This is a genomic window from Streptomyces sp. NPDC057253, from assembly GCF_042669125.1.
Taxonomy (GTDB): Bacteria; Actinomycetota; Actinomycetes; order Streptomycetales; family Streptomycetaceae; genus Streptomyces.
The window spans coordinates 1-53,613 of record NZ_JBHUXV010000066.1 but is presented as its reverse complement, the minus strand read 5'-3'; the positions used below and the strand labels follow the sequence as shown (position 1 = coordinate 53,613).

Below are 53,613 nucleotides of genomic sequence, written 5' to 3'. Positions count from 1 at the left end.
GGTCGGGCGGGCGGCCCCGCACCGCACCAGGCGCATCGGGAGCAACTGACGGCACATTCCGGCCAGTTTTCCGGGCTGTCACAGCCGTTCGTCGGCTACGGCGGGAACGGCAGCGCGGCGTAGGCGAATCGGCCCATGCCCGGTGGTCCCGGTGTCCCGGGCCCGCGTGGGCCGAAAGCCGTGCGGCAGCGCGGGACCGGCCGCCGTCGCCGGGCCGGATGAACCGGCGCACCTCCGCTCGCCGGGCTCCGGTCATCGGGTGCCGGCGGCGGAGGCGCATGCCGTCACGGGGGGTGCGCGAGTTGTCGTACGACAGTCCCCCCGGCCGGTGAGCGCCGAGCGCGCACCCGGGGTCCCGGGCCGTACCTTCGACGCGTGCCCGCCGTAGGCATTCGCGCGATTCGCCCTAACCACCGCTGCGAACAGGGGCTTTGTGGTGTGACCTGGGGCGGGACGGGCGTGCTGTGCGGCCCGGAGGGCCGGTGTGCCGGCCTCGGTTCGCCGGGCACATGCCACGGGGTGGGACCAACGGCACCCACGCGGACCGCCGGGCGGCGCGCGGGCCCGGGCGCCGGGCGCGGATCGGGCGGAACTCGGGCTTCGCACAAGGGGGTTCGTATGCCGTCGTCCGGGAATCCGCTGCTCCGCGGGCGGGACCGGGACCGCCGCCTCAACCGTGGCCGAACACCTGGTCGTTGATGATTCGACATGACTGCCGCCTGAACTATGGGGCATGGATCCCCGTGAACGTGTTCGAGCAGGAGGGGAACCGACATCGGCACGCGGGCGGGGGTCATGAAGAGGCAGGCGCGAGGAGGCGGTCCCACGGCAGGAGGGGCCTTCTCGGCAGGGACCATGGAGGAGAAGACCGACGGCACCCTGGAGCAGGCGCGGTCGCCACAGCTCCGGCGGAGACTGGAGCGGGCCGACCTGGGGGCCGTACCGGAGACACGGCGGGCCCTGCGCGAGCTGTTACGGCACTGGGGCAGGCCCGGACGATCGGAGATAGCGGAACTGCTCACCAGCGAACTGGTCACCAACGCACTCGTCCACACCGATCGCGACGCGGTCGTCACGGCCACCGTGGGGCCGCGGGCCCTGCGGGTGGAGGTACGGGACTTCGTCGCCCACCGTCCCCGAGTGCGGATACCCGAAGCCGGCGAGAGTACGCACGGCCGGGGCCTGGTTCTCGTGCAGTCCCTCGCGGACTCCTGGGGCGTACGGGCCCACGGAGTCGGCAAGGCCGTCTGGTTCGAGCTGGACGCCGAAGCGGCGTGAACGACGGGCACGGGAAGGGGGCGTGACCGCGTCGGTCACGCCCCCTTCCCATGGTGCCTCGGCGCTCTAGCCGAACTGCTGCTCAAGATCCTTGAGCTTGCGCTCCAGCGAGTCGAGCCGCGGCAGCGCCATTGTGTCGTCCTCCGCGGTGAGGTCGACGGAGGAGTCAGCCCCATGGCGAACGGGCTGGAGCGAAGGACGCTGTCGCACGGGCAGCGGCTGGGGCTCCGGCGTCGATATGGCAGGCTCCGCGGTCGCGCGCTCCAGGGCCGCGGCCTGCGGCGCCTGCTCCAACTGCCGTCCCCGGCCGACGAATCCACGGTGGCCACGGCTGATGGCCTTCAGCTGCGCCCGCTCGACACGCTGCTGCTCCCGGCGCCGTATGCGGGCCGTTTCCTTCTGGCGCTGGTCCTCGCGGACCTCGTCGACCGCCTCGTCGAGGCTGCGGACGTTCTCCAGCAGCATCAGCGACCAGGCCTTGTACGTCTCACGCGGCGCCCTCAGCCAGCGCACCACGCGGATCTGCGGCAGCGGCCGCGGCACCAGGCCCTGCTCACGGAGTGCGGCGCGACGGGTCTGCTTCAGCGCGCGGTCGAACAGCACGGCCGCCGAGAGGGACATGCCGGAGAAGAACTGGGGGGCGCCGTCGTGGCCGAAGCCCCGCGGTGCGTGCACCCAGTTGAACCAGGCCGCCGCGCCCGCGAACGTCCACACGAGTATCCGGGAGCCGAGAGCGGCGTCGCCGTGGCTGGCCTCGCGCACCGCGAGCACGGAGCAGAACATCGCCGCGCCGTCCAGGCCGAACGGCACCAGGTACTGCCAGCCGCCGGAGAGGCTCAGGTTCTCCTCACCGAAGCCGACCAGGCCACGGAAGGAGAGGGCGGCCGCCACCGCCGCACAGCAGAACAGAAGGACATAGGAGGCGGTGCCATATATGGCCTCCTTGCGCCTGCGCCGCTCCTCGCTCCGCTCCCACGAGTCGTCTTTCGCGTGCTCCCCGCCGGACCGCTTGCTCCGCGCGAGCACCGCCACCGCCGCCAGCATGCCCAGGAGCAGTACGGCGCCCGGAAGCAGCCAGTTCAGCGATATGTCGGTCAGTCTCATCTGGGGTCCCTTGCATTGGGATAGGGCGTAACGCCCGCCATAGTGGCCCACTCCCACCGGCCCTCAGGGGGTTTCGGGGCAAGAGGCCGCCAAGGAAGTGCAAGGGAGTTGCCCAGGGCAGCGTTTTGCTCGAACTGCCGCTTGAGGGGCGGGAGTTGAGTTCGAATAAGACTACCCGTACGGGTGGTTCTCCGGAAAGTTCCTGCGCCAAGTGAGGAAGTTGTGAATTGCCTGTAACCGAACGGGCGTCCCAGTCGGCGCTGATCTTACGGGACGGGTGGGAGGGGTTTGCGCCCGGGGTCCTCCTGAGGGAACCTCAACTCGCGGCGAGTGCCGTGAGCTTGGCGATCCGGTCGGTGTCACAGGTGCGCGGGCAGGTCACGCAGGTGTCGTCCGGGGCCAGTGTGTAGTACATGCAGCAGCTCACCCGGTCCCGGGTGGGCAGGGCCGCGCCGTCCGGGCCGGCGAGCACCCGGAAGGCCGGGGAGCCGACGTACGGCTTGGTGGTGCCGGGCAGGAGCCGGTCGAGCTCGCGCTCGGCCCGGCGCTTCTCGTGCTCGCCGAGGAGTTCGGCGACGTACCAGATGCCCTCGACGATCTCGTCGGTCACCATGCCCCACAGGGCCCGGCCGCGACGGCGCATGCGGGGGCCGAAGGCGGTGAGCAGCGGTTCCATGTGCTCGGCGATCGCGTCCCGCAGTTCGGCGCGCAGGGACTCCTCGTCGGGGACCGGGCGTGCGCCCGGCAGTGCCGCCGCGGGGTCGTCCGGGAGGCAGGCGAAGGAGCCCGGGTGCACCGCGAGGGCCATCGGGCCCCGGGTGCGGTCGTACGAGACGTGGGTCACGGGGTAGCGGGGGACCCTGCGGTGCAGGAACCAGGGGGCGGTGAAGAGGAGACAGGCCGGCCAGGCGTAGCGGTGCAGGCCGAAGCCGGCGATCACGTCCGGGCGGCCCTTCTGCCGGTTGTCCCTGAGGACCTGCTCGTCGTCCCAGGCGAGGAAGGTGTCCAGAGCTGTGGCGTTGCCCGCGAGGTCCGCCGCGGTGATCCAGCCGTCGGTGGCGGGGAGGGGGGTGTCCGGGGCGAGTTCGGTGACCGTCAGGGCCGGTAGGGCCTCGGTCACGCGCGTGTAGGCGGCTGTCACGGCCGAGACGACGGGTCGGCGGGGGGTGGGCAGCGGTGTGGGCATGCGGGGCCACCGTTCGCGGTCGTCTGGTGTGCGGTCGTACAGGTAAGGCTTACCTTACCAATGGTTTCGGGATTTGAACTGAGGCGTTCTGCGCCTAAGGTGCTTGACGGGTGAGTAACAACCCGTAGTAATGACCCCAAGTACTGACACGTCCGGAGGAGGGCCCGTGAAGGGTGTGGGGCGGGACGTGGACCAGGCTGTGGGCGAGGCGCGGGTGCCGCCGCAGACGCGGGCGTCGGAGGTTTCGCGGTCCCGGGTCGATGCGGGCTCCGGGGTGCGGGGCGAGCACGCGCGGGGCGAGCACGCACGGGGTGAGCACACGCACAGCGAGGTGCCGATTCCGCGGCCGGTGGTGCAGCGGGCGTCCGTGCGGGGGCAGATCCTCGATGCCCTGCGGAAGGCGTTGGAGTCGGGGGAGTTGCGTCCCGGGGACGTGTACTCGGCGCCCGCGCTGGGGGAGCGTTTCGGGGTGTCCGCGACGCCGGTGCGGGAGGCCATGCAGCAGCTTGCGCTGGAGGGGGCCGTCGAGGTGGTTCCCAACCGGGGGTTCCGGGTGGTGGAGCGGGGGGCCCGGGAGCTGGCGGAGCTGGCGGAGGTGCGGGCGCTGATCGAGGTGCCGGTGATGGTGCGGCTGGCGGGGACGGTGTCGGGGGAGCGGTGGGCTGAGCTGCGGCCGCTGGCGGAGGCGACGGTGCGGGCGGCGTCGTCGGGGTGCTGGGCGACGTACGCGGAGTCGGATCGGGCGTTTCACCGGGGGGTGCTGGCGTTGTCGGGGAACGAGCAGTTGGTGCAGATCGCGGAGGATCTGCATCGGCGGTCGCAGTGGCCGCGGCGGGGGCGGGGGGATTTGGTGGCGGATGCGGGGGAGCATGTGGCGCTGTTGGATGCGTTGATTGCTCGGGATGTGGATGTGGTGCGGGGGTTGGTGGGCGGGCATTTCGTCGGCCGGTGAGGGGTCGTGTGCGGGTTCGGCGGGGGCGGGCGTTTTGCGCAGTTCCCCGCGCCCCTGAATGCCTGCGGCGGCCCGTCGCTGTCCGGTGGGGGCTTGTGTAGCGCGGCGGGTCGGTTTGGGGTCGGGGCCGGGGTGGGGGGTATCCGTCCTCGGTCCGGCGGCTCGCCCCCTCGAGATGTCCTCGGTTCCGGACGCCGGCCACTGCGGGCGGACACCCCCCACCCCGTCCCCTTCACGCCGTACGCGTCTGCACGAGCGTCCACATGCCCCACCCAGGGGCGCGGGGAACTGCGCGACCAGCCACAACGGACCCGCACCCGCCCAACAACAGGACCCGGCACCCCCCTAGGCGCCCGGCCCAAGCCCAGCGCGCGTCACGCTGTTGCTGCCGGCGGAGTCAACTGGTGGCTCAGCCATGTCGGGACGCCGCCCAGCAAGCGGTACAGGCGGCGGGCCTCGGCGCGGAGGCGGGTGGCCTCGGGTTCCACCTCCGCGTCCGCCAGGGAGGCCAACGCGGGGGCCGTGCCGACCAGGTAGCCCAGCTCCTCGCGGATCCGGAGGGACTCGGCGAAACCGTGGCGCGCCTCGGCCAGTTCGCCGTCCCGCAGGGCCAGCCCGGCGAGGTGGCGCCAGGTGCAGGACAGCAGCAGCGCGTCCGACTGGGCCGTCGCCCCGGCGTGGGCACGGCGGTAGGCCGCCCGGGCCGACTGCGGGGAGTGCGCGAGGTTCTCCGCAAGCAGGCCGCGGCGGAAGTCCAGCAGGGCCCTTCCCTCCGCGCCCGGGGCGATCAGCGCCGCGGCCCGGCCCAGCGCGGCCCTCGCCTCGTCCGCCCGGTCGCGGACCCCGTGCAGCGTCGCCGCGTACGCAAGGTGCCCCCGTTCACAAGCGGCCGCACCCCGCTCCTCGTCACTGTGGGCCAGCGCCTCGGCGGTGCGCAGGGCGTCCTCCGCCTCCGCCCAGCCCTGTTCGGTGTACAGACAGCGTTCCACCAGCAGTGCTGTCCGTTGGAGGGCCGCCTGTGCGGTGACCGGTCGGAGCAGGGCGGCCGCGTCGGCCCAGCAGGCCCTTGAGCGCAGCCGCCATACCGCGGTCTGGAGTGGATCGTCACCGGCGGTCGTTCCGTAACCAGACATGGCGGTATGCGCCACGTTGCCCTCCCCGAGCGCGCCATCGAGCTATGAGTGGTGGGCGCAGTTCAGCATGAATCCGCGGGCTCGGCCAAGGGGGTGGGTGAAGGAATTCACAAAGTCGTGGGAGTCCGGGGGCCCACGGGTTTCAGCTCATCCGCAGTGCCAGGAAGAAATCCAGCTTGTCCTCGAGGCGGGAGAGGTCACGGCTCGTCAACTGCTCGATCCGGCCGACGCGGTAGCGCAGCGTGTTGACGTGCAGGTGGAGGCGGGTGGCGCAGCGGGTCCAGGAGCCGTCGCAGTCCAGGAAGGCCTCGAGGGTGGGGATCAGTTCGGCCCGGTGGCGGCGGTCGTAGTCGCGCAGGGGGTCGAGGAGGCGGGCGGTGAAGGCTCGGCGGACGTCGTCCGGGACGAAGGGAAGGAGCAGGACGTGGGAGGCCAGCTCCTGGTGGCCCGCCGCGCAGACCCGGCCGGGGCGCGCCGCCGCGACCCTGCGGGCGTGCCGCGCCTCCTCCAGGGCGCCTCTGAGGCCTTCGGCCGAGTGGACCGCGGCGCTGACGCCCAGGGTGACCCGGCCGTCGTCGTCCAGGCCCGCGGAGAGGGGGGCCCGGACGGATTCGAGGAGGGCGTCCGCCAGGATGCCCGCTTCCGAGCCGTCGTGTTCCGTCGAGACCGCGGGGAGCGGGACCAGGGCGATCGCCTCGTCGCCCGTGTGGGCCACCGCGATGCGGTCGGAGGGCTCGGGGCCGGTCGCGAGGGGGTCCACCAGGATCTCCTCCAGGAGGGACTGGGCCACCGGACCCTCCTCCAGCTCGCTGTCCTGCCACTCGACCCTGGCCACGACCACCTGCCAGTGCGGGGCGGCCCCGAGGCCGGGGAGGAGGACCGGGGCGGCCACCCTCAGACGGGCGGCGATCTCCGCCGGGGCCGCGCCCGTCTGGACCAGTTCCAGGACCTCCTGGGCGAGCCGGCGGCGGACCGTGCGGGCCGCGTCCCTGCGGTCGCGCTCCACCGCGATCAGCTGGGTGACGCCCTGGAGGAGGTCCAGGCGCTCCTCGGGCCAGTCACCGGCGTCCGCCTCCACCGCCAGCAGCCAGTCGGACAGGACCGTCTCGCGGACGTCCCGGGAGCCCTGGGGAGCGCGGCCCGAGCTGCGGACCGGGAAGAGGGAGTACGTCGACGCGCCGAGCGTGACCCGGTGCGGGCCGCGGCGACCGGTGCGGGCCGCCGCCAGGTGTTCGGCCGCCAGCTCGGCGCAGAGGTCCGCGGGGAGGCCGGGACCCGCCACCTTCGGGCCCGCGATGGCGCGGCCGGTGGGGGACAGGACCCAGGCCCGCAGGTCCAGGTCGGAGCCGAGGAGGTCCAGGACCACGTCCGGGCCGCCGCCCGCCGGGCCCGAGGTCATCATGCGGCGGTGCCGGTCCACCACGGCCGCCAGGTCGCCCGCGCGCTCGCCGGAGACCTGCCGTACGACATGCTCGGTGATCGTCGCGAACGCCACCGACTCGTGCACGGCGAACAGCGGGAGGCGGTGCCGGGCGCAGGCCACGACCAGGTCGTCCGGGACGTCGCCCAGCTCGGCCTCGCCGGCCGCCAGCGCGGCCACCCCGGCCTGCACCAGGAGTCGTACGAAAGGCTCCGAGTCGGCGGCGTCCCGGCGCCAGGCGAGGCCGGTCAGGACCAGCTCACCGCCCGAGAGGTAGCGGCTCGGGTCGCGCAGGTCGGTGGTCATCACGCCGCGCACGGTGCGATCCAGTTCGCCCTCGCCACCGAGCAGCCGCAGCCCCAGCGCATCGGTGTCCAGCAGTGCGCGCAGCCGCATTCTCGTCGCCGCCGTTCTTTGTCTCGAAATCTACGATGGGGGAAGGGTCCGGTGGAGGGAGGAGTGGCTTCCGCCGACTCCGGGGCTGTGTCCCAGGTCACGTGGGCTGTGCCGCGCGTTTCCACAGAAAAACAGGGACGTTACCGAGGGCCTCCGTTCATACGAATCTACAAGATGAGGGCCGCGACCAGCCAACTCCTTCATGGTTTCCGTGACTGACCCCTTCGGAGCACACCGCTGTGTACTGGCTCCACTCCACGTAAACAGCACATGAACGAGCCCGGGCCGCCGCACACGATCTGGCTCGATCCGTACGATCACGAGACGAAGAAGAGAGCCGGTCATGGACTTCCTTCGCCCCGCCAGCTGGGAGGAGGCGCTCGCCGCGAAGGCCGAGCACCCCACCGCTGTGCCCATCGCGGGCGGCACCGACGTGATGGTCGAGATCAACTTCGACCACCGGCGGCCCGAGTACCTGCTCGACCTGAACCGCGTCGGCGAGCTGACCGACTGGGAGGTCGGCGAGGACTCCGTGCGGCTGGGCGCCTCCGTGCCGTACACGCACATCATGGAGAACCTGCGCGGCGAGCTCCCGGGCCTCGCCCTCGCCTCGCACACCGTGGCCTCCCCGCAGATCCGCAACCGCGGCGGCGTGGGCGGCAACCTCGGTACCGCCTCCCCGGCCGGTGACGCCCACCCCGCCCTGCTCGCGGCCGGCGCCGAGGTCGAGGTGGAGTCCGTACGGGGATCGCGGCTCATCCCGATCGACGAGTTCTACACCGGCGTGAAGCGCAACGCGCTGGCGGCCGACGAGCTCATCCGCGCGGTTCATGTGAAGAAGGCCGACGGGCCCCAGCAGTACAGCAAGGTCGGCACCAGGAACGCCATGGTCATCGCCGTGTGCGCGTTCGGCCTCGCGCTGCATCCCGGGACGCGGACCGTGCGGACCGGGATCGGTTCGGCCGCGCCGACGCCCGTGCGGGCCAAGGCCGCCGAGGAGTTCCTGAACGCGGCCCTGGAGGAGGGCGGGTTCTGGGACAACGGCAAGATCATCACGCCGTCGGTCGCCAAGCAGTTCGCGGACCTGTGCGCCGCCGCCTGCAACCCGATCGACGACGTCCGGGGCACCGCGAGCTACCGCCGCCACGCGGTCGGCATCATGGCCCGCCGCACGCTGACCTGGACCTGGGAGTCGTACCGCGGCACCGCCGCCCGCACGGAGGGAGCCGCGTAATGCGCGTCAATTTCACGGTCAACGGACGTCCGCAGGAAGCCGACGACGTCTGGGAGGGCGAGTCCCTGCTGTACGTGCTGCGTGAGCGGCTCGGGCTGCCGGGGTCCAAGAACGCCTGCGAGCAGGGCGAGTGCGGGTCGTGCACCGTGCGGCTGGACGGCGTCCCGGTGTGCTCGTGCCTGGTCGCCGCCGGGCAGGTCGAGGGGCGCGAGGTCGTCACCGTCGAGGGCCTCGCCGACTACGCCAAGCAGCGGTCCTGCGGGCAGCACGCGGCCGCGGGGCAGGACTCCCAGACCGGAGAGGGCGTCGAACTCGCCCCGATCCAGCAGGCGTTCATCGACGCCGGTGCCGTCCAGTGCGGCTTCTGTACGCCGGGGCTGCTGGTCGCCGCCGACGAGATGCTGGAGCGCAACCCCAACCCGAGCGACGCGGACATCCGCGAGGCGCTCTCGGGGAACCTGTGCCGCTGCACCGGCTACGAGAAGATCATGGACGCGGTCCGCCTCGCGGCCGCCCGGCAGGGAGAGGCGGTCTGATGTCCACTCCCAACGGCACCCCCACCAAGATCACCCAGGGTTCCCAGACCAAGGGCGGCATCGGCGAGTCCACGCTCCGCCCGGACGGCACCCTCAAGGTCACCGGCGAGTTCGCGTACTCCTCCGACATGTGGCACGAGGACATGCTCTGGGGGCAGATCCTCCGCTCGACCGTCGCCCACGCCGAGATCGTGTCCATCGACACCAGCGAGGCCCTCGCCCTGCCCGGCGTGTACGCCGTCATGACGTACGACGACCTGCCGACGGAGGTGAAGCACTACGGCCTGGAGATCCGGGACACCCCGGTCCTCGCCCACGGCAAGGTCCGCCACCACGGCGAGCCGGTCGCCATCGTCGCCGCCGACCACCCGGAGACGGCCCGCCGCGCCGCCGCGAAGATCAAGGTCGAGTACCGCGAGCTGCCCGTCATCACCGACGAGGCCTCCGCGACCGCCCCCGACGCGATCCTCGTCCACGAGAACCGCGACGACCACCACATCGGGCACGTCCCGCACCCGAACATCGTGCACCGCCAGCCGATCGTCCGCGGGGACGCGCAACAGGCCGCCGGGCGGGCCGACTTCGTCGTCAGCGGCGAGTACACCTTCGGCATGCAGGACCAGGCCTTCCTCGGCCCCGAGTCGGGGCTCGCGGTGCCGGACGAGGACGGCGGCGTCCACCTCTACATCGCCACCCAGTGGCTGCACTCCGACCTGCGGCAGATCGCGCCCGTCCTCGGCCTGCCCGAGCGCAAGGTCCGGATGACGCTGTCCGGCGTCGGCGGGGCCTTCGGCGGCCGCGAGGACCTGTCGATGCAGATCCACGCCTGTCTGCTCGCGCTGCGCACCGGCAAGCCCGTCAAGATCGTCTACAACCGCTTCGAGTCCTTCTTCGGCCACGTCCACCGCCACCCGGCCAAGCTGTACTACGAGCACGGGGCCACCCGCGACGGCAAGTTGACCCACGTCAAGTGCCGGATCGTCCTGGACGGCGGCGCGTACGCCTCCGCCTCTCCGGCCGTGGTCGGCAACGCCTCCTCGCTGTCGATCGGCCCGTACGTGGTCGACGACGTCGACATCGAGGCCATCGCGCTCTACACCAACAACCCGCCCTGCGGCGCGATGCGCGGCTTCGGCGCGGTCCAGGCGTGCTTCGCCTACGAGGCCCAGATGGACAAGCTCGCCGACGCGGTGGGCCTGGACCGGGTCGAGTTCCGGCAGCTCAACGCCATGGAACAGGGCACGATCATGCCGACAGGGCAGCCCGTCGACTCGCCGGCCCCGGTCGCCGAACTCCTGCGCCGCGTCAAGGCGATGCCCCTTCCTCCGGAGCAGCAGTGGCTCTCCGCGGGCGAGGAGGCGGACGTACGACAGCTGCCGGGCGGTCTGTCCAACACCACCCACGGCGAAGGCGTCGTGCGCGGGGTCGGCTACGCGGTCGGCATCAAGAACGTCGGCTTCTCCGAGGGCTTCGACGACTACTCCACCGCCAAGGTCCGTATGGAGGTCGTCGGCGGTGAGCCCGTCGCCACCGTGCACACCGCCATGGCGGAGGTCGGCCAGGGCGGTGTCACCGTCCACGCCCAGATCGCCCGCACCGAGCTCGGCGTCGCCCAGGTGACCATCCACCCGGCCGACACCCAGGTGGGCTCGGCGGGTTCCACCTCGGCCTCCCGGCAGACGTACGTCACCGGTGGCGCCGTGAAGAACTCCTGCGAGCTGGTCCGGGAGAAGGTCCTGGAGATCGGGCGCCGCAAGTTCGGCTCGTACCACCCGGCTTGGGCGACCGCCGAGCTGCTCCTGGAGGGCGGCAAGGTCGTCACCGACGGTGGTGAGGTCCTCGCCGATCTCGCCGAGGTGCTGGAGGACGAGTCCGTCGAGGTCGAGGCGGAGTGGCGGCACCGGCCCACCGAGGCCTTCGACCTGCGCACCGGGCAGGGCTTCGGACACGTCCAGTACTCCTTCGCCGCCCACCGCGCGGTCGTCGAGGTCGACACCGAGCTCGGTCTGGTCAAGGTGATCGAGCTGGCCTGCGCCCAGGACGTCGGCAAGGCCCTCAACCCGCTGTCCGTCGTGGGGCAGATCCAGGGCGGCACCATCCAGGGCCTCGGCGTCGCGGTGATGGAGGAGATCATCGTCGACCCGGTGACGGCGAAGGTCAGGAACCCGTCCTTCACGGACTACCTGATCCCCACGATCCTCGACACGCCGACCATCCCCGTCGACGTGCTCGAACTCGCCGACGACCACGCGCCGTACGGGCTGCGCGGCATCGGCGAGGCACCCACCCTGTCCTCGACTCCGGCCGTCCTCGCGGCGATCCGCAACGCGACGGGGTTGGAGCTGAACCGGACGCCCGTACGTCCGGAACATCTCACGGGCACGGCATAGCAAGGCTCTCCGGGCGGCGCAGGGAACGTCACACTTCGCCGCGTCGCCCGGAGCACTCAGATCGTTCGTCTCGGGCCGTCCCCCGGGTCGTGCGGCCGCACCACCTTCCCAAATCCCGCCGCCGCGAAGGCGGTTGCGGGTGCCCCTGTGAACCTTGGGAGTAGGCCCACATGACCCAACAGCAACTCGAGCCGGCGACCACCGCCGACGACGCGGGAGAAGGCACCCGCGTCCCGGCCGGCCGGTCCTGGCTCGACCGGTACTTCCACATATCCCGGCGAGGATCCACCGTCGCGCGTGAAGTGCGCGGCGGAGTCACCACCTTCATGGCGATGGCGTACATCCTCCTGCTCAACCCCCTGATCCTGTCCGGCAAGGACGTGGCGGGGGACACCCTCGGCCAGAAGGCGCTGATCACCGCGACGGCGTTCGCGGCGGCCTTCACCACGCTGCTGATGGGCTTCTTCGGCAAGGTGCCCCTCGCCCTCGCCGCCGGCCTCTCCGTCTCCGGCGTACTGTCCTCGCAGGTCGCCCCCGCGATGACCTGGCCCCAGGCCATGGGCATGTGCGTGATGTACGGCGTGGTCATCATGCTGCTGGTCGTCACCGGCCTGCGCGAGATGATCATGAACGCCATCCCGCTGGCCCTCAAGCACGCCATCACCATGGGCATCGGCCTGTTCGTCGCCCTGATCGGCTTCTACAAGGCCGGCTTCGTCCACCAGGGCAAGGCCACCCCGGTGACGCTCGGCCCCACCGGCGAACTCGCGGGCTGGCCCGTGCTGTTGTTCGCCGTCACCCTCCTCGCGATCTTCATGCTCCAGGCGCGCGGGATCCCCGGGGCCATCCTGATCGGGATCCTCGGCGGAACCGTACTCGCCGTCGTGCTCAACACGGCTGGAGCCATCGCCCCGAAGCAGTGGGCGAGCGGCGCTCCCGAACTGCACGGCAGCGCGGTCTCGATGCCCGACTTCTCGATCTTCGGGAAGGTCGAGTTCGGCGGCTGGGGCCAGGTCGGCGCGATGACGGTCGGCATGATCGTGTTCACGCTGGTGCTCGCCGGGTTCTTCGACGCGATGGCCACCATCATCGGCGTCGGCACCGAGGCCGGGCTCGCCGACGACCGGGGCCGCATGCCGGGCCTGTCCAAGGCGCTGTTCATCGACGGCGCGGGCGGCGCGATCGGCGGCGTCGCCGGGGCCTCGGGCCAGACCGTGTTCGTCGAGTCGGCCACCGGCGTCGGCGAGGGCGCCCGCACCGGGCTCTCCTCGGTCGTCACCGGACTGTTCTTCGCGGCCTGTCTGTTCTTCACCCCGCTCACGGCGATCGTGCCCGGCGAGGTGGCCGCCGCCGCCCTCGTGGTCATCGGCGCGATGATGATGATGAACGCGCGGCACGTGGACTGGGCGGACCGGGCGACGGCGATCCCGGTGTTCCTCACGGTCGTGATCATGCCGTTCACGTACTCGATCACGGCGGGCGTCGCGGCGGGCGTCATCTCGTACGTCGCCATCAAGGTCGCCCAGGGCAAGGCGCGGGAGATCGGGGCGTTCATGTGGGCCCTGACAGTGATCTTCTTCGTCTATTTCGCCCTCCATCCCCTTGAGAGCTGGATGGGCGTGCACTAGCCGCCCCCTGTACACGACTTCCGTTAGGAGACCGAGAGATGCTGGACATCGCCGAAGAGCTGCACCGGTGGGTCGAGCAGGGACGTGACTTCGCCGTGGCCACCGTGGTGGCCGTCGGCGGCAGCGCCCCTCGCCGGCCCGGCGCGGCCCTCGCGGTCGACGCCGACGGCACGGCGATCGGCTCGGTCTCCGGCGGTTGTGTGGAGGGCGCGGTGTACGAGCTGTGCCAACAGGCGCTGGAGGACGGCGAGACGGTCCTGGAACGCTTCGGCTACAGCGACGACGACGCCTTCGCGGTCGGCCTGACCTGCGGTGGCATCATCGACATCCTGGTGACGCCGGTGCGGGTGGGAGATCCCGTCCGTGAGGTGCTCACCACGGCTCTGGCCGCCGCGTCGACGGGCGAGGCGGCGGCGCTGGCCCGTGTGGTGTCGGGCCCGGCGGAGCTGCTGGGCCGGGCGCTGCTGGTCCGCCCCGACGGCTCCTACGACGGCGGCTACGGCGCCCATCCCGAGCTGGACCGCACGGTGGCGGCGGAGGCGGGCGCGTTCCTGGACGCCGGCCGCACCGGCACCCTGGAGATCGGAGAGCAGGGCTCACGCTGTGGGACCCCGCTCACCATGCTCGTCGAGTCCTCTGTGCCGCCGCCCCGGATGATCGTCTTCGGCGCGATCGACTTCGCGTCGGCGCTGGTACGGGTCGGCAAGTTCCTCGGCCACCACGTCACGGTGTGCGACGCGCGCCCCGTGTTCGCGACGAGGACCCGCTTCCCGGAGGCGGACGAGATCGTGGTGGAGTGGCCGCACCGGTACCTGGAGCGGACGTCGGTGGACGCCCGCACGGTCCTGTGCGTCCTCACCCACGACGCCAAGTTCGACGTGCCCCTGCTGCAACTGGCCCTCAGGCTCCCGGTCGCCTACGTCGGCGCCATGGGCTCCCGCCGCACCCACCTCGACCGCAACGAACGTCTCCGCCAAGTCGGTGTCACCGAAATGGAGTTGGCGCGTCTGCGGTCACCCATCGGCCTGGACCTGGGCGCCCGCACCCCGGAGGAGACGGCCCTGTCGATCGCCGCGGAGATCGTCGCGAACCGGCGCGGCGGCAGCGGGGTCTCCCTCACCGGCGCGCACACCCCGATCCATCACGACGTGACGTCGGTCCCGGCCCGGCGGATCGACTCCGTGGCCTGAGCGGACACCGGCGGCTGGTCCGGCCAGGCGAAGGCGTACCCGGCGTCGCCGCCCCGGCTCAGCCGGACGTACCGCAGCAGCTCACGCACGATGCCCGCGGTGCCCTGCGCCCACCCGGTGCGGGGTTCCAGGTCGCTCGGGGTGGCCCGGTGCTCGACGTTGGACCAGCGGGCGCCGTCGCCGTCCCGGACCGCGCGGTCGGTGAGGTCGCCGACCAGGATCCGCGCGAAGTCGTACGCCTCCTGCCCCTCCGCGATCCGGTCCGAGGCCAGGGCCAGGACGCTCGCCGTGCCGCAGCAGCGGCCCTGGTTGTCCCAGAACCCGGGGCGCAGCCGCCGCGGCAGCCCGGAGTGCGTGACGGTGTGCCAGCAGCGGTCGGCGAGGGCGGCCCAGGCCGGGTCGCCCAGGGTGTCGCGCAGCAGCCGGAAGATCTGGGCGTCGCCGGCCGGGCCGTGGCACCAGCCGTAGCTGATCGGCTCGATGAGGTCCGGGAGGTACTGCGGGGTGGAGTGCCGGACCAGGAAGCCGTCCGGACCGCCCTCGTCGCGGGCCACGACGTCCGCGACCCCGGCCAGCGCCGACTCGACGAGGTCGGTGCGGCCGGTCGCGTGTCCGATCCGGGCCAGGGCGTAGGCGAAGCCCAGGGTGCCGTGGGACATGTGGTGGAAGCGCGCCTCCGGGCCCGGGCGGTGCGGCCAGGTGACGCCCCACTCGGTCCGCTCCGCCGCCCGCAGATAGGGCTCCACCGCGAGGACGGCGAACTCGGGGTCGCCGACCGCCAGGGCGGCCAGGCCGATCCCGCCGTTGCCGCCCATCAGTTCGAACAGCTCGCCCCAGCGCTCCCCGTCGAAGCGCGAGCGCACGAGCGTCATCGCGCGGCCGGCCGCCGCGCCGCAGGCGGGGTCGCCGAGTTCGTCGTGCACGGTGTGCAGGACCAGCGCGACGCCGGCCCGGCCGAAGTACAGGGAGTCGTCGTCGAGGCCGTCGGCGGCGGCCGCGAGTCCGCGGCCCGCGCGGAGGGCGAGATCGGCCCAGGAGTCGTCGCCGAAGTGCCGCCACGCCTCCAGGAGCACGGGGACGATCCCGGCCGTGCCGTCGTAGAGGATCGGGCTCGGCGCCTTCTCCGAGGGCGCGGACGGCCAGGCGAGGGCACCGTCCTCCGTGTCGCGTGCGGCGGCCACCAGCCACCGCAGCCCGTCCGCCGCGAGCGCCTCGACCTCGTCCGCCCCTACCGCCGTCGTACCGGCAACTGCCGTCATGACGCCCACTGTTGCACGTCCGCCGAGGTCACGTTCCGCGCAGCAGCCGGTTCAGGGCCCGCCCGAACACCGACCGGGCGGCCGGCCCCAGCAGCGCGCCGGGGACGAGGGGCACCCCCAGCTTCTCGCGCCAGATCACCCGGGCCCGACCGCCCGGGCCCGGGTGCACCTCCAGTTCGGCCCAGCCCCGCACCACCCGGCCGCGCTTCTCCATCCGGCACAGGCCGGAGACGCCCTCCGCCGGCGGGCGCCAGACCGTGACCTCCATCGGATCGTCGAAGGAGAGCGGGCCGACTCCCGAACGGGCCACCACCAGCGTGCCCTCGGCCGTCGGACCGGGCGGCACGACGGTGACGCGCGTGAGGGGGACGACCTCGCCGTGGCGGGGCCACTCGGTGAGGCGGCGCCACGCCTCCTCCGGGGAGAGCGGGGCCGTACGTTCGAGAAGGAAGGTGACCACGGGCCGATCTTAGGGAATCGGGCCTGCTCAGCGGGGATTTCACGGGCAGCTCACATACATGGCGCAGCAGACCGCGGGCGGGGAGTCGTACGGCACCCGGTCCGCGTGCTCGCCGTGTGTACACCTCCGCCTCCGTACGGCACCATGAGCCCGACCGCACCGCAGGCCGCAGGGGGGCGTCTCGTGGACAGCGAACGGCACGGCAGGCTCGACGCGTTGCTGAGCGATCCGTACCCGCACTACGCACGGGCGCGGCACACCGAAGGCCTGACGCAGGTCGCCGAGCTCGACGCCTGGCTGGTCGCCCGGGACGCCGACGTCCGCGAAGTGCTGCGCCGCCCCGAGGACTTCTCGTCGGCGAACGCGCTGCTGCCCGACGTGCTGCCGTCACCCGCCGCGTTCGCCGTCCTCGGCGGCGGGTTCGGCGGGCGCCCGGTCGTGGTCACCGCCGACGGCGAGGCGCACCTGCGGCTGCGCGCGCCGATCGTGCGCGGGCTCTCCCCGGCGCGGGTCGCCGCCGTCCTTCCCTACGCCGCCGAGCGCGCCGCCGCCCTCGTCGACGGGTTCGCCGGGGACGGCCGGGTCGAGCTGATGTCGGCGTACGCCCGCAAGCTGCCCGGCGATGTCATCGGACGGATCGTCGGCCTCGACCCCGTCGACGTCCCGGCCGTCGTGCACGGCGGGCACCGCGCCGAGGAACTGCTGTTCCGGCCGCTCGAGGAGAGCGAGCAGGTCGCCGCCGCCGAGGACGTGGTGGCGATGCAGCATCTCCTGGACCGTTATGTGCGCGAGCGGCACGACAAGCCGCGCGAGGACCTGTGCACCGAACTCGTCGCCTCCCTCACCGAGCCCGGCGAGCTGACCCTGGACCACCGGCACGAACTCGTCGCCCACCTCCAGAACCTGCTGATCGCCGGCCATCTGACCACCACCGCGCTCATCGGCACGACCGTCCTGCACCTGCTGCGGCACCGGGACCAGTGGGAGCTGCTGTGCGCCGAGCCGGAGCGGATACCGGCGGCCGTCGAGGAGGCCGCCCGCTACGACACCGCGCTCCAGGGCTTCCGCCGGGTCACGACCCGCCCGGTCACCCTGGCCGGCACCGAACTGCCCGCCGGGGCGAGCGTGTTGTTGGCCTTCGGCGGCGCCAACCGGGACCCCGACCGCCATCCGCGCCCCGACGTCTTCGACATCACCCGCCCGCCCGGCCGCCATCTCGCCTTCGGCCTCGGTGCGCACGGCTGCCCCGGCTCGCAACTGGCCCGCGAACAACTGCGCCTCACTCTCCGGGAACTCACCGCCCGACTGCCCGGGTTGCGCCTCGCCGACGAGGAGCCCGTCACCATGCGGCCGACCTTGATCCACCGCTCGCCGTACCGCCTCCACCTGACCTGGTAGATCAACGGCCGCCGCATGGACCGGCCCCGACCGGTTACCCGGGAGGGGAAGGAGTGCACGCGAGAGCCGGGAGGTGGCGCGCATGACGCGCGTGCGTACGGTCCTGTTCGACCGCGACAGCTTTCTCGTCGAGGACGCCCTCGACCCGGACCAGGTGCGCCCGGCATCCGGGGCCCGTGAGGCGCTCGACCTGTTGCGGCTGTACGACGTCCGTACCGGGTTCGTCGCCGTACGGCCCGGCGACGGACGCCTCGACGACGCCGGCGTGCGGGCCCTCAACCACCGTGTGGACGAACTCCTCGGCCCCTTCGACATCTGGGGCGTGTGCCCGCACGGTCCCGACGACGGCTGCCACTGCCGTCCGCCCGAACCGGGCCTGATCCTCTGGGCGGCGGGCCGGGTGTGCACCGCGCCGGGCGACTGCGCGGTCGTCGGCACCGCCGCGGACGCCGAGGCCGCGGCCCGGGTGGGCGCGCACGGGATCCTCGTACCGGACGAGCGGACCCGGCCGGAGGAGACGGCACGGGCCGAGCATGTCGCGCCGGACCTGCTGACCGCCGTACGGGCGCTGCTCGGCGGGCCGCCGCGGGGGCGGGTCCTGGTGGACGAGCGGCCGATCGAGTCGGCCTTCGAGCCGGGGCAGGACTGACCGGAGGCCGGGGCGGACGGTCAGCGTTCCGTCCAGCGGCACACCAGGCGGAACGACGCGAACAGGGCCAGTGGCCAGACGGCCGCGAAGGACCAGATGACCGCGGGCCGGGCGGTGACGATCCCCAGCACCAGCAGGGTGATCGCCACCGTCAGCAGCAGCCCCACGGTCATCACATGCGGCCGGTAGTGGGTGACCCGGGAGAGGTCGGGGCACCGGCGCAGCCGGTGGGTGCGCAGTCGGCGGTCCAGACGGCGGTCGCGGCGCAGAGCGCGCTCCACCTCGTCCAGGATGCGCTGCTCGTGATCGGGGAGTCGCCCTGTCGCCACTGTCGCTCCTCGCGGATCCGGAGGGTCCCTCTCCGAGTGCCCGGAGAGGGACTCGTTATCCGTGCGGTGTGCGTCGCTGTGCGTGGAGGCGCGCGCACTTGAGCCGTCGGCTGCCGCCCGCGGGTCCCGCGGCGTACCTTCGCCCTGAGTCCGTCGAGGGGCGACGGGCCGGGAAGGACCGCGTGGACACCGACCGCCGAGCCAAGGCGCAGCGCTTCGTCGAACTGCACCGGGAGGGCTGTTTCCTGCTCCCCAACGCGTGGGACGTGGGCAGCGCCCGGATCCTGGAGGCGGCCGGGTTCCCTGCCGTGGCGACCACCAGCGCGGGCGTCGCGTTCTCCCTGGGCCGCCCCGACCACGACTTCTTCGCCGAGCAGCCGCCCGAGGACCGCGTCGACCGCGCCACCATGCTGCGCCGGGTCCGGGAGATGGCGGACCGGCTCGCCGTACCGCTGAGCGCGGACCTGGAGGACGGATACGGCGAGTCGCCCGAGACGGTGGCCGAGACCGTCGCGCTGACGCTCGCCTCGGGAGCCGCCGGCGGCAACATCGAGGACTTCACCGGCGACCGCGGCCGCCCGCTCTACGACGAGAAGCTCGCCGTCGACCGTGTGCGCGCCGTCCGCGAGACCCTCGCGGGCGACGGCGAGCCGTTCGTCCTGGTCGGCCGCACCGATGTGCTCCTGGTCGGCGGCCCGCTCGACGAGGCCGTACGGCGGGCCAACTCCTACCTGGAGGCCGGCGCCGACTGCGCCTTCGTCCCGGGCGCGGCCGACGCGGAGACCATCGGCACCCTGGTCCGCCAGATCGACGGCCCGCTCAACGTGGTCATGGGCCTGACCGGCAACGCGCTCTCCCTGGACGACCTGCGCGAACTCGGCGTGCGACGGGTCACGGTCGGCGGCAGCATCGCCCGCGCGATGTACCGCCGACTGCTCGACGCGGCACGGGAGCTGGCCGACCGCGGCACCTTCTCCTACGCCGCCGACCAGCTCTCCCAGACGGAGCTCAACGACCTGTTCCGGCAGGATCGGGGGACGACGGCACCACACAGCTAGGCGCCTCGGGGGCGTCCTGCGCGTGCCGGGTCAGCGCGCACACCGTCCGCAGCCCGACCTTCCACCGGCCGTCCTGGAGTACGGCCGTCCCCGGGCCGCCGGTGTCGAGCCGGCGGTCGTCCAGGCCGAGGTCGTAGGCCACTTCGGCGCTCACGTCGGAGGTGTACGACACCGAGGTCACCTCGGCGCGCAGCTTGCTGCCGCTCGGGTCGCGGAAGAGGTTGTCGATCATCAGGGCGTTCTCCTCGCCGTCCTCGACGACGGCACTGCGCTCGTCCAGCGAGGAGCCGGGGGCGAACAGGACCGTCCACGCCTCCCGGATGTCCTGCTCGGCCCGCTCCGGATCCTCGGGCGCGGTGCGGGTGGGGGTCGGGGAGGCGGACGGCGACGGCGAGGTCCCGGCCGCGGTCGGGACCGCCGATCCGGTGGCGGAGGACCGGGCCGTCCGGGAGGCGCCGCCGTCCCCGCCGCCGTCCTGGTCGTCGCAGGCTCCGGTGAGGACGAGGGCGGTGACGGCGAGCGCCACCGCCCAGGTCCCGTGCCGTGCAGGGGAGTTCGCACAGGTCATGGCACTCCGTCTCCGGGTAGGCGGTGTGGCTGGCCTACCCGGGGACGGCGGATTCATCCGGGACGCACGGGAAATCACCGGGACGGAGTGGCGCGCGGGGAGCCCGGTCCCCGCGCACGGCGTGCGGTGGGTCACTCCCCGGCGCCGCCCCGACGCCGTACCGCGAAGACCACCGCGGCCGCCGCCACCAGGATTCCCGCGCCGATGCCGGTCCAGGCGCCCGCGGACAGGCCGCCGTCGTCCTCCTCGGTGGTGGCGGCGGCCTGCGGGGAGGCGGCCGGGGTCGTCTCCTCGGGGGTCGGGGTCGGGTCCGCGGGGGACGGGCTCTCGTCGACGCTCGGGGAGGGGGCGACCGGCTTCGCGCCCGGTGCCGCCGCCTTCAGCTTGAGCGTGGGCGCCGGGTTCTCGCCGTTCTCGTCCAGCTCGATCCAGCGGTCGACATGCCCGTCGCCGTAGGCCTGGAGGGTCTTGAACGCGACCTCCTCCGCGTCCGGCAACTGCCGTACGACCACGGAGTACTCGGCGCTCGCGCCGGTCTTCAGCTCCTTGCCCCCGACGCTGTAGCCGTCCTTGCTCGTGGTGAACTTCCAGCCCGCGGGGCCCTTCGCGTAGGTGACGTCGGCGGGGGCGATGCCCTCGGGCAGGACCACCCGCAGCTGCTTGATCCCGGAGCTGTCGGACTCGGCCTCGGCGTGGAAGGTGAGGGTGACGTTCTCCGCGAGGGCCTGGGCCTTGTCGGCCTCGACCTCGGTGTGGGCGGCGGCCGGAACGGCGGTCAGCACCACGGCGGTCGCGGCCGCGGCGACGGCGGCGGACAGGCGGGGCAGGGTGATACGGGACATGCAGATCTCCAGGCAGGTGGTATGGCGGGGCGGCCGTCCGGCGTGGGCCGGAGCGGCGTCCCCGGTGGGGTCAGTGGACGAGAGCCGCGCTCGTCGCCGGAGGACCCCGCCGTACCACCGCGTGCGCCAGCAACGGCCGTGCGGTGAGCGGTCGTTCGTCGTGCGCCGGCACGACGGTGAGTGCGGCCGTCGGCCCGGGTGCCGCGGGCCGGGCGAACAGCAGCCGCAGGGCGGCCAGTCGGACCCGCGCCCCGTCGATCGCCGCCGTCACCCCGCGCGCCAGCGTCCAGCAGACCGCGTCCGCGCGGTGCAGCAGCACCGCGACCAGCGCGGCGACCAGCGCGTGGGCCGCCGTCATGGCGAAGGAGTCGTGGAGCTGTTCGTGCCAGGCCGGCCGGGCACCGTGGCCATGCCCGTCGGAGTGCTGGGCGGCCGCCGTGAGCGTCAGCCACAGATGCAGACCCGACTGGCCCGCGACACTGCACGTCACCACGGTCGCCAGGCTGCGGGGTCGCTGGACGCCGATGAGACCCACCGCGAACAGCACGGCCGCCGCTGCGGCACCGCGTGTCCAGGGCACCGGCCCCTCGGCGAGCAGATGATGGGCGCTGACCCCGAGGAACGTGCCGACGACGGCGAACACCGCGGCCCGCAGCACGGGCCAGGGCGCGCGAGTCGTCGTGACGGATCGGTGCATGGCCCGCTCATCATGGGCCATCCGGGGCCCGTCCGGCAGCCGGGTCGACGAAAGACCGGCACTTGGGGGCCGTGACGCCCGGCACTCCGGGTTCGTGACGTTGGCACTTCGGGGTCGTGACGGCCGGCACTCCGGGGCCGTGACGCCTGGCACTCCCGGGCCGTGCCGCCCGGCACTCCGGGGTCGTGACGGCCGTCTTCCGAGCCGCGGTGCGCGCCTCCCGAGCCGCGACGCCCGCCTTCTGAGCCGCCGCGCCCGGCCTTGTGAGCCGCGGCGGCCGTCTTGCGGGCCGTGACGCACTGTCCGGGGCCTCACCCGCCGCGCGGCCCCGGCTGATCAGGCCGTGCCGGTCTCCCGCGACCGCGGCCCCGCCGCCTCCCCGGGCTCGACCACCTCGCCCGGGATCACCTGGGGCGCCGGCTGCGGGTCCTGCGTCGCGCGGGCCTCCGCCTTGAGGATGCGTGCCGACTTGCCCGCCGAACGGACCAGCTCGGGGCCCTTCTTGACGGCGATGACCGCTATGACGACGATCAGGATGATCACGAGCTCGCTCAGTCCGAACATGGAAGGCCTCCGTCAGGGGTGGACACCGAAGCCGGACGAGACGCCCGCCGGACCGGCAGCGTACCCCGCACCCCCCGCCGGGTGTCCTTACCATGGACCGCCCGTGACGTGCGCGGCAGCGGAAGGGAGACAGGGCATGACGGATCACCGGCGTCCCCGGCGGGGACAGGGTGAGCTGGAGACGCAGGTCCTGTCGGCCCTGCGGGAGGCGGACGGAGCGGCGACCGCCGGCTGGGTGCAGGAACGCCTCGGCAGCGGCCTCGCCTACACGACCGTGATCACCATCCTGACCCGGCTGCTGGCCAAGGGCGTGGTGACCCGGGAGCGCTCGGGCCGCTCCTTCGTGTGGACGCCGGTCGCGGACGAGGCGGGGCTCGCCGCGCACCGGATGCGCAGGGTGCTGGACGGGGAGAGCGACCGGGAGGCGGTACTGGCCAGCTTCGTCACCTCGCTGGACGCCGACGACGAGAAGCTGCTGCGGGAGCTGCTGGGTCAGGCGCGGGACGAAGGGGAAGACTGAGGCCTCATGGGGGTGTTCGTCTTTCTGCCGCTGGTCCTGCCGCTCACCGCGTGGCCGGTGGCCCGGCTCGCCGAACAGCATCTGCACCCGCGCGTCGCGACCCGGCTGCTGACCGCCGTGGCCGGGGTGATGGCCCTGTGCAGCACGGTCTGTCTCGGACTGCTCATGGTGGTCGGCACCGCGCAGCTGCCCGGCAACCCGCTGCCCGACGGCTGGTCCGACCGGGAGGTGCGGGAGGCGGTGCCGTACGACGAGGTGGCCGGCCAGGCCGCCATCCCCGTGCTGCTCGCCGTGGCCGCGGTGTGTGCGCGCACGCTGTGGCGGCACCGCCGGACGCGCCGCGGGGCCCACCGGGCGCTGGCCGGCCTGCCGGACACGCAGGTCGCGGTGCTCGACGACCCGCTGCCGTACGCCTACGCCCTGCCCGGCGGCTCCCGTGACCGCGTTGTCGTGACCACGGCCCTGCTCGCGGGACTCCGCCCCGCCGAACGCCGTGCCCTGTTCGCCCACGAGCGCGCCCACCTGGCCGCCCGCCACCACCGCTTCCTGCTGGTCGCCCGTCTCGCCGCGGACGCCAACCCCTTCCTGCGGCCCCTGCGCACGGCCGTCTCGTACACCACGGAACGCTGGGCCGACGAGGAGGCGGCCAAGGCCGTCGGCGACCGCCGCACGGTGGCCCGGGCGATCGGCAGGGCGGCCCTGATCTCCCGTCCCGCGCCGGACCCGGCCCTCGCGGGCTTCGCGCTGCCCGGCCCGGTGCCGCGCCGGGTGGCCGCCCTGCTGGGTCCCGCCCCCGCGACCCGCACCTGGCCCTCGCTGTTCACCGCGGTGGGCGCGGCGGCCTGGACGGCGGCCGCCGGTACGGCCATGTCGGCGATGTCCTCCGCGAACTCCGCCCTGACGCTAGCCCTGGTGCTGCACGCGGCGACCCCCCTGTAGCGCCTTTCTACAGGTGCGTAGAAAATTATCCGGCCGCCCCTTGCCAACCTGCTTTGCCTGTCCTTTACCATTGGGGGAAAGTCGTCCCGACCTGAAGGAGCCACGGACCCGCAATGGGTGAGCCTCCCAGTACCAGCCGAGCCGCGTCCCACCCGCACCAGGGCAGGGCGGCGGCCCGGTGACCGAGATCCTGCTGCTCCTGCTGGCCCTCCTGCTGACGCTGGCCTGCGCCGTGTTCGTCGCCGCCGAGTTCTCGCTGACCACCGTCGAGCGCGGTGACCTGGAGCGGGCCGCCGCGGCCGGTGAGCGCGGCGCCGAGGGCGCCCTCAAGGCCGCGCGGCGGCTGACCTTCCAGCTCTCCGGCGCCCAGCTCGGCATCACCGTCACCTCCCTGGTGATCGGCATGCTTGCCGAACCCTCCCTCGCTGCCCTCCTCAAGGGCCCGCTGGCGGATGTCGGCCTGGGCGGGGCCGCCGCACCGGTGGCCACCGCGCTGGGCGTGGCCCTGTCCACCGTCGTGCTGATGGTGGTCGGCGAGCTGGTGCCGAAGAACTGGGCCATCTCCCGCCCGCTGGCCGTCGCCAAGGTGGTCGCGGGTCCCCAGAGCGCCTTCACCGCCGTCTTCGGCCCCTTCATCCGCCACCTCAACAACACCGCCAACGCCGTCGTACGACGTTTCGGCCTGGAGCCCGCCGAGGAGCTGGCCTCCGCCCGCAGCCCCGAGGAACTGGTCGCGCTCGCCGAGCACTCCGCCGCCGAGGGCGCCCTGGAGGCCGACTCGGCCGAGCTGTTCGTGCGCACCCTGCACCTGGGCGAGCTCACCGCCGAGAACGTCATGACCCCGCGCGTCGACGTCAAGGCCCTCGAAGCCCACGCGACCGCGGCCGACGCCGCGAACCTCACCCACGCCACCGGCCTGTCCCGCTTCCCGGTCTACCGCGACAGCCTGGACGAGGTCGTCGGCACCGTGCACATCCGTGACGTGCTCGCCCTGGAGCCCGGGAAGCGGACCGTCACCCCGGTCACCGAACTGGCCACCGCACCCCTGCTGGTCCCGGACAGCCTCCCCGCCGACCGGCTCCTGGAGCGGCTGCGCGCCACCCGCACCATGGCCGTCGTCATCGACGAGTACGGCGGCACCGCGGGTGTCGCGACCGTCGAGGACATCGTCGAGGAGGTCGTCGGCGAGGTGCGTGACGAACACGACCCCGTCGAGAGGCCCGACCTCAGGCCCGCCGGCGCCGGGGCCTGGGAGGCCGAGGGCTCCGTCCGCGTCGACCGGCTCGCCGAGATAGGGCTCACGGCGCCCGAGGGGCCGTACGAGACCGTGGCCGGACTGGTCGCCACCCGCCTCGCGCGCATCCCCGCCAAGGGCGACGACCTCGACCTGGACGGCTGGCGCCTGGAGGTCCTGGACGTCGACCACCACCGCGCCGACCTGATCCGCATCACCGAACCGTCGAGGGTGCCGGTCCCCGCGGGGGAGGAGTCCCGATGACCACCGTCCAACTGCTCGTCGGCGCCCTCACCCTGCTGACCAACGCGTTCTTCGTGGGCGGCGAGTTCGCCCTGATCTCCGTGCGCCGCAGCCAGATCGAGCCACGCGCGCGTGACGGCAACAAGCGGGCCCGGATGACCCTGTGGGGTCTCGAACACCTCTCCGCGATGATGGCCACCGCCCAGCTGGGCATCACCGTCTCCTCGCTGGTGCTCGGCGCGGTCGCCGAACCGGCCATCGCCCACCTGCTGGAGCCCGGCTTCGAGGCGGCCCACGTCCCGCCCGGCCTGGTGCACCCGATCGCCTTCGTGATCGCCCTGTCGCTGGCCACCTATCTGCACATGCTGATCGGCGAGATGGTCCCGAAGAACATCGCGCTCGCCGCCCCCGTGCCGACCGCGCTGCTCCTCGGACCGCCCCTGGTGGCCCTCACCCGCGCGCTCAGGCCCTTCGTGTTCGGCATCAACGCCTTCGCCAACACCCTGCTCAAGCTGCTGCGGGTGGAACCGAAGGACGAGGTCGAGTCGGTCTTCACCGACGACCAGCTCGCCCGCATGGTCGTCGAGGCCGGCGAGGCCGGGCTGCTCTCGCCGGCCGACGGCGAACGGCTGCGGGACGCCCTGGAGCTCGGCACCCGCCCGGTCGGCGAGATCCTCGTCCCGGTCCCCAAGATGCGCACCGTCGATGTCTCGGTCACCCCGGCCCGGCTGGAGCGGGTGGCCGCCGACGCGGGGTACTCCCGCTTCCCGGTCACCGGGCCCGACGGCACCCTGCTGGGCTATCTGCACATCAAGGACACCCTCGGCGTCACCGACCGCGACCGGCCCTTCCCGCGCTCCGCGCTGCACCCGGTCACCCGGGTCCGCATCGACACCCCGCTGGACGACACCCTCACCGCGCTGCGCGCCGACGGGAGCCATCTGGCGGCGGTGACGGGACAGACGGGCGCCGTCCTCGGATTCGTGACCATGGAGGACGTCCTGTCCGAACTGGTCGGCCCGGCGCCGGCCGCCGTGTGATCGCCGGGCGGTTCCGCCGCCCGGCTGGTAGACCTGGGAACGCCGCTTCCGCCCCGGTCGTTCATCCGACGCACCCCCCTACTGAAGGAGTACACCCGTGTCCGCCCCACCGACGGACTCCCATCCGCCGCGATCGACCCGCCGTTGAGTACCACCAGTGCCCTCCTCGGCCTGCTCGCCGTCTTCCTGCTGACCGCGGGCACCGGCTACTTCGTCGCGCAGGAGTTCGCGTACGTCTCCGCGGACCGGCTCGCCCTCTCCCGCCAGGCGGACGCCGGTGACCGCAAGGCCGCCCGCGCGCTCAAGGTGCTGGAGCGGCTGTCGTTCATGCTGTCCGGCGCCCAACTGGGCATCACCGTCACCGGACTGGTCGTCGGATTCATCGCCGAGCCCTCGGTCTCCGCGCTGCTGAAGCCCGCCCTGACCGGTATGGGCATCCCCGAGGGCGCCGTCGGCGGCATCTCCGTCGTACTGGCCTTCGTGCTGGCCACCGTCGTCCAGATGGTCCTCGGCGAACTCGCCCCGAAGAACCTCGCCATCGCCGTCCCCGAGCGGCTCGCCAAGGCCCTCGCGCCCTCCACGCTCGGCTATCTCAAGGTCGTCGGCCCGCTGGTGCGCGTCTTCGACGGCGCGGCCAACCGCCTCCTGCGCGGGGTCGGCATCGAACCCGTCGAGGAACTCCACCACGGCGCCACTCTGGAGGAGCTCGGCCACCTTATCGGCGAGTCCCACGAGCAGGGCGAGCTGCCCAAAGACACCGCCGAACTCCTCGACCACGCCCTGGAGTTCTCCGAGCGCACCCTCGACGAGGTGATGGTGCCGCGCGTCGACGCCGTCTTCGTCCGCAAGGACGCCACCGCCGCCGAGGCCGTCGACCTGATCGCCGAGCACGGCCACTCCACCTACCCGGTCCTCGGCGACCACCCCGACGACGTCCCGGGCGTCCTCGGCGTACGCGAACTGATGCGGCTGCCGGCCGAGGAGCTGGCCCGGTCCACCGCGGGCTCCCTCGCCCGCAAGCCCCTGCTGCTGCCCGACACGCTGCCGCTGCCGGAGGCGGTCGAGCAGATGCGGGAGCGGGACGACGAGTTCGCGGTCGTCCTCGACGAACACGGCGGGATCGCCGGCATCGTCACCTACGAGGACATCGCGGAGGAACTCGTCGGCGACATCGCCGACGAGAGCGACACCGTCACCGAACTCGCCGTGCCCGACGGCCAGGGCTGGCTGGTCGACGCCGGCCGCCGCCTCGACGAGATCGCCGACGCCACCGGTATCGAACTCCCCGAGGAGGAGGACTACGACACCGTCGCCGGACTGGTCGTGGACCGCCTCGGCCGCTTCCCGGCGATCGGCGACCGGGTCACCGTCGACCTGCTCGACGCAGGACGCGCGGTGATCGACGTACGCACGCTGGACCGGCATGTGCCGGAGCGGGTCCGCATCGAGAGGGTGGGCGAGGCATGAGCATCCCGACGGCGCTCCACGTCAGGGTGGGCCAGGCATGAGCTTTCCCACGGCCCTCTTCGTCACCGTCCTGCTGCTGATCGGCAGCGGGTTCTTCGTCGCCGCCGAGTTCGCGCTGGTCGCCGCCAAGCGGCACCGCATGGAGAAGGCGGCGGCCCAGGGGCGGCGCGGTGCCAAGGCGGCACTGGCCGGGATGCGCGAGCTGTCGCTGATGCTGGCCGGTGCCCAACTCGGCATCACCGTCTGCACCCTGGGCCTCGGCTCGGTCTCCAAGCCCGCGATCTCCCACGAACTCGACCCGCTGCTGCACGACCTGGGCCTGCCCCCGGCCCTGAGCTACGGCGTGGCCTTCGTGGTCGCCATGGTCGTGGTGGTGTTCCTGCACATGGTGGTCGGCGAGATGGCCCCCAAGTCCTGGGCCATCGCCCACCCCGAGCGGTCCGCGATGCTGCTCTCGCCGCCCTTCCGGGGTGTCGTCAAGGTGGTCCGGCCGCTGATCTCGGTGCTCAACAAACTGAGCAACGCGCTGGTACGGCTGTGCCGGGTGACCCCGCGCGACGAACTCGCCTCGGTGCACAACCGTGAGCAACTCACCCACCTGGTCGAGGAGTCGGAGCGGCTCGGACTGATCAGCGAGACCGACTCGGAGCTGCTCACCCGCTCGCTCACCGAGCCCGAGACCCCGGTCGGCGACGTCCGGATCCCGGCCGCGGACATCACCTCGGTGCCCGGCACCGCCGACCTCGACACCGTCCTGCGTACGGCGGCCGCCCACGACCGCACCCGCATGCTGGTCCGCGAGGACGACCGGGTCCTAGGTTCCCTGCACGCCAGGGACGCCCTGGTCGCCCGGGCCCGGGGCCGCACCGCCACCGCGCGCACCCTGGCCCGCCCGGTCCCGGAACTGACCGAGGACACCAAGGTCGCCGACGCGATCGACCTCCTGCGCCGCAACCGGGCGTCCCTCGCGGTCGTACGGGACGGGTCCGGCACCCTCACCGGCCTGGTCACCCTGGACGACCTGCTGGCGCGCTATCTCCAGCCGCAGGGGGTGTGAAGGACGCGGTGTTCGACGTGATCGTCGCCGGTGGCGGGCCCACCGGGCTGATGCTGGCCGCCGAGCTGCGGCTGCACGGTGTCCGGGTGGTCGTGCTGGAGAAGGAGGCGGAGCCGACCGCCATCGTGCGCTCGCTCGGACTGCACGTCCGCAGCATCGAGGTGCTGGACCAGCGGGGCCTGCTGGACCGGTTCCTGGCGCACGGGAAGCGGAGCCCGGTCGGCGGCCTCCTCGCCGGGGTCGTGAAGCCCCTGCCCGAGCGGCTGGACACCGCGCACGCCTACACCCTCGGCATCCCGCAGCCCGTCACCGACCGCCTGCTGGCCGAGCGGGCCGTCGAGCTCGGCGCCGAGATCCGGCGCGGCTGCGAACTGGTCGGACTGAGCCAGGACGCCGACGGCACCGGCGTCACCGCCGAACTCGCCGACGGCACCCGGCTGCGCTCGCGCCACCTCGTCGGCTGCGACGGCGGCCGCAGTACCGTGCGCAAGCTGCTCGGCGTCGGCTTCCCCGGCATCCCCGCGCGGGCCGAGACACTGCTCGGCGCGATGGAGGTGGGCGTGCCGCCGGAGACGGTGACGGCCGTGGTCACCGAGATCCGCCGGACCCGGAAGCTGTTCGGCCTCGCCCCCGTCGGGGACGGGCTGTACCGGGTCGTCGTACCCGCCGAGGGGGTGAGCGAGGACCGTACGGTCGCGCCGACCCTCGACGAGTTCAGGCGGCAGCTCCGGGCGGTCGCCGGCACCGACTTCGGCGTGCACTCACCGCGCTGGCTGTCCCGCTTCGGCGACGCCACCCGGCAGGCGGAGCGCTACCGCGTCGGCCGGGTGCTGCTGGCCGGGGACGCGGCGCACGTCCACCCGCCGGTGGGCGGGCAGGGGCTCAACCTCGGCATCCAGGACGCGTTCAACCTTGGCTGGAAGCTGGCCGCGGAGGTGGCCGGCTGGGCTCCGGCGGGGCTGCTGGACAGCTACCACGCGGAACGGCACCCGGTGGCCGCCGACGTGCTGAACACCACCCGGGCGGGCATGGAGCTGCTGTCCGCCGAACCGGGGCCGCAGGCGGTTCGCCGACTGCTGTCGGAGCTGATGGACTTCGACGAGGTGAACCGGTACCTGATCGAGAAACTCACCGCGATCGGCGTCCGCTACGACTTCGGCGCGGGCCATGAGCTCCTCGGCCGGCGCCTGCGGGACATCCCGCTCACGAGCGGCCGCCTCTACGAGCTGACCCACGGCGGCCGCGGCCTGCTGCTCGACCGGACCGGCCGGCTCTCGACGGCGGGCTGGGCGGACCGGGTCGACCACGTCGTCGACACCGCAGCGGAGCTGGACGTGCCCGCGGCGCTGCTGCGGCCGGACGGCCATGTGGCGTGGGTGGGCGAGGACCAGGACGCACTCCTCGAGCACCTGCCCCGGTGGTTCGGCGCGCCGGCCTGAGGCCGGGCTGTCAGGGACGCGATGTTTCCGGGATCCCGCCGGGGCTCTCGGGACCGGTGGAACGGATCGCCTCGTCCTGGACTAGCAGGGACAGCAGGGACGCCACCGTCAGGCCCGCCTCGGCGGGATGGCGCAGCACCTGGCCGGACTCGATGCGGTAGGTGTTGGTGCGGCCCTCCCGGACGTGTGAGAGGTACCCGTCCTGCTCCAGATCGGAAATGATCTTCTGTACGGCGCGTTCGGTGAGCCGGCAGTGCGCGGCGATGTCGCGGATCCGGGCGCTGTGGTTGTCGGCGATCGCGGCCAGGACCCGTGCGTGATTGGTGACGAACGTCCATCCGGTGTGTGGCTGGGGCACTCCATCCATGGCTCAACTCTAGCGACCACACATTCACGCATCCAAAAACCGGAACTAAATTTCATGTATTAGTTGACGTATGTGGGTGGACACAGCGAATCTGGTGAGCGAGGCAACGGAGCACATGAGGGAGAGGGCCATGCCGGAACCTGCGCACTCGGCGCAGCCCCTCACCACGGCGGACACCCGTCCGCCGTGTCTGGCCTCCATCGAGGCCGTGGCGGCCGGCGACCGGGTGGACGTCATCTGCCGGGGCGAGCTGGACATCGGCGCCCAGTGGCTCCAGCCGGAGCTGTACGCCGCCCTCGACCGCTCGGCCACCGGCGTCGACCTGGACCTCGAAGGCGTCGGCTTCTGCGACTGCGCCGGGCTCAACGTCCTGCTGGACCTGCGCCGGGTGGCCCTCGACCAGGGCAAGACGGTCACCGTCCGCTCCTGCGGGCCGGCCGTCGAACGGCTGCTCGACCTGACGGGGGCGGGGGAGCTGTTCAAGGCGGAGGGCGCGCACGGTCCGGCGGGATCGGACAGCCCCGTGACGTCGGACGGCGACCCGGAGCCGGAGCCGGAGCTGGAGCTGGAGGTGGACGTCGACGAGGAGTTGCGTCTGGAGGTCGCCCAGTTGCGCCGGGCGATGCGGACCCGGCCGTCCATCGACGTGGCCCGCGGCATCGTGATGGCCTCCTTCGGGCTGAGCTCCGAGGACGCCTGGACGGTATTGGTCACCGCCTCCCAGAACACCAACACCAAGCTGCACCATCTCGCCGAGAACCTGATGGGCGCCGTCCACGGCACACCGGTCGCGGAGGAGGTACGGCAGCAGATGGCGGTGGCCGTGGCCAAGGTGCGCGGCATCTCCCCGAGGTCTCAGGAGATACCGCCCGGCGCGTAGGAGGACCGGTCGGCGGCCCCACCGGCACCCGGACCGCGTCCTACGTCAGTTCCAGCAAGCCCCGCCTGACCGCCTCCGAGACCGCCGCCGCTCGGTTGTCGACACCGAGCTTGCGGTAGACGCGGACCAGGTGGGTCTTGATGGTGGCCTCGCTGAGGTACAGGGACGCGGCGATGGCGCGGTTGCTGTGGCCGTCGGCCATCAGCCGGACGACCTCCCGCTCCCGGCGGGTCAACTCCGGTGCCGGGTCGACCACCTGGCCGACCAGATCGCCGACCACCTCGGGCGCGAGCCCCATCCCGCCCACCGCGGCACTGCGCACGGCCCGGAAGAGGTCCTCCGGCGGTCCGGCCTTCAGCACATAGCCGCGCGCACCGGCCTCCAGCGCACGCACCACGTCGACGCGTCCGGAATAGCTGGTCAGCATCACCACCGGCACGTCCGGAGCCCGGGCGGCCAGCGCGCGCACCGCCTCGACGCCGTCGGCAGGCCCGGTACCGCCGCCCACGCCCTCGAACCGCAGGTCCATCAGGACGACATCAGGCGCCAGTTCGACGGCGAGGCGTACGGCCTCCTCGGGACCGGCGGCCTCCGCGACGACGTCGAGATCCGCCTCGCCCTCCAGCAGCGCACGCAGCCCGGCCCGTACGACGGCGTGGTCGTCGGCGACGATCAGGCGCAGCGGGGACGCCGTCACCGGACCGCCGCCGGCCTGGTCGTCGCCGCCGGCGCCTCGGAGCGCACCCGGGCGGGGACGGTGGCCCGGATCCGGGTGCCCCGGCCGGGCCCGCCCTCGACGGCGAGATCACCGCCGTACTCCCGAAGCCGCGCCCGGGCCGCCGGGAGCCCGAAGCCGCGGCCCGTGGCGGACGGGCCGTCGACGCGGGCGAGGTCGAGGCCGACACCGTCGTCGCACACGTCGAGGTCGACGCGGTCCGTGCCGTGGTGCAGCGTCACCAGCAGGCTGCCGGCGCGCGCGTGCTCGCGCACATTGGCCAGCATGCCCTGCGCCACCCGGAACAGGGCGGTGGCGGCCCGGTCGTCCAGCTCGGGGCGGTGGACCCCGGTGGCGCGGAACAGCACGCGCGGCGCCGTGCCGTCCTGCTGGGCGCGCAGGCACAGCAGGCGCAGGGAGCCCTGGAGGCCCTCCTCGGCGACCACGGAGGGAGTGAGGTCGCGGATCATGCGGCGGGTCTCCGCGAGGCTCACGTCCAGACCGTCGGCCACCGCGCGGACCCGGGTCCGGGCCGTGTCCGGGCGATGCTCCCAGTCCCGCTCGGCGGCCTGGAGCAGCATCAGGCTGCCGGAGAGCTCCTGGGCGAGCGTGTCGTGCAGGTCGCGGGCGATGCGTTCGCGTTCCGCCAGCATCCCGGCCCGCCGCTGCTCCCGCGCCAGCACGTCACGGGTGCCGCGCAACTCCTCCACCAGGCGCTGGCGTTCGGCGGCGGCGCGCTGCTGGGCCCGGTACAGGGCCACCGTGCCCCACACGGCGGCCACCGGGATGAGCACCTTCTCCGCGTCGAACCCGCCCGCGCTGCGGGTGAGTTGGCCGATCAGCACCAGTGTCACGGCGCCCACCGCCACCGCCGCGGCCCGGCGGCCGAGTGCGCGCAGGGCCGCGCAGGCCAGGGGCAGGGCGCACCAGACGTAGGCCTCGGTCAGCACGGCCGGGGTGAGCAGCACGAGCCACGTCCACAGCGCGACGAGGACCGCCACCCAGAGATGCCGGGCGAGCGGTCCCAGTCTCTCGCCCAGGGCCAGTCCGGCCGCGTACGTCGTGGCGAGCAGTGCGCTGAGGATCACGATGTCCCAGCACAGCGCGAGGTGCAGCTCGGCGAGCCGGACCAGCGCGGAGCCGACGACCACGAAGAACACGAGGTGCGGGACGTGCCGCAGGGCGCGGTGGTCGTACACGACGAACCCCCTGAACGAAAGATCCATCGGGACAGGGGGTCCGAGTCTATCCACCGGCTGTATGAGCGGTGTGAAGAGCGCTCGTGCGGTCAGGCTCCCGGGTGCAGGCCGAGCCAACCGGGCGTGGGGTCGCCCTTCACCTCGCCGAAGTACAGGGCGAAGGTCTGCTTCCAGCGCTCCACCTCGGCGCGGTCCGCCATGAACTTCGGGAAGCCGTCCAGGTGGGCGTTCGGGTACTCCCAAATCGGCTTCAGGGAGCCCCCCGGGGTGACGTCGGTCCGTACCGACCAGCCGTTGAACGCGTTCTGCTGGGTGGCCGTGGACAGCTGCCAGTTGAGATACAGCTTGGCGGCCGTGGGGTTCGCGGCCTGCTGGAGGATCGCCGCACGCTGGCCCCAGGCCATGAAGGGGTGCTCCTCCGGTACGACGAAGCGCACGGGGGACGAGGAAGGCGCGACGAGACTGCCCGAACCGCCGACCCCGATCGCCTTCTGCCCGGCGCGGACGGCGTCGCCGGGAGAGTTGCTGCCCCGTGCGAACCGCACGTCCTGCGCGGCGAGTCGGGCCACCCACGACCAGCCGTAGGTCCGCGCATACAGGCTGTAGAGATAGAGGACGGCGTCGTCGTCGTGCGGGTACGACGAGGCTATGGCGCCCTTCCACCTCGGGTCGACCAAGTCGAGCGGGGTGCGAGGGGCGTCGGACCCCACGGCCTGGGGACCGTACATGAAGCTGAACGCGATCGCCGCCACGGCGACCCAGGCGCCCTGCGGGTCCTTGAACCCGTCGTGCACCTTCGAGAACCCGGCCGGCCTGTAGTGCAGCAGGCGCCCCTGCCGCTTCCAGCGGACGAAGTCCTGGAGGGTCTGGAGCTGGACGACGTCGGGGACGAGGGTGTTCGTCGCGAACTGGTTGTCGACGCGGACGTCGTGGTACTTGCTGTAGTCCACGATCAGCGTCAGGTCGATGTCGGGGAAGCGTGCCTTGAAGCCGGCCTTCGTGCCGTCCTGCTGGGTGGGGGTGTCGCCGCCGGCGTAGACGACGAGCTTCCCGCCCTCCTTGAGGGCGGCCTGGTAGAGCTCGTCGAGGGTGCGGGTCTCCTCGGGGCCGGAGGTGTGCCGGGCGGGGGCGGCCGAGGCGGTGGCCGTGGTGGCACCGACCGCGCCGAGACCGAGCGCGGCACCGGCACCGGTGGTGAGGACACGTCGTCTGCTGAGGAAGCTGGACACGCTGCGGGGACCTCTCTGATGGGGGGTGACGTTGGAGCCCGGCGCCATGGGCGATCGCCATTGTGCTGCGGCCTGGCGGGCCCCCGCGTCGTCCGTACGGCTCGACGAGCCGCCCCGCGATGGAATCCGCGTTCAACCGATCGATTGAACGAGTGCCGTCCCCGCCCCCGGTGGAGAGGGTCAGTCCGGGTCCGTGCCGAACGCCCCCAGGATGCGTTCGGCGGCGAGCGTGGCCGTCAACTCGCCGTTCCTGACCTGCTGTTCGAGACCGGGCGCGAGGGCCTGGACGGCCGGGTGGGAGTGCAGGCGCCCGAGGAGTTCGTCCCGCACCATCGCCCAGGCCCAGCCGACCTGCTGGTCCCTGCGCTTGGCGGTGAGCCGCCCCGTCGAGTCGAGGAGCGTCCGGTGCTGTTCCAGCCGCTCCCAGACCACGTCCAGACCGGTCGACTCCCGGGCGCTGCAACTGAGCACCGGGGGAGTCCAGAAGGCGTCCTTGCCGTGCATCAGCCGTAGCGCGCCCGCCAGTTCACGGGCGGCGGCGCGGGCGTCGCGCTCGTGCGGGCCGTCCGCCTTGTTGACCGCGATCACGTCGGCGAGCTCCAGAACACCCTTCTTGATGCCCTGGAGCTGGTCGCCGGTGCGGGCCAGGCTCAGCAGCAGGAAGGAGTCGACCATGTCGGCGACCGCGGTCTCGGACTGCCCGACGCCGACGGTCTCGACGAGGATCACGTCGTAGCCGGCGGCCTCCATCACGACCATCGACTCCCGGGTCGCCTTGGCCACCCCGCCGAGCGTGCCCGCGCTGGGGGAGGGCCGCACGAAGGCGTTCGGGTCGACGGCCAGGCGCTCCATCCGGGTCTTGTCGCCGAGGATCGAGCCGCCGGTGCGCGTGGAGGACGGGTCCACCGCGAGCACCGCCACCCGGTGCCCCTGCGAGGTCAGCATCGTGCCGAACGCGTCGATGAACGTCGACTTCCCCACGCCCGGCACCCCGCTCACCCCGATCCGCCGCGCCCGGCCGCTGTGCGGGAGCAGCTCGGTGAGCAACTCCTGTGCCAGGGACCGGTGTCGGGGGTGGGTGGACTCGACGAGGGTGATGGCGCGGGCTACGGTCGCCCGCTTCCCGTCGAGGACACCCTTCACATACGCGTCGAGATCGATCACTGCCCGTGCCCGAGGTCGGCGGACAGACGCTCCACCAGGTCGTACGCCGCGTCCGGGATCACCGTCCCGGGCGGGAAGACGGCCGCGGCCCCCATCTCCAGCAGCGTGGGCACGTCCTGCGGCGGGATCACCCCGCCCACCACGATCATGATGTCCTCCCGGCCCTCCTCGGCCAGCGCCTCCTTGAGCGCCGGTACGAGGGTGAGGTGACCGGCCGCCAGCGAGGAGACGCCGACGATGTGCACGTCCGCCTCCACGGCCTGGCGGGCCACCTCGCCCGGGGTCTGGAACAGCGGGCCGACGTCGACGTCGAAGCCGAGGTCGGCGAAGGCGGTGGCGATCACCTTCTGACCGCGGTCGTGGCCGTCCTGGCCCATCTTGGCGACCAGGATGCGCGGCCTGCGGCCCTCGGCCTCCTCGAAGGAGTCCACCAGGGCGCGGGTGCGGTCCACGGAGGGCGACTCCCCTGCTTCGTTGCGGTACACGCCGGAGATCGTACGGATCTGGCTCGCGTGCCGGCCGTAGACCTTCTCCAGGGCGTCGGAGATCTCGCCGACCGTGGCCTTGGCGCGGGCCGCGCGCACGGCCAGCTCCAGCAGGTTGCCCTCGCCGTCGGCCGCCCGGGTCAGCGCGTCGAGGGCGTCGCGGCAGGCCGTCTCGTCCCGCTCGGCGCGCAGCCGCCGCAGCTTCTCGATCTGCTGGGCGCGCACGGAGGAGTTGTCGACCTTGAGGACCTCGATCGCCTCGTCGGTCTCCACCCGGTACTTGTTGACGCCGATGACCGGCTGGCGACCGGAGTCGATCCTGGCCTGGGTGCGGGCCGCCGCCTCCTCGATGCGCAGCTTGGGGATGCCGGCGTCGATCGCCTTGGCCATGCCGCCCGCCGCCTCCACCTCCTGGATGTGCTGCCAGGCCTTGCGGGCGAGGTCGTACGTCAGCCTCTCCACGTAGGCGCTGCCGCCCCACGGGTCGATGACCCGGGTGGTGCCCGACTCCTGCTGGAGCAGCAGCTGGGTGTTGCGGGCGATGCGCGCCGAGAAGTCGGTGGGCAACGCCAGTGCCTCGTCGAGGGCGTTGGTGTGCAGCGACTGGGTGTGGCCCTGGGTCGCCGCCATCGCCTCGACACAGGTGCGGGTGACGTTGTTGAACACGTCCTGCGCGGTCAGCGACCAGCCGGAGGTCTGCGAATGGGTGCGCAGGGAAAGGGACTTGGCGTTCTGCGGGTCGAACTGCCGCACCAGCTTCGCCCACAGCAGCCGGGCCGCCCGCAGCTTGGCGATCTCCATGAAGAAGTTCATGCCGATCGCCCAGAAGAAGGACAGCCGGGGCGCGAACGCGTCCACGTCCAGCCCGGCTTCGCGGCCCGCCCGGATGTACTCCACGCCGTCGGCGAGGGTGTACGCCAGCTCCAGGTCGGCCGTCGCGCCCGCCTCCTGGATGTGGTAGCCGGAGATCGAGATGGAGTTGTAGCGGGGCATCCGCTGCGAGGTGAACGCGAAGATGTCGGAGATGATCCGCATCGACGGCTTCGGCGGATAGATGTAGGTGTTGCGGACCATGAACTCCTTGAGGATGTCGTTCTGGATGGTCCCGGCCAACTTCTCGGGCGCGACGCCCTGTTCCTCCGCCGCCACGATGTACAGCGCCAGCACCGGCAGCACGGCGCCGTTCATCGTCATCGAGACGGTCATCCTGTCCAGCGGGATGCCGTCGAAGAGCTGCCGCATGTCGTAGATCGAGTCGATCGCCACGCCCGCCATGCCGACGTCACCGGTCACCCGCGGGTGGTCGCTGTCGTAACCGCGGTGCGTGGGCAGGTCGAAGGCGACCGACAGGCCCTTCTGGCCGGCCGCGAGGTTGCGCCGGTAGAAGGCGTTGGACTCCTCGGCGGTGGAGAAGCCCGCGTACTGACGGATCGTCCAGGGCTGGTTGACGTACATCGTCGGGTAGGGCCCGCGCAGATACGGCGCCACGCCCGGGTACGTCTCCAGGAAGTCCAGGCCCTCCAGGTCGGCGCCGGTGTACAGCGGCTTGACCTCGATGCCCTCCGGGGTCTCCCAGACGGGCTCGGCCTCCTGCGTGGCGTTCTTGACGGCCGTACGCCACTCGTCGGCGCCGGCATCGGTCGCCGGGGTCCCCAGCTCGACCCCAGTGAAGTCAGGGATGCTGGACATCAGGACACTCCCATGCGGTCGAGGGTGGCGGTGAGCACGGCTACGGCGTCGCAGCCCGCGAAGACGTAGGAGTCCATGCCGGAGTACTGCCCAGGGCGTCCGGCCAGGAACACATGCTCCGCGCCTGCCGACTTGAGGGCTGCCGCGACCTCCTCGGCCCGCTCCTCGTACAGCGCGTCGCTGGAGCACAGACAGGCCTCGGTGGCGCCGCTCTCCTCGAAGGTGCCCTCGGTCACGGGCTCGATGCCGCCGGCCTGGAAGAGGTTGGCGGCGAAGGTCAGGCGCGCGGTGTGGGCGGCGGCGGGGCCGAGCGCGGCCAGGAAGACCCGGGGGCGGGCTCCGGTCGCCGCGAGGTGGGCGTCGGAGCGGGCGCGCAGCTCCTCGTACGCCTCGTCGCGCCGGACGCGGGGGAGACCGCCGGACGGCTGCTCCGGGGCGGGTTCCCGCTCGACCGGCTTCTCGGAGAGATGCGGGAACTCGCTGACGCCGGTGATGGGTTCGCGACGGGTGGCGAGCCGCTTGGAGCGCTGCGCCCACGTCGTCGCCAGGTCCGTGCGGAGCCGGCCGGAGCGCAGCACGGCCGCCTGGCCGCCGTCGCGCTCGATCGTCCGGAAGAACGCCCAGGCGGACTCGGCGAGTTCGTCGGTCAGCCGCTCCACGTACCAGGAGCCGCCCGCCGGGTCGATCACCCGGGACAGATGCGACTCCTCGACCAGGATCGTCGAGGTGTTGCGGGCGATACGGCGGGCGAACGCGTCCGGGAGGCCGAGCGCGTGGTCGAAGGGCAGCACGGTGACGGCCTCGGCGCCGCCGACCCCCGCGGCCAGCGTGGCGATCGTCGCGCGCAGCATGTTCACCCACGGGTCACGGCGGGTCATCATCACCGGCGACACCACGGCGTGCTGCGCCTGCGCACCCGCGCCGGGCGCCCCGGACACCTCGGCGACCCGCGCCCACAGCCGGCGCGCCGCGCGCAGCTTGGCGATGGTCAGGAACTGGTCGGCCGTCGCCGCGTACCGGAACTCCAGCTGGGCACAGGCCTGTTCGACACTCAGCCCGGCCTCGGTGAGCCCCCGCAGATAGGCGACACCGGTGGCGATCGAGGCGCCCAGTTCCTGCGCCGCCGAACCGCCGGCCTCGTGGTACGGCAGCGCGTCCACGGTCAGTGCCCGCAGCCCCGGGTACTCCTCGGCGCACCTGCGCGCGAGCGGGACGACCGGCGCGAAGTCCAACGCCTCGCCGGTACGGGCCTCGTGGCCCAGCGGGTCGGCGCCGAGGCTGCCGCGCGCGGCCTTGCCGTCGATGCCGCGCTCGCCGTAGAGCCGCAGCAACTCCTCGGCGGCCTCGGCGAATCGGCGCCCCGCGTCGAGGGCGACCGGTGCGAGGTCGAGGTAGACGCCGTCGAGGACCTGGCCCAGCGACGCGACCGGGATGCCGCCCTCGCCGGCGACCAGCCACAGCGAGGTGACGCCGTTCTCCAGGTCCGAGAGCACCGCGGTGTTGTCGGTGACCGCGTGCCGCTGCCGTACGTCCCAGCCGCCGGCGGTGTTCCCCTCGGGCCGGGCACCCCGTACGAAGGGGGCGAAGCCGGGGAAGCCGGGCTCGGGTGCGGTGTCGTGCGCGCTGTACAGGGGCCGGGTGCGCAACCCGTCCTCGAGCGCGGTGGACAGGGCGTCCTCCGCTGCCGCGCCGGAGACTTCCTTGCCGGACTTGCGCAGGACACCGGCCACCAGGCCGTGCCAGTGCTCAAGGCTCGCGTCAGGGAACTCGGCGGCCAGCGAAAGCCCGTCGTCAGGCAGGACCGTCATGCTCGGATGCTAGGCCAGACCCCCAAAGGAGCAGCAGAGGGCACGGCTGTGACCTTTCCCGCAACATCACTGTGACGCCGGTCTCCCCTGTACAAAATGGGGCGTATGGACGCTGAGACGCAGACCTATATCGACGGCATCGCCCCCGAGCACCGACCGCTCTTCGACCGGCTGCACGGGCTGATCCTGCGGGCGTACCCCGAGGCGACCGTCGTGCTCTCCTACGGCATGCCCACGTACCGGGTCGGCGACCGCCGGCTGCACGTGGGCGTGTGGCGGCACGGCGTCTCGGTCTACGGCTGGGACGCGGACGCCGGCGCGGACCTCCTCTCCCGGCACCCGGGGCTCCTCAGCGGCAAGGGCACCCTCAAGCTGCGCTCCCAGGAGGCGGCGGACGTCACCGACGACGAGCTGACCGCCCTCGTCCGCGCCTCGCTGGGACCCGGGCGCCCCGCTAACTGAGCGGGGGCGAGAGCCGGTCGGTGTGCAGGCGCCTGGTGACCTCCGTCAGGTCGGCGACGAACATGCCGGCGAGCTCCGCGGTGAATCCGGTGCGTACGACCACGCGCAGCACGGAGACGTCCTGGCAGGGCGCCGGGAAGGTGTACGCGGGCAGGTGCCAGCCGCGGGCGCGCATCGCCCGGGAGACGTCGAACACCGTGAGGCCCTCGGTGCCGGGCGCCACGCGGAAGGCGAACGCGGGCAGCTCGGAACCGTCCGTGACCAGCTCGTAGGGGGCGATGCCCGCGATCCGGGCGGCGAGCGCGCGGGCCGTCGTACGGCTCCTCGCCGCCAGGTCCCGCAGGCCCTCGAAGCCGTACCGCAGGAAGCTGTAGTACTGCGCGACGACGTGCGCGCCCGGACGCGAGAAGTTCAGGGTGAAGCTCGGGGAGCTGCCGCCGAGGTAGTCGACTTCGAAGACCAGCTCGTCGGGGAGGGCCTCGGCGTCGCGCCACAGGGCCCAGCCGAGACCGGGGAAGACATGCCCGTACTTGTGGCCCGAGGTGTTGATGGAGGCCACCCGCTCCAGCTGGAAGTCCCACATCAGGTCCGGGTCGAGGAAGGGGGCCACCATGGCGCCGGACGCGCCGTCGACGTGCACCGGGATGTCGGTGCCGGTGGCGGCCTGGTAGCCGTCCAGGGCCAGGCAGATGTCCGCGACGGGCTCGTAGGAGCCGTCGAAGGTGGAGCCGAGGACCGTCACCACACCGATGGTGTTGTCGTCGCAGTAGGCGGTGAGGGTGTCGGGCGTGAGGTGGTGGCGGCCCGGCTGCATCGGGACGTAACGCGGCTCCACCTCGAAGTAGTTGGCGAACTTCTTCCAGCACACCTGGACGTTCGAGCCCATCACCAGGTTCGGGCGGGCGGTGTCCTTGCCCTGGGCGCGGCGGCGGTCCTGCCAGCGGCGCTTGAGGGCGAGCCCGCCGAGCATCGCGGCCTCGCTGGAACCGGTGGTCGAGCAGCCGCGGACCTGCTCCGGACGCGGCGCGTGCCAGAGCCGGGCGAGCATCCGCACACAGCGCTCCTCCATCGCCGTGATCTGCGGGTACTCGGCGCGGTCCGCGAGGTTCTTCTCGGCCGTCTCCGCCATCAGCTCCCGTGCCTGCGGCTCCATCCACGTGGTGACGAAGGTGGCGAGGTTGAGCCGGGCGTTGCCGTCGAGCATCAGCTCGTCCCGGACCCGGCGGCAGACCGTCTCCGGCTCCGACATGGCGGCGGGCAGCTCGTCGGCCGGCGGCAGGAGGGGGTCGGCGGTCGGGCTTTCCGGTCCGTGCGCGGTGGTCGGGGTGTCGAGGTCGAGGGCGGGCAGGACGTCGGTGTGCGGGATGGGCATGAGTGACTCGATGCCTTTCTGGCTCGTACGGCCCCGTGCGCTTCGACGCTAGATCGCCGCGGGGCCCGGCATTTGTGCCGATTACACCGATCCAGTGATCCGTTTGCGCACTGATGAACCGGATTTTCCCTTGTACATACAGACGCCCCGGCGGCAGCCCGTTCCGGCCGAACCCGCACTCCCGTGAACCGCCGTGGCGTGGAAGGCTGGGTGGTCGGCCGTGCCGCCGGAAGGAGTCGAACCGTGGTCGAGTGGGTGTCCCTGCGGACGGGTGCGCGGCCCGTCCCCGAGCCGGTGTCCACGACGCTGGTCTGGTCCGCCGCCTTCGCCGGCTCCCTCCTGCTCGTGGCGGCGGTGAACGCGCTCATCGGCCCCGGCAGGCCCGCGCTCGCCCTCGCCGTCCTGTCCCTGCTCGCCTCCCTGCTGGGCTGGTGCGCCCGCTTCGCGGCGGCTCCCGGTACGGCGGTGCTGTGCTGGCTCTTCCTCAACGGCTTCGCGATCCCGCCCGCGGGCACGCTCAGCTGGTCCGGCCAGCGCGACACCTTCTGGCTCACCTGCCTGCTCACCGCCGCCCTCACCGGCACGACCCTGTCCCGCCTGGGCCACGCCCGCGCCGCGTACCGCCGGGTGGCGGCCCCGAGCGGTACGGCGACGGGGGACTCCGCCGGGGAGACCCACCACGGGTGACCGGGCCCCAGGGCGGGGCGATGCGCCAAGGTCACGCCCCACCCCGGCCCTCGCAGACGCGTCTCACCAACCCGTCAGCAGCAGGTGGTTCAGGAGCAGGGCGAGCACGGCCTGGGCGGTCAGCCAGCGGCGCGGCGCGGGGAGGAACGCGCAGGCCGGGAGCAGCCACAGGGCGAAGGGCAGCCAGATGCGTTCCGTCTCCGCCTTGCTCATCCCGGACAGGTCGGCGACCAGCAGGGCGAGCAGCGCGGCGGCCACGAGCAGCGCGAGGCGGGCCCCGGGGGTGCCGAGCCGGTCCCGGACGAGCACCGCCCCCGCCCGCCGCAGCCCGGCCACCGTCGCCAGGCCGATGATGAGCACCGTGCAGGCCAGGTTGGCCCACACCCAGTAGCCGTACGGCCGGACCCCGCCCGCGCCCTGGTCGTAGCGCGTGACCAGCAGCCGGTACGCCTCCCACCAGTCGAACCCGGCGAGCGTGAACGCCGTCGGGACCACCGCCAGTCCGGCGAGCAGCGGCACCAGCAGCACCGGGCGACGGCGGATCCCGTCCCGGCCCAGCACCAGGACCGCCCCCGCGATCAGGGCGACGAGGGTGAGGCCGTACGACAGGTAGCAGGTCAGGCCGTAGAGCAGCCCGGCCCCTCCCGCCGCCCACAGGGACCGCCTGGTGACCGCCAGTGCCAGCAGCGCGACCGTCCACGCCGCCACCGCGGCGAAGTAGCCGTCGGCTGAGGTGCCCGTCCACACCGCGGCCGGAGCGAGGGCGAGGAAGGGCGCGGCCCGGCGCGCGAGGGTCTCGTCGGCCAGCGCGCGGACCGTGACCAGCACGGCCACGCAGGCCGTCGCCCCGACGGTGACGCACCAGACCCCCGCCCAGCCGCCCCCGCCCAGCCCGATCCGGTCGAGCAGGACGAAGGTGAGCGGCGCGGCGGGCGGGTGCCCGGCGACATGGGCCGGCCAGTGGTCGGGGGAGTCGAGCAGGATGTGGTGGGTGAAGTCCTGCAGCGTGCCCGGGATGTCGTGGAAGCGGTCGATGACCTGGAGGTATTCGTGGCGGGTGGTGAGCCGGCCCGCGATGCCCCGCTGCCAGCCGTCGATGAGGGCGAGGGAGAAGGTCCACGCCGTCGCCGTGGCCCACACCAGGGGGAGCAGGGTCCGCCAGCGCAGACGGACGGCGAGGGCGGGGCCGTACGCCACGACAGCGACCGCCACCAGGACGGCGGCCGGGGTGCCGGGGCCCAGGTGCGGGTCCCAGGACGCGAGCAGCGGGGGCCAGTTGACGAAGAGCGTGTGGCTGGTCCCCTGGATGTGGCGGCCGACCAGCACGGCCGCCGTCACCAGCAGGACGGCGGCCCCGGCCGCGTACAGGTCCCGGCGCCGGGCGGCGGGGGACGGGGCGGAGCGTTCGGCGGGGGGCCGGTCAGGCCGCTCGGTGGGGAGCTGGGTGCGGATCACACCGGCACGCTAGGCCGGACAGCCGGTCGAAGACGCCCGTCCGGGCCCGACGTCAGAGTTTCGTCATGGGTCGAGAACCCTTTCGTGGGCTGGTCCCGGCCTACGGTCGGCTCATGCGAGACGATCCACGCGATCCGCGGCTCCCCACGTCCCCCGGCTTCTGGCGCAGTCCCCTGCGCGGCCCCTGGTTCACCTCGGTGCTGGGCCTGGTCCTGCTCGTCGGCATCACCGTGCTGTTCGTGACGGGCCTGCTGTCGTACGCCGCGTACAACCCGGACCTGTCGCCGGTCAACGACAAGACCCCGGACAAGGGCCTCCTCGGCTTCTACCTCTTCGCCTGGCCGACCGACCCGCACTGGCTGTACCGGCTCACCCAGGGCGTCCATGTCACCCTCGGCATCGCCCTGGTCCCGGTCCTGCTCGCCAAGCTGTGGTCGGTGGTGCCGAGGCTGTTCACGCTGCCGCCGGCCCGCTCGCTCGCGCACGCCCTGGAGCGGATCTCACTGCTGCTCCTGGTCGGCGGCGCGCTGTTCGAGTTCGTGACCGGGCTGCTCAACGTCCAGCTCGACTACGTCTTCCCCGGCTCCTTCTACCGGCTCCACTTCTACGGCGCCTGGGTGTTCTTCGCCGCCTTCCTGGCCCACGCGGTCCTCAAGACGCCGGCCGCGCTGCGCAATCTGCGGGGGATGCGCGGATGCCGGGACGGGGAGAACGACCTGGTGTCCCCGCGGCCCGCCGAGCCGACCGTCTCCCGGCGCGGCGCCCTGTGGTTCGTCGGGGGCGGCTCGCTGCTGCTGTTCGCCACCACCGTGGGACAGAGCCTCGGCGGTCCGCTGCGCCGCACCGCCCTCCTCGCACCGCACGGCGGCGATCCCGCCGACGGCCCGAACGGCTTCCAGATCAACAAGACCGCCGCCCACGCCGGGATCACCGCGGCGGACCGGGACGAGGAGGCGTGGCGGCTCGTCGTGACGGGACGCACCGGCACGGTCCGGCTCAGCCGCGCCGAGCTGCTCCGACTCCCGTTGCACAGCTCGGCGTTGCCCATCGCCTGTGTGGAGGGCTGGTCGACCGCCGACCAGTGGTGGCGCGGGGTGCGGCTGCGGGACCTCGCCGCGCTCGTCGGCCACGAGGACGACCCGCCGGACGTCTTCGTGGAGTCCCTGCAACGGCACGGCTCCTTCCGGCGGGCCGCCCTGCGCGCCAACCAGGTGGCCGACCCGCGTTCCCTGCTCGCCCTGTTCGTCAACGGCGAGCCGCTGTCCCCCGACCACGGCCACCCGGCGCGGATCATCGTGCCCGCCGCGCCCGGTGTGCTCAACACCAAGTGGGTGGCCCGGATGACCTTCGGAGACCTGTGATGCGACCGCGGATCCCTGTCGGCAGCCCCCTCCAACTCCTTCTGCTCGCCGCCTCGTTCGCACTGGCCGCCTATGCGGGCGTACGGCTCCTCGCCGACGACTGGTTCGGTGTGGCGCTGTGGTTCGTCGGGGCGGCCCTGCTGCACGACCTCGTGCTGCTGCCGCTGTACGCGACCCTGGACCGGGCGCTTCTGCGCGGTCTCGGCACGCGCCGCGCGTGGGCGGGGTACGTACGGGTACCGGCCGCCCTCTCCGCGCTGCTGCTGCTCGTGTGGTTCCCGCTGATCAGCGGGATGGTGGAGAGCCGTTACCGGTCCGCCACCGGGTTGCCGGGGGACGTGTTCCTGGGCCGCTGGCTGCTGATCACCGCCGTCCTGTTCGGCGGTTCGGCGCTGCTGCTGGTGCTGCGGTTGCTGCGGTCGCGGCGCGGGTTGCCGCCCGGGTCGCGGTCGCGGGTGCGGTTGCTGTCGCGGTCGAGGTCGCGGTCGTGGTCGCGGTTGCGGTTGCGCAGGGCGGCGAAGGAGCGTCCGCCGGCCGTCCACTGACCGGCCCGCTCCCAGCCGCGCGCGTACCGCAGCAGCGCCCGGGTACCGAGCCGGGCCCAGGGGAACGTCTCGCCGGCGCCGGGTGCGTCGGTGTGGCCGACGACCCGCACCCGGGCGCGCTCGTCGATGTCCACCGGGGCCGTCTCGGCGATCAACAGGCCCCCAGGGTGCAGGAGTTGGGCCATCCTGTCGAGCAGGGCGGCCGGGTCGCCGCCGATGCCGACATTGCCGTCCATGAGCAGGGCGGTGCCCCAGCGGCCCTCGCCGGGCAGCGGCTCGAAGACCGAACGCCGCAGCGCCTGGCCTCCGAGCCGCACGGTGTGCTCGACGGCGGCCTCGCTCACGTCGATACCGAGGACGACCCGGCCCCGGCCGGCGAGCTCCGCCACCAGCCGCCCGGGCCCGCACCCCACGTCCAGCACGGTCCCCTCGCACCGCTGAAGCACGGCCCGATCGACCGCGTCCGCAGCCGCGCACCAGCGCTCCACCTCCAGCGGCAGAAGCCAGCCGTCGGCCCGACGGAGGAAGAGGGGCCCCCGTCCGGCGCGGAGAGCGGTGGCGTAGGGGTCGGCGGCGGCCCAGGCGGTGGCGGTGGGGGTGGTCGTGGTCGGGCTGCTCATCGCCCGGCCACGGGTGGGCGCGGGCCGGATGCCGGCAGCGGTGGGGTGGCTGGTGGAGTCGGGTTCGGTGGGGCGGTAGTTGGTGGTTTCGGGTTCAGGTTCGGGTTCGGTGGGGCGGTGGCCGTGCCCTGTGCCGGGTTGCCCCCTTCTGACGCTCTGCCCGTGCAGCCCGCCAGCCTCTCCGCGAAGCGGCCCCGTGGGGCCAGGGTTGCCACCGCCGCCGCGTCGGCCGCCGTGTCCACGTCCCGCAGTGGGGGCAGGTCCCGTACCCGCAGGCCGGCCGCGAGCAGGCGCTCGCGCTGCACGGCCCCCGTCACCGGCGTCGACATCGGCACGCCGCGCAGCAGGGCGGGGTCGGGGTCGGCCAGACCGAGGGCCCAGAAGCCGCCGTCCTCGGCCGGCCCGAAGTACGCGTCGCAGCCCGCGAAGTCCGCGGTGAGCAGCTCCGGCGTCACCTGCGGGGTGTCCATGCCGATCAGCAGGGCCGGCCCCGCGCACCGCGCGAACGCGTGCGCCAGCCGCTCGTCCAGACCGCCCGCGCACTGTCGTACGACATCGAATCCGGCCGGCAACCAGGGTCCTGGCTCCCCGTCGAGCACGAGGATCCGGCGGGTGGCCGGGGTCGCCGCGACCGTCTCCAGGGTGTCCGCGAGCGAGGCTTCGGCCAGCGACGCGGCCTCCTCGGGGGTGAACGGCGGGGTCAGCCGGGTCTTGACCCGGCCAGGGCGCGGTTCCTTGGCGATGACGAGAAGGGTGGTCACCGGGCCCCCCTTCCGACGGCCGGCGCCTCGGAGGGCGCTTCCGCCAGGACACGGCTCATGTCCCGTACGGCCTGCCACGTGCCCCGCCAGGTGCCCGTCACCTTCGAGGCTCCCGTGCGCGGCAGATACGGCACGTCGTGCTCGGCGATCCGCCAGCCGGCGTCGGCGGCGCGCACCACCATCTGCAACGGATAGCCACTGCGCCGGTCGGTCAGCCCGAGCGCGAGCAGCGGCTCCCGCCGGGCCGCCCGCAGCGGACCGAGGTCGTGCAGACGCAGCCCCGTGCGGCGGCGCAGCATCCGGGCGAGCGCGAGATTGCCGGCCCGGGCGTGCGCGGGCCAGGCCCCGCGGCCCCGCGGACGCCGCCGCCCGAGCACCAAGTCGGCTTCGCCGTCCCGCACTTCGCGGACGAAGGGGACAAGGAGCCGCGGATCGAGGGAGGCGTCGCAGTCGCAGAAGCACACCACGTCCGCGGTGGCGGCCCGCAGCCCGGCGTGGCAGGCCGCGCCGAATCCCCGGCGCGGCTCGGACACGACCGTCGCACCGAGTGCCCGGGCGACGGCGGCCGAACCGTCGGTGGAACCGTTGTCGACGACGAGTGCGCGCCAGCCCGGCGGAATCCGTTCGAGCACCCAGGGAAGGGCCTCGGCCTCGTTCAGGCAGGGCAGCACCACATCGACGTCGGAAGGTTCGGAAGGTGTCGTCGTCACGGCTTTCACCCTACGAACGCGAACCTGACATACCGGACTCCCGCTCCTTACGAAACGCGGACGTCACAGGCCGCGGGCCCCTCGGGCACGGCACCGCGGGCGGCTCGGTGCCAGGCTGGGAGCATGCAGCAGTCGTACGAACCCCTCGGGCCCCCGGAAGCGCCGCCCCGGATCCTCGTCGTCGACGACGACCCGACCGTCGCCGAGGTGGTCACCGGGTACCTGGACCGGGCCGGATACGTGGTGGACCGCGCCGACGACGGCCCCACGGCCCTCACCCGTGCCGCCGCGCACCGCCCGGACCTCGTGGTCCTCGACCTGATGCTGCCCGGCATGGACGGCCTGGAGGTGTGCCGCCGCATCCGCGCGCACGCCCCGGTGCCGGTCATCATGCTCACCGCCCGCGGGGACGAGGACGACCGCATCCTGGGCCTGGAGGTCGGCGCCGACGACTACGTCACCAAGCCGTTCAGCCCGCGCGAGCTGGTGCTGCGGGTGGAGTCGGTGCTGCGCCGCAGCCGGCCGGCCGTCACCGGGCAGCGTTTGGCGGCGGCCGGTCTGAGCGTCGACCCGGAGGGGCGCCGGGCCACCAAGAACGGCACCGAACTCGCGCTCACCCTGCGGGAGTTCGACCTGCTCTCCTTCTTCCTGCGGCATCCGGGGCGGGCGTTCGGCCGCGAGGACCTGATGCGCGAGGTGTGGGGCTGGGACTTCGGCGACCTGTCGACCGTCACCGTCCATGTCCGCCGGCTGCGCGGCAAGGTCGAGGACGACCCCGCCCGGCCCCGGCTGATCCAGACGGTGTGGGGAGTGGGGTACCGCTTCGAACCGGCCGGGGGGTCCGGGTCCCCCGGGGATTCCGGACCTGCCGGGGAGTCCGACCGCGTCGCAGGGGAGGAGTGATCATGCGGGACACGTTTCTCATCGCGGTGTACGCCTTCGCCGGCGCCGCCGTCACGGGTCTCGCCGGCGCGGGCGCGCTGCGGTTGATCCGACGCCGCTCGCTCACCGCGTCCCTGACCGTGATCGCGGCGGTCGGGGTCGTCGCGATGCTCGCGGGCACCCTCGCCGTCGCCTGGGCGATGTTCCTCTCCCCGCACGACCTGACCGTCGTCACGACCGTCGTCGCCATGGCGGCCGTCGTCTCCCTGGCCACGGCCCTGCTGCTGGGCCGCTGGGTCGTCGCCCGCAGCCATGAACTGGCCATAGCGGCACGCTCCTTCGGCGACGGCGGCGCCTTCACCGCCCCGGCCGAGCCCGCCACCGCCGAACTGGACGCGCTCAGCCGGGAGTTGGCGGCCACCAGTGCGAGGCTCGCCGAATCCCGGGAGCGGGAGCGGGCGTTGGAGACCTCGCGGCGCGAACTCGTCGCCTGGATCTCGCACGACCTGCGTACCCCGCTGGCCGGTCTGCGCGCCATGTCGGAGGCGCTGGAGGACGGGGTCGCCGCCGACCCCGACCGCTATCTGCGGCAGATGCGCACCGAGGTCGAGCGCCTCAACGACATGGTCGGCGACCTCTTCGAACTCTCCCGCATCCACGCCGGCACCCTCCCCCTCGCCCTCACCCGCGTCTCGCTGTACGACCTGGTCGGCGACGCGCTGGCCGGCGCCGATCCGCTCGCGCGGGAGCACGGGGTGCGGCTGGTGGGCGGCCGGGTCGAGCAGGTGCCGGTGGAGGTGGACGGCAAGGAGATGAGCCGGGTCCTGGGCAACCTGCTGGTCAACGCCATCCGCCGGACTCCGGCCGACGGCACGGTCGCGATCGCCGCGGAGCGTACCGCCGAGGGCGTGGTGCTCTCGGTGACGGACGGCTGCGGCGGCATCCCGCCCGAGGACCTGCCGCGCGTCTTCGACACGGGCTGGCGCGGCACGCACGCCCGGACGCCGCCGGCGGGGGCCGGCCTCGGCCTCGCCATCGTGCGGGGGATCGTGGAGGCGCACCAGGGGCGGGCGACCGTGCACAACATCCCCGGCGGCTGCCGCTTCGAGGTGGTGCTGCCCGCCGCCGCTTCATGACACGAACAGCACCACCGGCTCCTCCGCCCCGGGCGACGCCGGTCTGTTTTCCGGGCCGCGTCACGGGGCATGTTGCTGGGTCCGCGCCGGGGGGTGTTTCTGGGGCGGGCACGGGGTGTGTTCCTCTCCGCTCCCCGCTCCGCCTGCGAGCCCGCACCCGGCCTGCTTCCGGGTCCCGCCCCGGGTCCGTTTCCGGGCCGGCACCCGGACTGCCTCCGAGCCCCCACCCCCCGCCTGTGCCGGCGCCGCGCCCCCTCCCCCCTTACCCGTCCCGCATCCCCGCCCGGGCGAACTCCGTCATGCCCTCCTCGAACGTGATCTCCGGCTTCCAGCCGAGCGTGTCTCGCAGGCGGGTCGAGTCCGCGGTGATGTGGCGTACGTCGCCGAGTCGGTACTCGCCGGTGACCACCGGGGCGGGGCCGCCGTACGCGGCGGACAGGGCCCGGGCCATCTCGCCGACCGTGTGCGGGTCACCGCTGCCCGTGTTGTACACCGCCAGCGTGCCCGGGGCCGGCGAGGCCTCCAGCGCCGCCGCGTTGGCCGCCGCCACGTCCCGCACATGCACGAAGTCCCGCCGCTGCCCGCCGTCCTCGAAGACCCGGGGCGCCTCGCCGCGGGCCAGCGCCGAGCGGAAGAAGGAGGCGACCCCGGCGTAGGGGGTGTCGCGCGGCATCCCCGGCCCGTACACGTTGTGGTAGCGCAGCGACACCGCCGACCCGCCGGTGCAGCGGGCCCACGCGGCGGCCAGGTGCTCCTGGGCGAGCTTGGTCGTCGCGTACACGTTCCGGGGGTCGGCCGGGGTGTCCTCGCCGGTCAGTCCCGGGGAGAGCGGGGCGCCGCACACCGGGCAAGGGGGTTCGAAGCGGCCCGCGTCGAGGTCGGCGACGGCACGCGGCCCGGGGCGTACGACCCCGTGCCGCGGACACGCGTACCGCCCCTCGCCGTACACCACCATCGACCCGGCCAGCACGAGACGCCGTACGTCCGCCTCGGCCATCGCGGCCAGCAGCACGGCGGTGCCGACGTCGTTGTGGGAGGCGTACTCCGCCGCGTCGGCGACACCGTTGCCGAGGCCGACCTTCGCCGCCTGGTGACACACGGCGTCCACGCCGGACAGGGCGCGCCGGACGGCCGCCGGATCCCGCACGTCCGCGCCGGGATCCTCCCGTACGTCGAACACCAGCGGCTCTTGCCCACGCTCCCGGAGCGTGGTGACGACATGGGACCCGATGAACCCGGCACCGCCGGTGACCAGTACGCGCATACCGCCACGCTAGGTCCGGGCCGTCGCGGGATCACGGAACAGCGCCCGCACGTCATCACTCCGTAAGGCCCCGCGGGTTCCTGGGGTCCGCCGACGGTCGGCGGAGCATGCTGGTGGGCAGGCGAACGGCTCGGAGGTGCGGCGATGCGGTGGTGGCGGCTCGGGGGATGCGTGATCGCCCTGGTGGGAGTCCTGGCCGCGTGCGGGACATCGGACGGCGGCGGACCCGCGACGCAGGGGCCCTCGGAGAGCCCTTCACGCGGGACGACGGCGGGCACATCGATTCCTACGTCCCTCCCGCCCATGCCGCCTTCGTCGCCGGCCCCGTCCGCGCCCGCCTCGCCGCCCTCTCCCTCGGGCAGCGACTGTCTCGCGGGACGGGTGGAGGTCACCGTCGCCCCCGGCGACCCCGTCCGGCGGCAGGTGTGCGTGCGGCCCGGGACGGTCGTCTCCCTGGTCCTGCGACCCCGTACGGACGGCAAGCGGTGGACGGCGGTGCGCAGTTCCGCGCCGGCCCTCGTCCTGGTGTTCGGCCTGCGCGTGGCCGCCGACGGAACCGCGCGCATCTCGCTGCGGTCCGCCGGGACCCGGGGCGGCAGCGCCGAGATCGGCGTGTCGGCGAAGGAACCGGACGTGGCGGGTACGGGAGGCGTCGCGTTCACGCTCGCCGTCACGGTGACGCCGTACGCGCGGGAGGGGTGACCCCGGGTTTCCAGGGCCACCCCTCCCGCACCGGACCGCGCGCGTCAGCCGCAGTCGCGCACCGGGATGGTGTAGATGCCGCGGCCGTGGGTGGCCGCGTACAGCGTGCGCCCGTCGGGGCTCAGCTTCAGCTGGAGCACGGCGACGGCCGGGAGCGAACCGACCCGCTGCCACCGGGTGCGGCCCGGCGCGCGGTAGACGACGCCGAGGTCGGTGGCGACGGCGAGGCCGCCGTTCGGGGTGACGACCGCGGAGTCGGCCGGCACGTCCGGAAGGTTCGCCGAGACGTCCTTCCAGGTGGTGCCCCCGTCCTTCGACTCGAAGACATGGCCCACGCCGGCGCCCGGCCCCTCGGTCCACTGCCGGGAGAAGCCGCTGACCGTGAGGTAGACGTGGTCGGCGTTCTTCGGGTCGACGGCGAACCCGCTGAGGTAGCGGTTGGGCACGGTGCCGTCCGCGCCGGTGGCGGGCAGGACGATGTCGTGCCAGCCGGTACCGTCCGCGTTGCCGACGGCGATGCCGCGGGTGAAGCCCTGGTTGTTGCAGGGCCCGCACCAGGCCGCGTACACCTTGCCGCCCGAGACGGCGACGGCGGTCGCGGTGTGGCCCGCGCCGAGGTCGTCCAGGCTCGTCCACTCGTCGCCGCTGCGGATGGCGTAGCCGTGGGTCTGCACCCAGACGTGCCGACCACCCGCGATCCAGGTCGAGCTGTTCTTCGCGTCGGCCGCGAGCGGGGCGATGAAGCGCGCCTCACCGGTGGCGTTGTCGGGCGGGGCGACACCGTACGACGTCACCTTGCTCGGGTCGGTGAGCCAACTGCCGTCGTTGACCGCGCAGTTCTGCGTCACCTGGATGGCGAGATAGACGTACTCCTCGGCGATGTCGCAGCCGTTGGCCGGGTCGGTGAGCGTGTCGCCGCCGTCGCCGCCGAAGTTGGAGCCCATCACCTTGTCGTTGCTGCGCAGGATGGACTGGCCGTTGTCCTGGAGGCCGCCGGTGACGGAGACACCGCCGTGGGCCAGGTCCTTGCCGACGCCCACCGAGTAGTACTGGAGGGTGTCGATGGTGCCGTCGTTGAGCGAGGTCCAGTCGGTGGCGTGACCCGAGGCGTCCTGGGCGCCGTCGACCGGGCGCTTGTAGACGCCGCCGTCGTTGCCGACGTACACGAAGCTCCTGCCGTGGTAGCGGCCGATGGCGACGCCGTGCTGGTCGGAGTGGGTGGTCGGGTTGCAGTCACCGGTCTGCTTGGCCGGATCGATGTTCCAGCAGGGGAAGTTGAAGTTCCAGTAGGGGCCGACGGTGGACCAGGTGGAGCCGCCGTCCTTGGTCTCGTAGACCTCTTCGAGGCCCGCGTACACATGGTCCGGGTCGCTCGGGTCGACGGTGAGGAACTGGTTGTACCAGGCCTGCACGCCCGGCATGTAGCCGTCGGTGGTCAGCGCGGAACCGGCGGCCGCCAGAGTGTGGTAGTCGGCGATCTGCGTCCAAGGGCCGGTGGGGGAGCCGGACTTGGAGACGTAGATGCCCGCCAGGCCGCTGTCCGGGTTGGTGTTCAGCTGCTCGGGGGACTGGTCGATGGCGTAGTAGCGGGAGCCGTCGGCGGAGCGGGCGAAGGTGACGCTGCCGACGTCGTCCGCGTCGGCGGGCAGGTCGCCCAGACCGCTGGTGATCCGCGTCCAGGCGCCGCCCACCTTGGTGTAGAAGCCGTTGTAGTCGTCCCCGCTGCGCCAGCCGACGGCGAGCACGACCTTGCTCGGGTCCTTCGGGTCGATCGCGATGTCGCTGGTGATGTTCTTGTACGGCGCGGCGGGGTCGGTGGCCTTCGAAGCGCCCGGCAGATAGTCGGGGTTGGGCGCGAACTCCAGCTTCCAGGCGCCCTTCAGCGTCTTCGTGGAGTGGCTCCACACGCC

General features: G+C 73.0%; 48 protein-coding genes and 1 pseudogene. 24 read left to right on the top strand and 25 right to left on the bottom strand.

What is annotated here, in order from left to right; all coding sequences use genetic code 11:
- Positions 1 to 855: 855 nt before the first annotated feature.
- Positions 856 to 1,278, top strand: coding sequence for an ATP-binding protein (locus tag ACFULQ_RS30190; protein ID WP_383549903.1), 423 nt, complete (start codon positions 856 to 858; stop codon positions 1,276 to 1,278).
- 66 nt (positions 1,279 to 1,344) lie between these two features.
- Here ACFULQ_RS30190 and ACFULQ_RS30185 read toward each other — a convergent pair whose 3' ends face one another.
- Together ACFULQ_RS30185 and ACFULQ_RS30180 are read right to left on the bottom strand one after the other, a co-directional pair.
- Positions 1,345 to 2,382, bottom strand: coding sequence for a DUF2637 domain-containing protein (locus ACFULQ_RS30185; RefSeq protein WP_383549900.1), 1,038 nt, complete (start codon positions 2,380 to 2,382; stop codon positions 1,345 to 1,347).
- Between the two features lie 316 nt (positions 2,383 to 2,698).
- Positions 2,699 to 3,568, bottom strand: a complete 870-nt coding sequence (locus ACFULQ_RS30180; RefSeq protein WP_383549897.1) for a (2Fe-2S)-binding protein — start codon at positions 3,566 to 3,568, stop codon at positions 2,699 to 2,701.
- 130 nt (positions 3,569 to 3,698) lie between these two features.
- Here ACFULQ_RS30180 and ACFULQ_RS30175 point away from each other — a divergent pair, with 130 nt between their 5' ends.
- The gene (locus ACFULQ_RS30175) at positions 3,699 to 4,520 is read left to right on the top strand and encodes a GntR family transcriptional regulator (RefSeq protein WP_383549894.1); all 822 of its coding nucleotides are present in this window, start codon (positions 3,699 to 3,701) and stop codon (positions 4,518 to 4,520) included.
- A 374-nt stretch (positions 4,521 to 4,894) separates the two neighbouring features.
- Here the strand turns inward: ACFULQ_RS30175 and ACFULQ_RS30170 are convergent, their stop codons facing one another.
- Positions 4,895 to 5,668, bottom strand: a complete 774-nt coding sequence (locus tag ACFULQ_RS30170; RefSeq protein WP_383549892.1) for a hypothetical protein — start codon at positions 5,666 to 5,668, stop codon at positions 4,895 to 4,897.
- Positions 5,669 to 5,795: 127 nt separating this feature from the next.
- On the bottom strand, positions 5,796 to 7,469 hold the full coding sequence (locus ACFULQ_RS30165) for a PucR family transcriptional regulator (RefSeq protein ID WP_383549889.1): 1,674 nt from the start codon (positions 7,467 to 7,469) through the stop codon (positions 5,796 to 5,798).
- Between the two features lie 343 nt (positions 7,470 to 7,812).
- On the opposite strand from ACFULQ_RS30165, the gene ACFULQ_RS30160 reads away from it, so the two are divergent.
- From ACFULQ_RS30160 to ACFULQ_RS30140, 5 genes are all read left to right on the top strand, one after another.
- Entirely contained in the window at positions 7,813 to 8,703 is an 891-nt protein-coding gene (locus ACFULQ_RS30160; RefSeq protein ID WP_383549886.1) for an FAD binding domain-containing protein, read from the top strand.
- On the top strand, positions 8,703 to 9,239 hold the full coding sequence (locus tag ACFULQ_RS30155; protein ID WP_383549884.1) for a (2Fe-2S)-binding protein: 537 nt from the start codon (positions 8,703 to 8,705) through the stop codon (positions 9,237 to 9,239). Before ACFULQ_RS30160 ends, ACFULQ_RS30155 begins: the two co-directional genes overlap by 1 nt.
- Positions 9,239 to 11,629 (top strand): xanthine dehydrogenase family protein molybdopterin-binding subunit, encoded by a 2,391-nt coding sequence (locus tag ACFULQ_RS30150; RefSeq protein ID WP_383549881.1) that lies wholly within the window; start codon positions 9,239 to 9,241, stop codon positions 11,627 to 11,629. The genes ACFULQ_RS30155 and ACFULQ_RS30150 overlap by 1 nt, the downstream gene beginning before the upstream one ends.
- A 170-nt stretch (positions 11,630 to 11,799) precedes the next feature.
- Positions 11,800 to 13,257, top strand: coding sequence for an NCS2 family permease (locus tag ACFULQ_RS30145; RefSeq protein WP_383549878.1), 1,458 nt, complete (start codon positions 11,800 to 11,802; stop codon positions 13,255 to 13,257).
- Between the two features lie 38 nt (positions 13,258 to 13,295).
- Positions 13,296 to 14,447, top strand: a complete 1,152-nt coding sequence (locus ACFULQ_RS30140) for an XdhC family protein (RefSeq protein ID WP_383549876.1) — start codon at positions 13,296 to 13,298, stop codon at positions 14,445 to 14,447.
- Here ACFULQ_RS30140 and ACFULQ_RS30135 read toward each other — a convergent pair.
- Positions 14,399 to 15,706 carry a lanthionine synthetase LanC family protein gene (locus ACFULQ_RS30135; protein ID WP_383549873.1) on the bottom strand — a complete coding sequence of 436 codons (1,308 nt, stop codon included), beginning with the start codon at positions 15,704 to 15,706 and terminating at the stop codon, positions 14,399 to 14,401. The two genes, ACFULQ_RS30140 and ACFULQ_RS30135, sit on opposite strands and share 49 nt — an antisense overlap.
- A gap of 28 nt (positions 15,707 to 15,734) precedes the next feature.
- Entirely contained in the window at positions 15,735 to 16,166 is a 432-nt protein-coding gene (locus tag ACFULQ_RS30130) for an SRPBCC family protein (RefSeq protein ID WP_383549870.1), read from the bottom strand.
- Between the two features lie 183 nt (positions 16,167 to 16,349).
- Here ACFULQ_RS30130 and ACFULQ_RS30125 point away from each other — a divergent pair, with 183 nt between their 5' ends.
- Positions 16,350 to 17,564, top strand: a complete 1,215-nt coding sequence (locus tag ACFULQ_RS30125; RefSeq protein WP_383549912.1) for a cytochrome P450 — start codon at positions 16,350 to 16,352, stop codon at positions 17,562 to 17,564.
- Between the two features lie 82 nt (positions 17,565 to 17,646).
- Positions 17,647 to 18,213 (top strand): HAD-IIIA family hydrolase, encoded by a 567-nt coding sequence (locus ACFULQ_RS30120; protein ID WP_383549867.1) that lies wholly within the window; start codon positions 17,647 to 17,649, stop codon positions 18,211 to 18,213.
- A 20-nt stretch (positions 18,214 to 18,233) separates the two neighbouring features.
- On the opposite strand, the gene ACFULQ_RS30115 is transcribed toward ACFULQ_RS30120, so the two are convergent.
- Entirely contained in the window at positions 18,234 to 18,542 is a 309-nt protein-coding gene (locus ACFULQ_RS30115) for a DUF3040 domain-containing protein (protein WP_383549864.1), read from the bottom strand.
- A gap of 182 nt (positions 18,543 to 18,724) precedes the next feature.
- Here ACFULQ_RS30115 and ACFULQ_RS30110 point away from each other — a divergent pair, with 182 nt between their 5' ends.
- Positions 18,725 to 19,600, top strand: coding sequence for an isocitrate lyase/phosphoenolpyruvate mutase family protein (locus ACFULQ_RS30110; RefSeq protein ID WP_383549862.1), 876 nt, complete (start codon positions 18,725 to 18,727; stop codon positions 19,598 to 19,600).
- On the opposite strand, the gene ACFULQ_RS30105 is transcribed toward ACFULQ_RS30110, so the two are convergent.
- From ACFULQ_RS30105 to ACFULQ_RS30090, 4 genes are all read right to left on the bottom strand, one after another.
- Positions 19,551 to 20,168, bottom strand: a complete 618-nt coding sequence (locus ACFULQ_RS30105; protein ID WP_383549859.1) for a hypothetical protein — start codon at positions 20,166 to 20,168, stop codon at positions 19,551 to 19,553. The two genes, ACFULQ_RS30110 and ACFULQ_RS30105, sit on opposite strands and share 50 nt — an antisense overlap.
- A 131-nt stretch (positions 20,169 to 20,299) precedes the next feature.
- Positions 20,300 to 21,010, bottom strand: a complete 711-nt coding sequence (locus ACFULQ_RS30100; protein ID WP_383549857.1) for a DUF1775 domain-containing protein — start codon at positions 21,008 to 21,010, stop codon at positions 20,300 to 20,302.
- Between the two features lie 70 nt (positions 21,011 to 21,080).
- On the bottom strand, positions 21,081 to 21,707 hold the full coding sequence (locus ACFULQ_RS30095; RefSeq protein WP_383549854.1) for a hypothetical protein: 627 nt from the start codon (positions 21,705 to 21,707) through the stop codon (positions 21,081 to 21,083).
- A 336-nt stretch (positions 21,708 to 22,043) separates the two neighbouring features.
- Positions 22,044 to 22,271 (bottom strand): twin-arginine translocase TatA/TatE family subunit, encoded by a 228-nt coding sequence (locus tag ACFULQ_RS30090; protein ID WP_383549851.1) that lies wholly within the window; start codon positions 22,269 to 22,271, stop codon positions 22,044 to 22,046.
- A gap of 136 nt (positions 22,272 to 22,407) precedes the next feature.
- On the opposite strand from ACFULQ_RS30090, the gene ACFULQ_RS30085 reads away from it, so the two are divergent.
- From ACFULQ_RS30085 to rox, 7 genes are all read left to right on the top strand, one after another.
- Positions 22,408 to 22,791, top strand: a complete 384-nt coding sequence (locus ACFULQ_RS30085) for a BlaI/MecI/CopY family transcriptional regulator (protein WP_383549849.1) — start codon at positions 22,408 to 22,410, stop codon at positions 22,789 to 22,791.
- 6 nt (positions 22,792 to 22,797) lie between these two features.
- Positions 22,798 to 23,730, top strand: a complete 933-nt coding sequence (locus ACFULQ_RS30080; RefSeq protein ID WP_383549846.1) for a M56 family metallopeptidase — start codon at positions 22,798 to 22,800, stop codon at positions 23,728 to 23,730.
- A gap of 178 nt (positions 23,731 to 23,908) precedes the next feature.
- Entirely contained in the window at positions 23,909 to 25,228 is a 1,320-nt protein-coding gene (locus tag ACFULQ_RS30075; protein WP_383549844.1) for a hemolysin family protein, read from the top strand.
- Complete coding sequence (locus ACFULQ_RS30070; protein ID WP_383549841.1) at positions 25,225 to 26,247, top strand: hemolysin family protein; 1,023 nt, start codon at positions 25,225 to 25,227, stop codon at positions 26,245 to 26,247. The genes ACFULQ_RS30075 and ACFULQ_RS30070 overlap by 4 nt, the downstream gene beginning before the upstream one ends.
- 144 nt (positions 26,248 to 26,391) lie before the next feature.
- Positions 26,392 to 27,714 carry a hemolysin family protein gene (locus ACFULQ_RS30065; protein ID WP_383549838.1) on the top strand — a complete coding sequence of 441 codons (1,323 nt, stop codon included), beginning with the start codon at positions 26,392 to 26,394 and terminating at the stop codon, positions 27,712 to 27,714.
- 37 nt (positions 27,715 to 27,751) lie between these two features.
- Positions 27,752 to 28,771 (top strand): hemolysin family protein, encoded by a 1,020-nt coding sequence (locus ACFULQ_RS30060; protein ID WP_383549835.1) that lies wholly within the window; start codon positions 27,752 to 27,754, stop codon positions 28,769 to 28,771.
- 8 nt (positions 28,772 to 28,779) lie between these two features.
- Positions 28,780 to 30,210: a rifampin monooxygenase gene (gene rox / locus ACFULQ_RS30055; protein WP_383549909.1), complete on the top strand. Its 1,431-nt coding sequence runs from the start codon at positions 28,780 to 28,782 to the stop codon at positions 30,208 to 30,210.
- 10 nt (positions 30,211 to 30,220) lie between these two features.
- Here the strand turns inward: rox and ACFULQ_RS30050 are convergent, their stop codons facing one another.
- A complete protein-coding gene (locus ACFULQ_RS30050) occupies positions 30,221 to 30,577 on the bottom strand; it encodes a helix-turn-helix transcriptional regulator (protein WP_383549833.1) in 357 nt (118 codons plus the stop codon).
- Positions 30,578 to 30,707: 130 nt separating this feature from the next.
- On the opposite strand from ACFULQ_RS30050, the gene ACFULQ_RS30045 reads away from it, so the two are divergent.
- Complete coding sequence (locus ACFULQ_RS30045; protein WP_383549830.1) at positions 30,708 to 31,457, top strand: ANTAR domain-containing protein; 750 nt, start codon at positions 30,708 to 30,710, stop codon at positions 31,455 to 31,457.
- 40 nt (positions 31,458 to 31,497) lie between these two features.
- On the opposite strand, the gene ACFULQ_RS30040 is transcribed toward ACFULQ_RS30045, so the two are convergent.
- The 6 genes from ACFULQ_RS30040 to ACFULQ_RS30015 form a co-directional block, all read right to left on the bottom strand.
- On the bottom strand, positions 31,498 to 32,154 hold the full coding sequence (locus tag ACFULQ_RS30040) for a response regulator (protein ID WP_383549828.1): 657 nt from the start codon (positions 32,152 to 32,154) through the stop codon (positions 31,498 to 31,500).
- On the bottom strand, positions 32,151 to 33,398 hold the full coding sequence (locus ACFULQ_RS30035) for a sensor histidine kinase (RefSeq protein WP_383549825.1): 1,248 nt from the start codon (positions 33,396 to 33,398) through the stop codon (positions 32,151 to 32,153). Before ACFULQ_RS30035 ends, ACFULQ_RS30040 begins: the two co-directional genes overlap by 4 nt.
- Positions 33,399 to 33,460: 62 nt before the next feature.
- Positions 33,461 to 34,600 carry an ABC transporter substrate-binding protein gene (locus ACFULQ_RS30030; protein WP_383549822.1) on the bottom strand — a complete coding sequence of 380 codons (1,140 nt, stop codon included), beginning with the start codon at positions 34,598 to 34,600 and terminating at the stop codon, positions 33,461 to 33,463.
- A gap of 180 nt (positions 34,601 to 34,780) precedes the next feature.
- The gene (meaB, locus tag ACFULQ_RS30025) at positions 34,781 to 35,764 is read right to left on the bottom strand and encodes a methylmalonyl Co-A mutase-associated GTPase MeaB (RefSeq protein WP_383549820.1); all 984 of its coding nucleotides are present in this window, start codon (positions 35,762 to 35,764) and stop codon (positions 34,781 to 34,783) included.
- Entirely contained in the window at positions 35,761 to 37,938 is a 2,178-nt protein-coding gene (gene scpA, locus ACFULQ_RS30020) for a methylmalonyl-CoA mutase (RefSeq protein ID WP_383549817.1), read from the bottom strand. The genes meaB and scpA overlap by 4 nt, the downstream gene beginning before the upstream one ends.
- Positions 37,938 to 39,746: a methylmalonyl-CoA mutase family protein gene (locus ACFULQ_RS30015; RefSeq protein WP_383549815.1), complete on the bottom strand. Its 1,809-nt coding sequence runs from the start codon at positions 39,744 to 39,746 to the stop codon at positions 37,938 to 37,940. Before ACFULQ_RS30015 ends, scpA begins: the two co-directional genes overlap by 1 nt.
- A 105-nt stretch (positions 39,747 to 39,851) precedes the next feature.
- Between ACFULQ_RS30015 and ACFULQ_RS30010 the strand changes: the two genes are divergently transcribed.
- Positions 39,852 to 40,208, top strand: coding sequence for an iron chaperone (locus ACFULQ_RS30010; RefSeq protein ID WP_383549812.1), 357 nt, complete (start codon positions 39,852 to 39,854; stop codon positions 40,206 to 40,208).
- Here the strand turns inward: ACFULQ_RS30010 and ACFULQ_RS30005 are convergent.
- A complete protein-coding gene (locus ACFULQ_RS30005) occupies positions 40,201 to 41,580 on the bottom strand; it encodes a glutamate decarboxylase (protein ID WP_383549810.1) in 1,380 nt (459 codons plus the stop codon). The two genes, ACFULQ_RS30010 and ACFULQ_RS30005, sit on opposite strands and share 8 nt — an antisense overlap.
- A gap of 243 nt (positions 41,581 to 41,823) precedes the next feature.
- On the opposite strand from ACFULQ_RS30005, the gene ACFULQ_RS30000 reads away from it, so the two are divergent.
- Entirely contained in the window at positions 41,824 to 42,267 is a 444-nt protein-coding gene (locus tag ACFULQ_RS30000; protein WP_383549808.1) for a hypothetical protein, read from the top strand.
- 63 nt (positions 42,268 to 42,330) lie between these two features.
- Here ACFULQ_RS30000 and ACFULQ_RS29995 read toward each other — a convergent pair whose 3' ends face one another.
- A complete protein-coding gene (locus tag ACFULQ_RS29995; RefSeq protein WP_383549906.1) occupies positions 42,331 to 43,719 on the bottom strand; it encodes a hypothetical protein in 1,389 nt (462 codons plus the stop codon).
- 116 nt (positions 43,720 to 43,835) lie between these two features.
- Between ACFULQ_RS29995 and ACFULQ_RS29990 the strand changes: the two genes are divergently transcribed.
- Positions 43,836 to 45,083 carry a molybdopterin-dependent oxidoreductase gene (locus ACFULQ_RS29990; protein WP_383549805.1) on the top strand — a complete coding sequence of 416 codons (1,248 nt, stop codon included), beginning with the start codon at positions 43,836 to 43,838 and terminating at the stop codon, positions 45,081 to 45,083.
- 307 nt (positions 45,084 to 45,390) lie between these two features.
- Here the strand turns inward: ACFULQ_RS29990 and ACFULQ_RS29985 are convergent, their stop codons facing one another.
- From ACFULQ_RS29985 to ACFULQ_RS29975, 3 genes and pseudogenes are all read right to left on the bottom strand, one after another.
- Entirely contained in the window at positions 45,391 to 46,248 is an 858-nt protein-coding gene (locus ACFULQ_RS29985) for a class I SAM-dependent methyltransferase (protein WP_383549802.1), read from the bottom strand.
- A gap of 161 nt (positions 46,249 to 46,409) precedes the next feature.
- Positions 46,410 to 47,009: pseudogene (locus tag ACFULQ_RS29980) on the bottom strand (DUF2064 domain-containing protein); the annotation flags it as partial.
- Positions 47,006 to 47,728: a glycosyltransferase family 2 protein gene (locus ACFULQ_RS29975; RefSeq protein WP_383549799.1), complete on the bottom strand. Its 723-nt coding sequence runs from the start codon at positions 47,726 to 47,728 to the stop codon at positions 47,006 to 47,008. The pseudogene ACFULQ_RS29980 and the gene ACFULQ_RS29975, both read right to left, overlap by 4 nt.
- Positions 47,729 to 47,842: 114 nt before the next feature.
- Here ACFULQ_RS29975 and ACFULQ_RS29970 point away from each other — a divergent pair, with 114 nt between their 5' ends.
- Positions 47,843 to 48,622: a response regulator transcription factor gene (locus ACFULQ_RS29970; protein ID WP_383549795.1), complete on the top strand. Its 780-nt coding sequence runs from the start codon at positions 47,843 to 47,845 to the stop codon at positions 48,620 to 48,622.
- A gap of 2 nt (positions 48,623 to 48,624) precedes the next feature.
- Positions 48,625 to 49,737, top strand: coding sequence for a sensor histidine kinase (locus tag ACFULQ_RS29965; protein ID WP_383549792.1), 1,113 nt, complete (start codon positions 48,625 to 48,627; stop codon positions 49,735 to 49,737).
- A gap of 262 nt (positions 49,738 to 49,999) precedes the next feature.
- Here the strand turns inward: ACFULQ_RS29965 and ACFULQ_RS29960 are convergent, their stop codons facing one another.
- Positions 50,000 to 51,001 carry an NAD-dependent epimerase/dehydratase family protein gene (locus tag ACFULQ_RS29960; RefSeq protein WP_383549789.1) on the bottom strand — a complete coding sequence of 334 codons (1,002 nt, stop codon included), beginning with the start codon at positions 50,999 to 51,001 and terminating at the stop codon, positions 50,000 to 50,002.
- 303 nt (positions 51,002 to 51,304) lie between these two features.
- On the opposite strand from ACFULQ_RS29960, the gene ACFULQ_RS29955 reads away from it, so the two are divergent.
- The gene (locus ACFULQ_RS29955; RefSeq protein ID WP_383549786.1) at positions 51,305 to 51,703 is read left to right on the top strand and encodes an acetyl-CoA synthetase; all 399 of its coding nucleotides are present in this window, start codon (positions 51,305 to 51,307) and stop codon (positions 51,701 to 51,703) included.
- 44 nt (positions 51,704 to 51,747) lie between these two features.
- On the opposite strand, the gene ACFULQ_RS29950 is transcribed toward ACFULQ_RS29955, so the two are convergent.
- A partial coding sequence (locus ACFULQ_RS29950; protein ID WP_383549783.1) for a glycosyl hydrolase occupies positions 51,748 to 53,613 on the bottom strand: 1,866 nt, incomplete at its 5' end.

Coding starts and splice junctions, on each gene's coding strand:
- scpA (WP_383549817.1), bottom strand. CDS start 37,938: ATGTCCAGCATCCCTGACTTCACTGGGGTCGAGCTGGGGACCCCGGCG.
- ACFULQ_RS29990 (WP_383549805.1), top strand. CDS start 43,836: ATGCGAGACGATCCACGCGATCCGCGGCTCCCCACGTCCCCCGGCTTC.
- ACFULQ_RS30150 (WP_383549881.1), top strand. CDS start 9,239: ATGTCCACTCCCAACGGCACCCCCACCAAGATCACCCAGGGTTCCCAG.
- ACFULQ_RS30100 (WP_383549857.1), bottom strand. CDS start 21,010: ATGTCCCGTATCACCCTGCCCCGCCTGTCCGCCGCCGTCGCCGCGGCC.
- ACFULQ_RS30095 (WP_383549854.1), bottom strand. CDS start 21,707: ATGCACCGATCCGTCACGACGACTCGCGCGCCCTGGCCCGTGCTGCGG.
- ACFULQ_RS30155 (WP_383549884.1), top strand. CDS start 8,703: ATGCGCGTCAATTTCACGGTCAACGGACGTCCGCAGGAAGCCGACGAC.
- ACFULQ_RS29955 (WP_383549786.1), top strand. CDS start 51,305: ATGCCGCCTTCGTCGCCGGCCCCGTCCGCGCCCGCCTCGCCGCCCTCT.
- ACFULQ_RS30015 (WP_383549815.1), bottom strand. CDS start 39,746: ATGACGGTCCTGCCTGACGACGGGCTTTCGCTGGCCGCCGAGTTCCCT.
- ACFULQ_RS29960 (WP_383549789.1), bottom strand. CDS start 51,001: ATGCGCGTACTGGTCACCGGCGGTGCCGGGTTCATCGGGTCCCATGTC.
- ACFULQ_RS30070 (WP_383549841.1), top strand. CDS start 25,225: ATGACCACCGTCCAACTGCTCGTCGGCGCCCTCACCCTGCTGACCAAC.
- ACFULQ_RS30175 (WP_383549894.1), top strand. CDS start 3,699: ATGACCCCAAGTACTGACACGTCCGGAGGAGGGCCCGTGAAGGGTGTG.
- ACFULQ_RS30190 (WP_383549903.1), top strand. CDS start 856: ATGGAGGAGAAGACCGACGGCACCCTGGAGCAGGCGCGGTCGCCACAG.
- ACFULQ_RS29985 (WP_383549802.1), bottom strand. CDS start 46,248: ATGAGCAGCCCGACCACGACCACCCCCACCGCCACCGCCTGGGCCGCC.
- ACFULQ_RS30120 (WP_383549867.1), top strand. CDS start 17,647: ATGACGCGCGTGCGTACGGTCCTGTTCGACCGCGACAGCTTTCTCGTC.
- ACFULQ_RS30005 (WP_383549810.1), bottom strand. CDS start 41,580: ATGCCCATCCCGCACACCGACGTCCTGCCCGCCCTCGACCTCGACACC.
- ACFULQ_RS30080 (WP_383549846.1), top strand. CDS start 22,798: ATGGGGGTGTTCGTCTTTCTGCCGCTGGTCCTGCCGCTCACCGCGTGG.
- ACFULQ_RS30165 (WP_383549889.1), bottom strand. CDS start 7,469: ATGCGGCTGCGCGCACTGCTGGACACCGATGCGCTGGGGCTGCGGCTG.
- ACFULQ_RS30085 (WP_383549849.1), top strand. CDS start 22,408: ATGACGGATCACCGGCGTCCCCGGCGGGGACAGGGTGAGCTGGAGACG.
- ACFULQ_RS29965 (WP_383549792.1), top strand. CDS start 48,625: ATGCGGGACACGTTTCTCATCGCGGTGTACGCCTTCGCCGGCGCCGCC.
- ACFULQ_RS30050 (WP_383549833.1), bottom strand. CDS start 30,577: ATGGATGGAGTGCCCCAGCCACACACCGGATGGACGTTCGTCACCAAT.
- ACFULQ_RS30160 (WP_383549886.1), top strand. CDS start 7,813: ATGGACTTCCTTCGCCCCGCCAGCTGGGAGGAGGCGCTCGCCGCGAAG.
- ACFULQ_RS30185 (WP_383549900.1), bottom strand. CDS start 2,382: ATGAGACTGACCGACATATCGCTGAACTGGCTGCTTCCGGGCGCCGTA.
- ACFULQ_RS30180 (WP_383549897.1), bottom strand. CDS start 3,568: ATGCCCACACCGCTGCCCACCCCCCGCCGACCCGTCGTCTCGGCCGTG.
- ACFULQ_RS30145 (WP_383549878.1), top strand. CDS start 11,800: ATGACCCAACAGCAACTCGAGCCGGCGACCACCGCCGACGACGCGGGA.
- ACFULQ_RS29970 (WP_383549795.1), top strand. CDS start 47,843: ATGCAGCAGTCGTACGAACCCCTCGGGCCCCCGGAAGCGCCGCCCCGG.
- ACFULQ_RS30105 (WP_383549859.1), bottom strand. CDS start 20,168: ATGACCTGTGCGAACTCCCCTGCACGGCACGGGACCTGGGCGGTGGCG.
- ACFULQ_RS30090 (WP_383549851.1), bottom strand. CDS start 22,271: ATGTTCGGACTGAGCGAGCTCGTGATCATCCTGATCGTCGTCATAGCG.
- ACFULQ_RS30135 (WP_383549873.1), bottom strand. CDS start 15,706: ATGACGGCAGTTGCCGGTACGACGGCGGTAGGGGCGGACGAGGTCGAG.
- ACFULQ_RS30140 (WP_383549876.1), top strand. CDS start 13,296: ATGCTGGACATCGCCGAAGAGCTGCACCGGTGGGTCGAGCAGGGACGT.
- ACFULQ_RS30010 (WP_383549812.1), top strand. CDS start 39,852: ATGGACGCTGAGACGCAGACCTATATCGACGGCATCGCCCCCGAGCAC.
- ACFULQ_RS30060 (WP_383549835.1), top strand. CDS start 27,752: ATGAGCTTTCCCACGGCCCTCTTCGTCACCGTCCTGCTGCTGATCGGC.
- ACFULQ_RS30045 (WP_383549830.1), top strand. CDS start 30,708: ATGCCGGAACCTGCGCACTCGGCGCAGCCCCTCACCACGGCGGACACC.
- ACFULQ_RS30035 (WP_383549825.1), bottom strand. CDS start 33,398: ATGGATCTTTCGTTCAGGGGGTTCGTCGTGTACGACCACCGCGCCCTG.